The organism is Antrihabitans spumae, assembly GCF_043944905.1.
Classification (GTDB): domain Bacteria; phylum Actinomycetota; class Actinomycetes; order Mycobacteriales; family Mycobacteriaceae; genus Antrihabitans; species Antrihabitans spumae.
In genome coordinates, this window is the sequence record NZ_JBIMSN010000120.1 from 1 (window position 1) to 56313 (window position 56313).

Here is a 56313-nt window from a genome sequence, read left to right on the forward strand (position 1 = left end):
GCTGCGCCGGGTGCTGTCGCCTGCCCACTCACCTACCCATTTTCGAGCCAGTCTTTTCGGCGGTCGGGCCCTCCGGAAAGACTCACGAGGCGCGCAGCGCCCTAGGCTTGCCGACGTGGAGACCGTTCCGATCCAGATGCCCGACGGCAGCACATCGCCGGTGTGGTTGTTTCCCGCGGACGAGAGTCGTAGCCGTCGGCCGTCGCCGGATTCGCCGCGACCGGTCGTCGTGCTGATTCCCGGACTCGGCATTCCCGGTGGGTACTACGACGTATTCGCCAAGGAGTTGGCTGCCCGTGGTTTCGATGCCGCGGTCGGAGAGCTACGGGGGCAAGGTGACAGTCGGCCGAAGCCGAGCGGCGCAAGTCGCTACGGCTACCACGAACTTGTGTCGGTCGACTTCCCGGCGATGTTCGAAGTCGTTCGTGACCGATTCCCGGACAGCACGCCGTACCTGTTGGGGCACAGCTTCGGTGGCCAACTCGGCGTGCTGTACGCGGCACGTATACGGGGACGGCTCGGCGGACTGATCCTGGTGGCATCGGGGACGCCCTACTACCGGTCCTTCCGAGGCACGATGTCGCCGGGAGTGCTGCTCGGCTCGTCGGCAATGTCGTTGACCGCCAACCTCGCCGGCTTCTGGCCGGGAGATCGGCTCGGCTTCGGAGGCTTCGGTCGGCAATCGAAAGTACTGATCTCGGACTGGTCGCGCCTCGCGCGCACCGGCAAGTTTCTACCGGCCGATGCCGACATCGACTACGAGGAACGGATCTCCCGCCTGAAATTACCGGTGCTGTCGATCTCCATCGAGGACGACGACGTCGCGCCGGCATCCTCGGCCCAGCACCTGTACGGAAAGCTTCCCGGCGCCGACGTGACGGCGTGGCACCAATCGGAACCGTTGGGGCACAACGGTTGGATCCGCAACCCGACCACGACCGTCGACCGAATCGAGACCTGGCTGCACGACAGAGCGTGAGCCGCAGGCTTTATCGGTCGAGTTGTGTCCAGAGGAACTCGTAGATGAGAGCTCCCTGGAACGCCGCCTGCGCGTTGTCGGAAGCTCCGCCGTGACCGCCTTCGATGTTCTCGTAGTACCAGACGTTGTGACCGTATTCCTCCAAGCGAGCGGCCATCTTTCGGGCATGTCCGGGATGAACACGGTCGTCACGCGTCGACGTGGTGAGCAGAATCGGTGGGTAGGACACCGATTTCGACACATTCTGGTACGGCGAGTACTCCTTGATGAACGCCCATTCGTCCGGGTTGTCGGGGTCGCCGTACTCGGCTACCCACGATGCTCCTGCCAGCAGTTTGTGATAGCGCGACATGTCCAAGAGCGGCACCTGGCAGACCAAGGCGCCGAACAACTCCGGGTACTTGGTGAGCATGATCCCCATCAGCAGGCCACCGTTGCTGCCGCCGACGGCGCCGAGTTGTGCGGGTGTCGTAATGCCGCGGGCGACGAGATCCTTGGCGACGGCGGCGAAGTCCTCGCCGACCTTGTGTCGCCCGGCTTTCTGGGCCTGGGTATGCCACTGCGGACCGTATTCGCCGCCGCCCCGGATGTTGGCCGTCACCGAGATGCCGCCGCTCGACAGCCAGCCGATTCCGTTGCCCGCGTTGTATCCCGGTGTTCTCGATACCTCGAACCCGCCGTAGCCGCCGAGGAGGGTCGGGCCGGATGCGCCAGGCTTCCTGACGACGAAATACGGCACCTGCGTTCCGTCGAGCGACGTGGCGAAGAACTGCTCGACGATCAGACCGTCGGCATCGAAGTGGCTCGGTTCCTGCTTCAGCAGCTCCAGCTCGGCGCCAAGGGTTCCGGCGAGAAGCGTTGTCGGAAAAGTGAATCCGCTCGTCGTCATCATGTAGTCGTCGCCGCTCTCCAGCGGATCGAGATTTGCGACCGTTGTCGTTGCCATCGGTGGTGCTTCGCTGAGTTCGGAACGCGCCCAGCCGTCGGGTCCCGGTGTCAGTACGGCCAACTTGGTCTGCACGTCGGAGAGTGTGACGAGGATCAGATGATGCTCGGTCCAGCCGTACTGGTACAGCGAGGTGTGGGCATCCGGTTCGAACAGCACATCGAAACGTCTTTCGCCAGAAAGGAAATCGTCGAAGTTCGTCGCCAGCAGAGTGCCGGACGGATAGGTGTTGTCGCCTACCTGCCACGAGGATTTGGTGCGAACGAGCAGCCAGTTCTTGTACCAAGATTCGGATGCGTCCGACGGCGTTTCGATGGGTTGCAGGTGGCCGTCGGGGTGCAGGAGTGCGCTTTCGTGATTGAAGAAGTCGGTCGACCGGGATACGTAGTGCCTCTCGTAACCCGGTGTCCTGTCGTATCCTGCGCCGACCGAGATGTCGGCAGGTTCGCCTTCGAAGACCGTTTCCGCTGCGTCGAGCGCGGTGCCGCGTCGCCAACGCTTCGCAATCCGCGGATAGCCTGATTCGGTCAGCGAGCCCGGGCCGAAATCTGTTCCGACGTAGACGGTGTCGATATCGATCCAGCCGATGCTCGACTTGGCCTCCGGGAGGTAGAAGCCATGGTCCGGTGCGTCGGGGGCAAGGAATGTTCTTGCCTCCATATCGAATTCACGCACGACGCTCGCATCGGCGCCACCGCGAGACAGGCTGACCAGGGCGCGCTGCTGGCTTGGTCGAAAGACGGTCGCACCGCCCCACACCCAGTTTTCGCCCTCTGCTTCTGCAAGTGCGTCGACGTCGATGATTACGTCCCAATTCGGGTCGCTCTTGCGGTATTCGGCCATCGAGGTCCGCCGCCAGATACCCCGAACATGCTCGGCGTCGCGCCAGAAGTTGTACAGATACTGTCCACGTCGGCCGGGGGCAGGAATGCGGTCGTCGGTGTCCAGCATTGCCCGCAAACTGGACTGGAGTACCTGGAAGCGTTCAGGTGTCGCGAACTCCTCCTTGGTGCGCGCATTGCGCTCCCGCACCCAATCCAAGGCTTGCTCGTCGAGTACTCCCTCTAGCCAGAGGTAGGGGTCGTCGATAGGGCCGCTGCCCGCAGGATCGTTCACGCTGCTGTCCACTTCACCGGTCACCGCACCATTCTGTCCGACGAGGTGTCGACTCCGCTGGTCCAATCTCGATTCCGGGCTCGGGGAGGCCGGTAGCATGCGGTGATGGCTCTCGCTGACGGGTTCCTCCAGGACATGGCGCGACAGTTGTGCGAGGTCTCGGGCGTCGTCGGTGTCGTACTTGGCGGCAGCAGGGCGCGGGGTGTCCACACTCCCGAATCCGACTACGACATCGGGATCTATTACCGACGGCCACTGGATATCTCGGCGCTCGGCGACGTGGCGCGCACTCTTGCAGGCCCCCGCGCTGATGTCACCGACATCGGGGTGTGGGGTCCGTGGGTCGACGGCGGAGCATGGCTCACCATCGCCGACAACGCGGTCGATTGGCTCTATCGCGACCTCGACCGTGTGCAGCGAATTTGGACCGGCGTGCAGGAGGGTGCCTACGGGTTCCCCGCTCAAGTGGGTCATCCGTTCGGTTTCGCCGACTTCGCGTATGTCGGCGAACTTGCGTTGTCGATCGTTCTGGACGACCCCACGGGTGAGCTCACTGCGCTGCGCGCGGCGGCGCAAGAGTACCCGACTGCATTGAGCGAGAACCTCGTTCGCCGATTGTGGGAGAGTTCGTTCGACGTCTACATCGCCCGAAAAGCGGTCGGGCGCGGCGATGCGACGTTCGTTGCAGGCTGTCTGTTTCGGGCGATCGAGGTCTGCGCGCACGCACTGCACGCGCGGGCGGGTAGGTGGCTCATCAACGAGAAAGGTGCGGTCGCCGCTGCCGGGCGATTGTCGATTGCCCCCGAAAACTTCACCTATCGTGCGCAATCCATCATCGGAACACTGGGGACGACACCTGCCGAGTTGGTCCGTGCACTCGATGCTGCCGACGAATTGGTTCGCGACACGGTGCTGGCGTGCGACATCCGTCCGTCGGCGGTGGTGGTCACGGAGCCCGCTCCGGCAGGTCCCGAGCCGGAGGCGGCGTCGAGGACGACTCCTGCGGCGCCCAAAATGGTTCTGTGGGAACAGCATTGCTGCCTTCCGCTGCAGGAGAATGCCGATGTCACCGAACTGGCGCGATATCCCGCGGGTTCGTTCCTTTCGGTCAATATCGGCTACTCGCCGCAGTCCAAGGCCCAAGCGAGCGCACTCGGCCATGCGTTTCGCAGAAATGCACTGTGGGACGGTCGCTTTCGTCCGGTCCAGGTTCTCGACGATCTCACCGCGGCTGCCGAGGACGGCATGATCGCGTTGGCCTTCGATCTCGAAGATTCGGGTCCGCTCGAAGGTGAGGTCGACAATGTCAGGCACTTCTACGATCTCGGGGTCCGCACCATGCTGCCTACCTACAACTATGCGAATGCCGCGGGGTGTGGCTGTCTCGATTCGGAGGACACCGGTCTTTCGGCGTACGGCCGCGACCTGGTTCGTGAAATGAACGCTGTCGGAATGACTGTCGACGGTTCGCATTGTTCGATCCGAACCGGACTCGAGCTCGCGGAGGCGTCGGAGCGTCCGATGATCTACAGCCACTCCAACTTTGCGTCGCTGTGGAGTCATCCCCGCAACATCACCGACGACCAGGCCAGGGCCTGCGCCGCGACCGGTGGCGTGATCGGGATCAACGGCGTCGGAATTTTTCTCGGCGTCAACGGACCCGAGCAGCATCGCGAACGGGTACTGGCGATCGCTGATCACATCGCTTACGGCGTCGATCTCGTCGGCGTCGCACACATCGGGGTCGGCAGTGACTACTCGTTCGACAGCGCAGATTTCAACCTGGAACTCGCGACCAATCCGCAGGCGTTCTCCGAGGCCTATACCGCCTGGGGACCGCTGCAGTGGGTACCGCCGGAAGACTTGCTGACGGTGCCCGCCGAGTTGCGACGTAGAGGTTTCGACGATGCCTCGATCGCGGCGATCTTCGGAGGAAACTTCGCTCGCGTTGCCGCCGAGGTGTGGAGCTAGCGGCCGTAGTTGACCGGACCGAGGACAGCGAGATTGCATCGGACTAGGCTTGGGGACCGTGACCACACACTATGACGTCGTTGTACTCGGTGCCGGTCCCGGCGGATATGTGGCTGCGATTCGCGCGGCTCAGCTGGGCCTGAGCACCGCCATAATCGAGAAGCAGTACTGGGGCGGTGTCTGCCTCAATGTCGGCTGCATCCCGTCGAAGGCGCTGCTGCGAAACGCCGAGCTAGCGCACATTTTCACCAAGGAAGCCAAGACTTTCGGCATCTCGGGCGAGGCCAAGTTCGATTTCGGCTCCGCCTTCGATCGAAGCCGCAAGGTCGCCGACGGCCGCGTCAAGGGCGTTCACTTCCTGATGAAGAAGAACAAGATCGCCGAGTACGACGGCCACGGTTCGTTCACGGATCCGAATACGATCTCGGTCGAGCTGTCGAAGGGTGGCACCGAGACCATCACCTTCGACAACGCGATCATCGCGACCGGAACGGTGACGAAACTCCTCCCGGGCACGGAGCTGAGTAAAAACGTCGTCACCTACGAAGAGCAGATTCTCACGAAGGAACTGCCCGGCTCGATCTTGATCGTCGGCGCAGGTGCGATCGGTATGGAGTTCGCGTATGTGCTTGCGAACTATGGCGTCGACGTCCGCATCGTGGAGTTCCTCGATCGTGCGCTACCGAACGAAGACGCCGACATCTCCAAGGAGATCGCCAAGGCGTACAAGAAGCTCGGTGTGAAGATCTCCACCGGCGCGGCAGTGCAGTCGATCGCCGACGACGGCTCGAAGGTCACCGTTGCGATCAAGGACAACAAAAGCGGCGAGATCGAGACGGTCACCGTCGACAAGGTGATGCAGGCGGTCGGCTTCGCTCCCCGGCTGGAGGGCTACGGCCTCGAGAACACTGGCGTCGAATTGTCGGATCGGCCGAAGGCGATCGCGATCGACAACGTCATGCGCACCAACGTCGACCACATCTACGCAATCGGCGACGTGACCGCGAAGTTGCAGTTGGCGCACGTGGCCGAGGCACAAGGCGTCGTCGCGGCCGAAACCATTGCAGGCGCGGAGACGTTGCCGATCGACGACTATCGGATGATGCCTCGTGCGACGTTCTGCCAGCCGCAGGTCGCGAGTTTCGGTCTGACCGAACAGCAGGCGCGCGACGAAGGCCACGACATCAAGGTCGCGTCGTTCCCGTTCACGGCCAACGGCAAGGCGCACGGACTCGGTGATCCGACCGGCTTCGTGAAGCTGATCTCGGACACGAAGTACGGCGAGCTTCTCGGTGGCCACCTGATCGGTCCCGATGTGTCCGAACTGCTGCCCGAGTTGACCCTCGCGCAGAAGTGGGACCTGACCGTGAACGAGCTCACCCGCAATGTGCACACCCACCCGACGCTCAGTGAAGCTCTGCAGGAAGCGCTGCACGGCCTCGCCGGGCACATGATCAACTTCTAGAGGCGGCTTGGGCTGTCGGCCGCTCGTGAGTCCTTTTGGTGGTTCTGCCCTCCGAAAGGACTCACGAGCGTGAAGCGCCTATCGAGTCGTATTTCGCGCGGGCCGTGAGGACTTCCGGCATCCGCGATTCGACCATCTCGATCAGTCCCGACAGCTGCGTGGCCACTGCGGCGCCCAGGTCGGTGAGGCTGTATTCCACTTTCGGTGGAATCGATTCCAACACTTCGCGATTCACCAACCCGTCGCGTTCGAGGGTCTGCAGAGTCTGTGCCAGCATCCGTTCGCTCACGCCGTCGACGCGACGCCGCAGCGCGTTGAATCGGTAGGGTCCGTCGCCCAAAGCGACCAGCGAGAGCGCGCCCCATCGGCCGGTGATGTCGTGGAGCGCACCGCGGGACGGACATGCCCGGGCGAAGACGTCGACCTCGAACGAGTCGGTGTTCGGGTTGTCTGCCGCCGGTTTTGCCATAGCGAAAGTGTACTACCTCTCAATAGTGCGCATGCGTTTGCAGAAGTGCTTACGAATAGTTAGTGTATGTCGAAGAGGAAGCTACTCGACCACACTTTGAGGGGCAGCAATGACAATCGCAGTTACCGGAGCAACAGGAAATCTCGGACGACTCACCGTCGACGCGCTACTGGAACGAGGAGTTGCGCCGTCCGATATCGTCGCGCTGGTCCGCACTCCCGCCAAGGCCGCCGACCTGGCGGAGCGTGGCGTGCAGGTACGAGCCGCCGACTACGACGACAAGCAGTCCTACGTGGACGCTCTCGCCGGCGTCGACCGTCTCGTCCTTGTCTCGAGCAGTACGGTCGGGCAGCGACTTGCCCAGCACACCAACGTGATCGAGGCTGCAAAGCAGGCTGGCGTCGGCTACATCGCTTACACGAGCATTCTCGATGCCCAGGACAGCCCGCTCGCCCTCGCGGCTGAGCACAAGGCCACCGAATCGGTGCTGATCGAGTCGGGTATCCCGTTCACCCTGCTGCGCAACGGTTGGTACTGGGAGAACTACACGTCCGATCTCGAGCAGACGATCGAGCACGGTGTCCTCATCGGTGCGTCGAACGACGGCAGGATCGCCGCGGCCGCGCGTGTCGATTTCGCGGAGGCAGCGGCCGTAGTCGCCTCGACCGAGGGTCACGAAGGCCGGACCTACGAGCTGGGCGGCGACGAACGGCTGACGAAAGCGCAGCTCGCCGAAGCAATCTCGGCAGTCGGAGGAAAGCCCGTCGTCTATCGGAATCTGTCGGAAGCGGACTTCGTCGCAGCGCTTGTCGAGGTCGGGCTGCCGGAGGGCTTCGCGAAGGTCCTGGCCGACTCCGACGTAGGAGCGGGCAAGGGCGGCCTCGATACCGACAGCGGTGACCTGCAGAAACTCATCGGTCGGTCATCGACGCCGGTAGCAGAAGTGCTCGCAGCTGCACGCTAGGGCTTGATGCGGGTCGTGCGTCTTTTCGGAGGGCCGAACCACCGAAAAGACGCACGAGCGGCGAAGCCGCCTACTGAAAGTCGCGGTCGATTTGCAGGACCCCGATGGTTGTCGCAAGACCGTCGTACTGGGTGACCAGCAGGCAGATTTCGATCAGTCGGCGATCGTCGAAATACTTCGACAACTCCGACCACGTCGCATCGTCGAGCGCCTTCGTCTGGACCAGCGAATCGACCGCGCTCAGCAGGGCACGATCCTTCGCCGCCAAGCCTTCGGCCGTCGGGCCTTCCAGCACTTGCTCGAGGATTTCGGCGGTCACACCGGCTCGGCGCCCGAGGCGGACATGGTGATCCATCTCGTAGCCGCACTCCCGCAGGTGCGCGATGCGGATGATCACCAGTTCGCTCTCGAAGCGAGTCAGCTTGCCACCCGGCATCAGTTTGCCGCTGTAGTGCAGCCAGCCTCGGAACAGTCCGCCGGTCCGGCCGAGTGTGCTGAACAGGTGGGCGTCGGTCGCGCCCGCGCCCTTGGAGATCACCCGCCACAGCACCCAGTTGATCGGACCGAGTTCTTTGAACCGGCCTGGCTGTATCCGCGGCGACGACATGATCGACACGCTACCTTCGCTGCCGGAGGGGGGAGCGGTCAGCCGCGAACGGCAAGGCCGAGCTTCGCCATCGACAACGCGCGTTCGGCACGTTCGAGCACAACCGACTGCGAACTCTCGATGTGGTCGAGCAACTGTCGGAACGCGTCTTCGAGCCGTCCGGCCAGGACGGACTCCGCGATCCGAATATGCTCGACGACCATCGTTGCCACGCGATCCTCCGTGAGTGCGTCCAATGCCCTGACGGGCCGCATTCGTGAGTTCACCCCTGCCAAAGCCTCTGCCAGAGCTGGATTTCCAGACGCCGCAAGCAGTGTGGTGTGGAAATGTTCGTCCGCCCCGACCAATTCGGGTCCTGGATCGGGTGGTGAGTCCCGAAAGCGTTGCCACACCTCGAGTTCACCGACGACGGCGGCACGGTCGTGTGTCAGTGAAGGATCGTCGAGGACCCGCCGAATTCCACGTGCCTCCAAGGTCGAGCGCAGTTCGTACAACCCGTCGAGGTCGTCGAGCCGCGGTCGGTACGGGTAGAGGCCGTGTTCGTCACGCTCGATCAATCCGTCGGCAAGCAACCGGGCAAGCGCTTCACGGACAGGTGTCCGCGAGACGCCGTACAACTCGGCGAGCCGCTCCTCACCGAGGCGTTCGTTCGGCGCGATCGATCCGGATGTCAGGTCCCCACGCAGTGATTCGTAAACCTGTTCGCGTAGCGAGCTCGGACGCAAGCTCCCCCGACGAGCCATGGTCAGACGGCCATCTCAGATTGCCATCGCTGCACGTACGGTCGATTCCGAACCGGCACCACCGTCGCCTTCCGACGTGACGCGACCGGATTCCAGCACGTAGTACCGCTGCGCTGCCTGCAACGCGAACCCGATGTGCTGCTCGACGAGCAGGACACTCAGCCCGCCGCGTGCGGTCAGATCGACGATGGTGCGTTCGATCTCTGCGACGACGGACGGCTGGATACCTTCGGTCGGCTCGTCGAGGATCATCAAGCGCGGCTCGGTGATCAGTGCACGAGCGATCGCCAACTGCTGACGCTGGCCACCGGACAGCAAGCCCGCCCGCCGGGTCAGCAGCCCGCGCAGCGCGGGGAAGAGGTCGAGCGACTCGTCGATCAATGCCTTGCCGCGCTTACGTCCGTCCGCGACGACCTGCAGATTCTCGGCCGTCGTCAGCTGACCGAACGACTGCTGACCCTGCGGCACGTAGGCGAGACCACGTTTGACGCGGGCACTGGGCCGCATCTTGCCGATGTCCTCGCCGTCGAGCAGGACCTTGCCCGACTTCACGGGCAACAGCCCGACCGCAGCTCGCAGCAGTGTCGTCTTACCTGCACCGTTGTGGCCCATCACGGCGGCCACACCGTCCGTCGGAACCGTAACGGACACACCGTGTATCACTTCGGCCCGATCGTAACCGCAACGGACGTCGACGAGTTCAAGCATGCGAGTTCTCCTCCGTTGTGTGCGCTGTAGACGCGGCAACCGCTGCCAACTCTTCGCCGCCCGCGGCTGTGCCGAGGTAGACCTCCTGCACCTTCGGGTCGGCCTGGACCTCTTCGACGGTGCCCTCGCTGAGCACTTTCCCGCCTGCGAGGACGGTCACCGAGGTCGCGAAGGCTCGCATGAAGTCCATGTCGTGCTCGACGACTACGACGGTTCGTTCGCCACCGATGCGGCGCAACAGGTTTCCCGTCTCTTCACGTTCGTCGGAGCTCATGCCTGCGACCGGTTCGTCGAGCAGGAGGACCGAAGCGTCCTGCACGAGCAGCATGCCGATCTCGAGCCACTGCTTCTGTCCGTGTGCGAGCACTCCGGCCGGCTTGTCGGTCAGGTCGCCGAGACCGGTGATCTCCAGTGCCTCCTGGATCTTGGGCAAGACCGCTTTTCGGCGTCGCAACAAAGTCAATGCCGAACGACCAGCCCCCGCAGCGATGTCGAGGTTCTGCAATACGGTCAACTGCTCGAAGACGCTTGCGGTCTGGAAGGTACGCCCGACACCGAGCCGAGCGATCTGGTGCACCTTCTTGCCGAGCAGTTCGACACCGGACTTGGTGACGGAGCCGGTTGCGGGGACGAGTCCGGTGATGGCGTCGATGAGCGTCGTCTTACCGGCGCCGTTCGGGCCGATGAGAAACCGAAGATCGCCTTGCAGCAAGGTCATGTTCACGTCGGTATTGGCCTTGAAGCCGTCGAAACTGACTGTGAGGTTGCGGATTTCGAGATAGTCGCTCGACATGCCCGCGTTGCCGCCGAAAGCGGGTTCGTGCGTGGTCTCTGTGCTTGTCATCGCACGGGCTCCTTCACGAGATCGAGCGGTTCGACGTCGGGATCGGCAACGGACGCCGCGACCGGAGGGGGATCGTCCGAGTCGAGTTTTCGCTTGCGTCGCAATCGGATTGCGGCGAGGCCTGCGATGCCTGCCGGGAAGAACCCGACGACGACGATGAACAGGCCGCCCTGGATATAGGTCCAACCGGACGGAAATTCTTCCGACAGTGCGCTCTGCGCCCAGCCGACACCGATCGCTCCGAGCACCGGACCGAGCAGTGTCGTCCGGCCGCCGATGGCAACACCGATGAGGAACGCGATGGACGGTGCGATACCGATATCGGCGGGAGTGATGAAGCCGACGATGGGCACGACGAGGGCACCGGCGATACCTGCGAAGAATGCGGCGATCGTATACGCGACGATCTTGATGTTGGCGGGGTCGTAGCCGAGGAACCGAACGCGTTCTTCCTGATCACGGACAGCGACGAGCAGTTCGCCGTAACGGCTGTGCATGACCTGCCGAGTGACGGCGAGGACGACGAGCAGGGTCGCTGCGGCGACGAAGAAGAGCATCTTCTTGTTGACGGGGTCGTAGAGGTTGAGGCCGAAGAACGTCTGGAAACCGTTGAGTCCGTTGGACCCACCGATGCTGCGCTGGCCGACGAGGAGGATCGCGAGCGCAGCAGCCAAGGCCTGGCTGAGGATGGCGAAGTACGCGCCTTTGACACGACGTTTGAACACGCCGTACCCGAGTAGCAGCGCCGTGAGCGCGGGCAGCACGGCGATGGCAACGATGGCGACGAACGGTGATGCGAAAGGTTGCCAGTACGAGGGTAATTCGCTAATCCCCGCAGTCTGCATGAAGTCGGGGACATCGGCGTCCACGAACTCGGCATCGGCGATCTTCATGTGCATCGCCATGACGTAGGCGCCGATGCCGAAGAAGACGCCCTGGCCGAGCGTGAGCATTCCGCCACGGCCCCATGCCAATCCGATGCCGACCGCGACGATGGCGAAGCACAGCAGTTTGGCGAGCAGGTTGAGTCGGAAGTCGCTGAGGACGGCCGGTGCGATACCGAACAGCAGGACCGCACCGAGTGCGAATCCGATCGCCGCGCCTCGTCCGCCGCGGAGGATGGAACTCAGGCCGGTCATGCCAAACTCCTTGTCTTGACGGTGAACAGACCCTGCGGTCGCACCTGAAGGAAGAACACGATGACGACGAACACGATGACCTTCGCGATGGATGCGGTGGTCGAGTATTCGATGTAGGAGTTGAGAATGCCGAGCGAGAAGGCCGCGAGTACGGCTCCCTTGATCTGGCCGAGACCGCCGATGACGACTACCAGGAAGGCATCGATGAGGTAGGCCTGGCCGGTGGTCGAGCTGGTGGCTCCGATCAAGGTCAACGCAACACCTGCGACACCGGCGAGGCCGGAACCGATGAAGAACGTGCTGATGTCGGTTGTCCGACTAGAGATTCCGCTCGTCTCGGCAAGGTCCCTGTTCTGTACGACCGCGCGGATTCGACGGCCGAGCGGGGACATCTTGAGGACGAGCGCAAGTACTGCCACGCACACGATCGCCAGCACCATGATGAAGATGCGGGCCTTCGGTACGACGGCGCCGAGGATCTCGACGCCGCCGCGAAGCCATTCGGGGCTGACGACATTCACGGCAGGTGCGCCGAAGATGTCGCGGGCGACCTGCTGCAGGACCAGCCCGACGCCGAACGTCACCAACAACGTGTCGAGCGGTCGGTGGTACATGCGGCGAATGAGCGTCACCTCCAGCAGCACGCCCATCAGGCCGCCGACCAGGAAGCCGACGAACAGCGAGACGAAAAGGGAGACACCGGCGCTGGTGATGACCTGCTGCACGACATAAGCCGTGTAGCACCCCGCCATGATGAACTCGCCGTGGGCCATGTTGATCACGCCCATCTGACCGAAGGTCAGTGACAGGCCGAGTGCTGCCAGTAGCAGGATCGACCCAAGGCTGAGTCCTGTGAATAACTGTCCTACAACGACATCCATAGGATTTGTTCGCCTCTCGTTGCTCGCGTGTTCGTCGGCGTCAGTTGCCTGCGTGCCGGCTGTCGTTCATCCCGGCGGGACTACTTGCCGCCAAGTCCCTTCGCCCATTCGTAGGACGTGAGGTAGGGGTCGGGCTTGATCGGCGAAGGCGACTGCCACACGGTGTAGATCAGGCCGTCGGGCTTGATCTCGCCGATCAGGGCTGTCTTGGTGATGTGGTGGTTGCTGCCGTCGATGGTGACGAGACCCTCGGGTGCGGCGAAGGTGACGCCGTCGGCGTTGTCCTGAATGTCCTTGACGGCGAACGACTTCGCCTTTTCAACCGTGTTCTTCCACAGGTACACCGAAACGTAGGCCGCTTCCATCGGGTCCGACGTCGGCTTGTCGGCGCCGAACTTGGCCTTGTACGCGTCGACGAACGCCTTGTTCTCGGGCGAATCGACGGTCTGGTAGTAGTTCCATGCCGTGAGCTGGCCCGCGATCACGTTCGCACCGATGGCCTTGACCTCTTCTTCGGCGATCGACACGGAGACGACGGGCATCTCTGCAGCCTTGAGGCCCGCGTTGTTGTATTCGTTGAAGAACGCGACGTTCGAGTCACCGTTCAGGGTGTTGAACACCGCACCGGCACCCGACGTCCGAACCTTGTTGACGATGGTGGAGAAGTCCGTCGAGCCGAGCGGAGCGTAATCCTCGCCCTTGATCTCGATACCGTTCGCGCTCGCGTACGCCTTGATTTCGTCGTTCGCGGTCTGCGGGAAGACGTAGTCGCTACCGACCAGGTAGAGGGACTTGACGCCCTTCTCCTTCAGGTAGTCGAGTGCGGGGATGATCTGCTGGTTGGTGGTGGCACCTGTGTAGAAGATGTTCTTGGAATCTTCGAGGCCCTCGTACTGGACGGGGTAGTAGAGCAGGGAGTTCTTGCCTTCGAAGACAGGCTTCATCGCCTTGCGGCTCGATGAGGTCCAGCCACCGAAGACGGCTGCGACGCAATCGCTGCTGATCAGCTTGTCGGCTTTCTCCGCGAAGATCTTCGGCTCGGACGCGCCGTCTTCCTTCACGGGCTCGATCTGCTTGCCGAGGACACCGCCGGATGCGTTGATCTGGTCGATCGCGAGCTGGATCGAGTCACGAACCGTGACCTCGGAGATCGCCATCGTGCCCGACAGCGAGTTCAGCATTCCAACCTTGATCGTGTCCTTGGACGTATCGACGCAGGAAGCGACCGAGGTGTCGTCGCCGGCCTTCGAACCGCAGCCTGTGAGGACGAGGCCTGCGACGGCGAGTGCGGTCGGTGCGGCCATGATCCGGAGGTAACGCTTCGATCGTTGGCGATGAGAACCACAAGAATCTGGCATGAGGCGGGCCTTTCGATCTTCGGGGGATGGAGTCGCGGCCCGCACAACGCTGCACGTGCCGCACCCGACTACGACCGCTGTATCCGGCGTGCGTATACAGCGGTCGTATTCGTGAAGGCAGACAGTAAAGGGAAAGTATTGCGTTGGAATGACTCTCGATGACATGTTTGTGTCCCGCATTACCGTGGCGTGAACGATCCCTCGTCGAACCCCATTTCCCGCTGTGAGCGGTCCGGAAGTTTCCGCTCGCGATCCCGGCGCGGAATCTAGGGTTGAGTGCGATCGTCGCCCAAGCCGCACCTCTGGAGGACACACAAGTGGGTCACTACAAAAGCAACGTTCGAGACCTCGAGTTCAACCTGTTCGAGGTGTTCGGTATCGGCACGTTGCTGGACGCGGGAAACTACGGCGATCTCGACACCGACACCGTGCGAAACATCTTGTCCGAGGTAGCCCGGCTGGCCGAGGGCCCTGTTGCCGATTCGTTCGCCGACGGTGATCGCAACCCGCCAGTCTTCGACCCCGATACCCACGCGGTGACGATCTCGGATCTCCTTCGCAAGACGGTAACCGCAGTGCGCGAAGCAGATTGGGCGCGGATCGGCCTACCGGAGGGGATGGGTGGAGTCCCCGCACCGTCGGTCCTCGTGTGGGCGGTGAACGAAATGATGATCTGTGCGAACCCGGCAGCACTCTTCTTCAACATGGGTCCGCTGATGGGCAGCGTCCTCTACGGAATCGGAACCGAGGAGCAGAAGCACTGGGCGAAGGCCGGCTACGAACGCGGTTGGGCCGCAACGATGGTGCTCACCGAGCCCGACGCGGGGTCCGACGTCGGTGCGGGCCGGTCGAAAGCGATTCAGCAGGACGACGGCACCTGGCACATCGAAGGTGTGAAGCGGTTCATCTCGGGCGGTGACGTCAGCGATACGGCGGAGAATGTCTTCCATCTCGTGCTGGCCCGTCCGGAAGGTGCCGGTCCAGGCACGAAGGGGCTGAGTCTGTTCTACGTCCCCAATTTCCTTTTCGACTCGGAGACATTGGAACTCGGCGCCCGCAACGGTGTGTACGTGACCAACGTCGAGCACAAGATGGGCCTCAAGTCGTCGCCGACCTGCGAGTTGACCTTCGGTGCCACCGATGTTCCTGCAGTCGGTTGGCTCGTCGGCGACGTGCACAACGGCATTGCGCAGATGTTCCACGTCATCGAGAACGCGCGGATGACGGTCGGCGTGAAGTCGAGTGGCACTCTGTCCACCGGCTATCTCAACGCGCTGGATTACGCGAAGCAGCGAGTACAGGGTGCGGACCTGACCCAGATGACGGACAAGGCCGCACCCCGCGTCACGATCACTCACCATCCCGATGTCCGTCGCAGTCTCATCATGCAGAAGGCGTATGCGGAAGGTTTGCGCGCGGTCTACCTCTACACCGCCGCGCACCAGAATGCCGATGTCGCGCAGCTTGTTTCAGGAGCTGACGAGGACACGGCACTACGGGTCGACGACTTTCTTCTTCCCGTCGTCAAGGGAGTCGGTTCGGAGAAGGCGTACGAACTGCTCACCGAATCGCTGCAGACATTCGGCGGCTCCGGCTATCTCCAGGACTATCCGATCGAGCAGTACATCCGCGACGCGAAAATCGACACGCTCTACGAAGGTACGACGGCAATTCAGGCGCAGGACTTCTTCTTTCGCAAGATCGCCCGTGATCGTGGTGTCGCGTTCAGCCATGTCGGCGCGCGAATCAAGGAGTTCGTCGACAACGGCGAACGGTTGACGGACGAACGTGCCTTGCTTGCAACGGCTTTCGACGACGTGCAAGCCATGACCGCTACGCTCACCGGATATCTGATGGCAGCGCAGCAGTCGCCGACCGAGATCTACAAGATCGGACTCGGGTCCGTGCGTTACCTGTACGCGGTCGGCGACCTGTTGATCGGCTGGCGCCTGCTCGTGCAAGCCGATGTCGCACTCGCCGCCCTCGAAGGGTCGCCGAAGGCGAAAGACGTTGCCTTCTATCAGGGTAAGGTCGCCGTCGCTTCGTTCTTCGCCAAGAACATCCTTCCGCTGTTGTCCGCGACCAAGGCGGTCATCGAAGCCATCGACAACGACATCATGGATCTCGACGAAGCTGCATTTTAGGGCTGCGTTCAGGGCTGTTCTAGATCCCCGGCTCCGGCCCGAGGACATACGGCGACACCGAACTCTGGTGCTCGCTGATATCGAGTACCTTGCCGAGCGGCGGGAACGCGCGCTGCGGACAGTCCGAGCGCTCGCACACACGACACCCCGCACCGATCGGTGTCGCCTTGGCGTCGTCGAGGTCGAGTCCGTCGGCGTAGACGACCCGACCCGCGTGGCGTAGTTCGCAACCGAGCCCGATGGCAAATGTCTTGCCTGGCTGGCCGTATCGTGCCGCACGGCGCTCGACAGTGCGGGCGATCCACAGATACTTGCGTCCGTCGGGCATCTGCGCGATCTGAGTCATGATCTTGCCTGGATAGGCGAACGTCTCGTAGACGTTCCACAGCGGGCAGGTTCCGCCGCTGGACGAGAAGTGAAAACCTGTGGCGGACTGCCGTTTCGACATGTTCCCGGCGCGGTCGACGCGCACGAACGACCACGGCACGCCGCGTTGTTTCGGGCGTTGCAGCGTCGATAGGCGATGACTGATCGTCTCGTAGCTCTGCGAGAAGAAGGCAGACAGCCGCTCGACGTCGTATCTGAAATCCTCTGCCGCTTCGTGGAATTGGCCGTAGGGGAGGACTGTCGCCGCGGCGAAGTAGTTCGCGAACCCGAGGAGAGCCAGTTTGCGCGACGACTCGGACGAGAAGTTGCCTTCTTCGACGAACCGGTCGAGCAAGGTACCGCATTCGAGGTAGGCCATCTCGGCTGCGAATTTGAAGATCTTCTGGCCGCCCGATAGGTGCGGCGAGATTTCGAGTACGCGGTTGTCGGGATCGAAGCGGTGCAGCACGTTCTCCCCGAGGTCGATGCGTTCCACGATTTGCACGTCGTGCAGCCGCGTGAGTCGCCGACCGATCTCGCCTGCGACATCGCCGCGGTGGAAACGCATCCGCGCGGTGAGATCTTCTGCGGCCGTATCCAATTCGTGCAGGTAATTCTGTCGCTGATAGAAGTAGTCGCGAACTTCCTCGTGGGGCTTGCTGATCGAACCACTACCGCTGCCGTCGGCGAACCGTTCCTCGGTCGCGGCTGCGAGCTGGGCCGAGGTGTTTCGGTATCGCCGATGCATGTTGACCATCGCGCGCGCCATGCTCGGATGCGAGGAGACCATGTCCGCGATCTCCTGCGAGTCCGCGCTGATCCCCATCTCCTGATCGAGTGCCACTTCGCGCAGTTCGGCGATCAGTCGGGTGTCGTCCTGCGAGGAGAAGAACGTTGTGTCGACGCCGAACACTTCGCTGATGCGCAGCAGCACGGCGACGGTGAGTGGCCGTACGTCGTGCTCGATCTGATTCAGATAACTTGCCGAAATCTCCAGTGTCTGTGCCAGCGCGACCTGACTCATGCCGCGTTCGGTACGTAGCTGGCGTAGCCGCGTACCGACGTACGTCTTGGACATCATCCCAGCGTACGGACGTAATGCCGGCTTGCAAATGTGGCGTTCGCAAATTTAGCGGGGTGCGGCATTGGCTATCGCGGCCGATCTCCGCCGATTCGGGCCGCCGCGGCGTCCGGCTGAACCTATGCTGATCTCGACGTCGGTCGGGAGAGAGTTGGTCGGCATGCGGGCGTTGCTTGGACAGATGTTGAGTGGACGGATATTGCTGATCGCATTGGCTGCGGCGGTCTCGGTGAGCCTTGCTGTGCCGAGCGTCGCGACGTCGGATCCGGTGCAGGAAATCATCGAACCGACCCGAGATCCGGCGCTGCTGTACCCCACACCCCTGCCCGATGCCTGGTTCGTTCCGCCGCCAGGATTCGAGAACACCGCGCCGGGCACGGTTCTGCATACGCGTCCCACGACGGTCGGCCCGCTTCTGACCCCGGTGTTTGCGACACAACTACTTGTGCGATCCACCGACTCGAAGGATCGGCCGATACCCGTGGTGACGACGGTGATCGTGCCGCAGGCGCCGTGGACGGGGCCGGGCGCGAGACCGCTCGTTGCGTACAACACCGCGATCGATTCGCTCGGGCTGACCTGTGTGCCGTCGTGGACGTTGCCGCGCGGCAGTGAGATCGAACTCGCCGCAATCCAGCTGCTCTTGGCCAAGAACTACGCGGTGATCGTCACCGACCACCAAGGCCCGCGGCAGGCCTATGCCGCAGGCCGGATATCGGGTCACGCCGTGCTCGACTCGCTACGCGCGACGGTCAACACACCGTGGCTCGGGCTGTCGCCTGATTCTCCGATCGCCGTCAGCGGCTACTCGGGAGGAGCGATCGCGTCGGGTTGGACTGCGGAACTCGCGCCGACCTATGCACCCGAACTCCGCATCGTCGGCGTCGCGATCGGTGGCGCACCGGTCGACTACCGACTCCTGCTCGGCTCGATGAACGGTAGAAACCTCGCATCGTCGGTCTTTTTAGCAGCGACGATGGGCGTCGCACGCGAATATCCGGAACTGTTCGAATTGATGAACACAAACGGCTGGCGCCTGGGAATGATCGCAAGAGACTGGTGCCTTGCCGCGCTTGCGCCGGTCGGCGTCGTCGCTCCGATCCCCGTCGAAGCATTGTCGGACGTGCCCAACGTCGTAGCCACACCCATTGCGCAACGTGTACTCGACGCGACCCGGCTTGGTGCGCAGGCGCCGACAGCGCCGGTCTACATCTACCAGGGTCAGCAAGAAATCTGGATCCCGCGGGAAGGCGCCGAACGTCTCTACGACGAATGGTGCGCCAAGGGCGCGCGAGTGCGGATCGACGAATTCGTCGGAGAACACCTCGTTGTCGCGCTGTCGGGTATTCCCGCGGCTAACAGTTGGATAGACGACCGATTGACGGGCAAGCCGATGGCCGAGGGATGTAGTGCCTTCGGCCGCTGACTACTTCGGTTCGAGGAACGCCGGCGGAATAGCGGCGTCGGGACCGTTCGCCCACAACTGGTCGGTCAGGTCGTAGAACGTCACAAGGGCAAGTGGATCGTCCTGGCGCAGCAGCACCGACGTACTGACGATCGTTCGGACGAGCGATCCGTCGCTGTGGACGAGGTCGACAAGATGGCCGGCGGATTCGCGAAGTGCGGTGTAAAGCGGGCTGCGATCGGCACTTTCGGTGGTCGCAAGGGCAGGCAACTTTTCGAAGGTTTCCGGATCGAGTTCGCTGCGGTCCCAACCGACGAGTTGCTCGAACGCTGGATTGGCATACACGAGAGTGCCGTCGACGTGGACGGCAACCATGGGGGACGGCAGCCGATCGAGCAGGATCATCGCCGGAAGCTGCCACAGGTAGCCCAACGCCGTGTCCGGTGCTGGACGTCGTCGCTCGACAACCATGCGTATCGATTCCCTTCGGGAGTAGCCGAATTGGCGGCTAGCGGGGTTAGCTGATACCACAACAGGACAACCGAGGAAAATCCTAACAGCGAGCGGCAGGGCGGCGTCACGTCGCTCTACGTCCGAACAGATCGGCCGAGTCGGCCGAACCGTCGACGACCGAGCGGGCTAGGTCGGTGAGCCGAGTGTTGTTGTCACGGGCGGCTTTTCGAAGCAAGCCAAAGGCTTGGTCCATGTCGAGGCCATTCCGTTCGGCGAGTACGCCTTTCGCCTGTTCGATAATCACCCGAGTATCCAGCGCTCCCTGCAATTGATGGGTGACCGTCTCGTTGCGCGAGAGTACCCGCTCCTGCAGGATGCCGATCGTAGCGATGTCGGCCAACGCACGAGCGACCGCCAGATCGGCATTCGACAGGGGCCCCGTCGCGGTCCGGAACAGATTGATGGCGCCGATTCGCTCGCCGCGGAGCCGCATCGGCAGCGCGAAAACGGCGAGGTAGCCCTCACGTACGGCACGGTCGGCAAAGGCTTGCCACTGAGCGGAGTCCAGTTGCAGGTCGTCGACGAGAGCCTCTCTGCCGGTGCGGTACGCCTGCAGGCAGGGGCCGCCGTCTACTTCGACCTGAAACAGTTCGAGGAGACGTGTCTGTTCGCTGGTCGACGCGAGTACATTGGAGACGACCGCCTGGGTCGCCGAGCATGATGCCGGCGGCATCGACTGCCAGGAGGTGGACGCAGTGGTCGACCAGGCGCTGCGCAAGCTCGATCACGTCGTAATCTGCGACGAGCGTGTCCGCCAAGTCGACAAAGGCTCGCACCAGCGGCCCTTCACGATCCACCATCGTTACCTCTTCTTCGACAAGTTTCGTTCGTCGGACGTTCGCGGTCAGCCAACACCCGCTGCTCGGTGCGCGTCATATTTCGCGGCTCTCGAAAGGGTTCGTAGACAACTGGTTTCGGAAGGCGACCCGACGGCTCGCCTGGTATCGGTGGTATTGCCGCATGCGCGCACGGGCCTCGGCCGCGCGGCGCTCTGCGAGGTGTGCGCGTTCTCGCTCGAATTCGACCCGTATTGCTGCGTTACGTCTGCGCAGTTCGTCGGCACGGCTGCGGGCGTCGCCGTCATCGAGCACGGTCGGCGGCGAGTTCGTCGAGACGGATGCTTACGTCGTTGAAGGTCAACCGAAACGAGGTTCCCGGCTCGAGGTGGCGGACTGCGGCTTCGTCCAGCAGCCGCAACGCACGGGCAGCCGTCTCGAAGTTGAAACGCAGCACGGGCGCAGATGCAGTGCGTAGCCAGCCGAACCGGCCGGAAATGCGGTTGTCGCTGGTTTCGGTAACAGGACTCGCGCTCTTCCCCCGTTGTCGATGTCGACAGATGTGCGCACTTCGGCCACCACTGAGAGTGATGGCGCGGGCGGAGCACCGGGGTCTTGGGAGCGTCCTGCTCCACAAAGTAGTCAATGTGGCGGAGGTCGCACAAATCGAGTTGGGGGCCGGTCACGAGCCGTCCCCGCCCCCAGGATCACGGCAGCCAGGAACCGCGACGCATCACCCGCTGCAACGTGAACATCGAATCCACGACGACCAGATCCGCGTCACTGTGACCCAACGCCACCACAACCTCGTTGGCGCGCAATAGTTGGGCGACTCGAGCGGGCGGCGAAGTCTGCTCTGGTCACAGGGGCATTTGGCCGCACGTGGCCTTCGGCCTCGTGCGTCTTTTCGGAGGGCAGGCGCACCGGAAAGACTCACGAGCGCGAAGTGCCCCGCGGGAAAGTTGACGCGTCCAGCTGTTCGGCTCGGGCGAAAGCATGCGCAGCCGAACAGTTTTCGTGGCACCGACCACTAGGTACGAGTATCGTGATCCGTGTTGCTCCGGACCCTGGCGATTACCGAGTCGGTCCCGTCTGCACAGAAAGTTTGGGCTATGCCTGCTTCGTTCTCACACGATCTGCATCGCATCCGTAGTCCAAATCTGTGCGCTCGTCGATCGATAGCGCGAATGCAGTTTGGCTGAACGCAGGGCTTCGACTCGGCGCTCGGAAGTTTGTGAGATCGGATTTCAGGCACCGTTCCGCTCGGTGCAACATCGCCGCGGACGTGTTGTCGACGGCGGCACGTATGGGCTCTCTACGTAGTATCGGAAAGCACTGAAGACAGGGGTGGATCGACCATGCTCGAAGCGACACAGGGGGCCGACGGCTGTCGCGCCTGGGCGCTGCATTGCGACAGCTGCGAACGGTGGGTGTACAGCGCTGCAGGCATGGCGTCGACAGTCCTCTATTCCGCGAGAGTGGAGGGTTGGGTCGTCGGCGAGCAGATCCGGTGCCCGAGTTGTGCCGCAGGAGCAGTGATCCGGTAGCGGCTCGAGTCTGTTCGGGGACCAGGACGCTTCTATTCGGGTCGGTGTGCGCCGAGCAGGCTGCACACCGACCCGAACTCATGCACGCTGACCCGCTGCCCGTCGAAGGGACGCTGCCTGCACTGTGACTGTCGCCACAGTCGGCACCTGCGGCAGCGCTGATCCAGCTGCGGCGGACCCTCCCGCATCCAGTACGTCCGTCCGGTTAACGCGGTGCGAATGCCGTGGGTAACCGGCTTTTTTGCGTTACCCGTCGGTATCTGATCGGCGGAGATTCGCTAGGCGCGATTTGCAAACTTAGCAAACCGCATTGAAAAGCTAGCGAAGATTGGCATTAGCAACAGGTGGACGGCACTTTTTCGCTGTGCCATATTTAAACAGTACGCACGTTATGCCTCGCAAGGCTGCGAATGATCGCCGATCCGCGGTGATCGAAGAATCAAAGAGATGTGGAGCAGGAATGTCACGCACCGGCACCCCGAAGACCGCCGCTGAAATTCAGCAGGATTGGGATACCAACCCGCGCTGGAAGGGTCTGACTCGCAACTACACGGCCGAGCAGGTCGCAAAGCTGCAGGGCACCGTCGTAGAAGAAGCCACCCTCGCCCGCCGTGGCTCGGAGATCCTCTGGGATCTCGTCAACAACGAGGACTACATCAACTCGCTCGGCGCCCTCACCGGCAACCAGGCCGTGCAGCAGGTCCGCGCCGGCCTCAAGGCCATCTACCTCTCGGGTTGGCAGGTCGCCGGTGACGCGAACCTGTCCGGCCACACCTACCCGGACCAGAGCCTCTACCCGGCCAACTCGGTTCCCTCCGTCGTGCGTCGCATCAACAACGCGCTGCTTCGCGCCGACGAGATCGCCAACGTCGAAGGTGACACCTCGGTCAGCAACTGGCTTGCCCCGATCGTTGCCGACGCCGAAGCAGGCTTCGGTGGCGCACTGAATGCCTACGAACTGCAGAAGGCCATGATCGCCGCCGGTGCCGCAGGTGTGCACTGGGAAGACCAGCTCGCCTCGGAGAAGAAGTGTGGCCACCTCGGTGGCAAGGTGCTCATCCCGACCCAGCAGCACATCCGCACCCTGACCTCCGCGCGTCTCGCGTCCGACGTTGCCGACGTCCCGTCGGTCATCATCGCCCGCACCGACGCCGAGGCCGCGACCCTGCTCACCACCGATGTGGACGAGCGCGACCGTGAATTCCTCGACGGCACCCGTACCGCAGAAGGCTTCTTCGGCGTCAAGAACGGCATCGAGCCGTGCATCGCGCGTGCAAAGGCCTACGCCCCGTACGCCGACCTCATCTGGATGGAAACCGGCGTGCCGGACCTCGAAGTTGCCAAGCGCTTCTCCGAGTCCGTCCGCAGCGAATTCCCGGACCAGATGCTGGCCTACAACTGCTCGCCTTCGTTCAACTGGAAGGCGCACCTGGACGACGCGACCATCGCGAAGTTCCAGCGTGAGCTCGGCGCGATGGGCTTCAAGTTCCAGTTCATCACCCTCGCAGGCTTCCACTCGCTCAACTACGGCATGTTCGACCTTGCCTACGGTTACGCCCGCGAAGGCATGACGTCGTTCGTCAACCTGCAGGAACGCGAATTCAAGGCAGCCGAAGAGCGTGGCTTCACCGCCATCAAGCACCAGCGTGAAGTTGGCGCGGGCTACTTCGACCTGATCGCAACCACCGTGGACCCGAACACCTCCACGGCAGCGCTCAAGGGCAGCACCGAAGAGGGCCAGTTCCACTAGCTGGACCGCCTCCCCGGGACTTCGGCGCACTAGTCAGGTGATCGGCGGCTCGCGTTGCGGGCCGCCGGTTTCCGGGGTTTCAGCTTTCAGTCGTACCCGGCGAGTTACCCATGTGCTCGCCAAATCTGTTGTCACCGAAGCAGCATTTTCGTCACCAAGCACCGGCAAGTTGAGGAGTTATCCCCATGTCCACCGAAAAAATTCAGCGGGTCGGTGTTATCGGTGCCGGACAGATGGGCGCCGGCATTGCCGAGGTTTGTGCACGCGCACACATCGACGTGCTGGTGTTCGAGCAGACCCGTGAGCTCGCTGCAGCCGGGCGTTCGCGCATCCTGCGTTCGCTCGATCGCGGCGTGAGCAGCGGCAAGATCACCGAGCGTGAGCGTGAGCAAGCCGCATGGCGACTTCGCTTCACCTCCGACCTCGCCGACTTCGCCGACCGCCAGCTCGTGGTCGAAGCCGTCCTCGAGGACGAGAAGATCAAGACTGCGATCTTCCGCGAACTCGACGAAGTGGTCACCGACCCCAACGCTGTGTTGGCGTCGAACACGTCCTCCATCCCGATCATGAAGATCGGCATCGCAACGAAGAACCCCGAGCGCGTTCTCGGGCTGCATTTCTTCAACCCCGTTCCCGTGCTGCCGTTGGTCGAACTCGTCACGACGCTGAAGACGAGCACCGAAGTTGCGCAGCGCGCGGAGGCCTTCGCCAGCGACGTCCTCGGCAAGCAGGTCGTCCGGTCCGCGGACCGCTCCGGTTTCGTCGTCAACGCCTTGCTCGTCCCGTACCTGCTTTCGGCAATTCGGATGGTCGAATCCGGGTTCGCGACGAAGGAAGACATCGACAAGGCGACCGTTCTCGGTCTCGCACACCCGATGGGTCCGCTCGCGCTGACCGACCTGGTTGGGCTCGATACGGTCAAGTCGATCGCAGACTCGATGTACGAAGAGTTCAAGGAGCCGCTGTACTCGGCGCCTCCCCTGCTCATGCGTATGGTCGAAGCAGGGCTGGTCGGCAAGAAGTCGGGTGCTGGTTTCTACCAGTACACGGACAAGAACGGCCGCGTCGCGAAATAGACACTTGACGCAGGTGAGCGCACGGCGGCCGATAGGGTCACAGGTGCGCTCACCTGCGTTTCGCGTTTTCGGAGAAAGGTCGACATTTCCATGGCCAGCAGCGGGGACGGTTACGGGTCCAGCGTTCTCGGATATCCGCGAATCGGTCCACATCGAGAACTCAAACGAGCGCTCGAGGGCTACTGGCACGGCAGCGTAAGTCGCGAGGAACTGCTGACCGTCGGCCGTGATCTGCAAGAGTCCGCGATCAGCGAGCTCGCCGCCACCGGCATCACCCAGGTCCCCGGTAATACCTTTTCCTTCTACGATCACGTCCTCGACAACGCGTTGCTGTTCGGTGCCGTGCCGACCCGATACAAGCCGTTCCAGGATTCGATGGATCCGCTGGACTTCTACTTCACCATGGCTCGCGGCGGGCCGGACTATCCGCCGCTGGAGCTGGTGAAATATTTCGGCACGAACTACCACTACCGTCAGCCGGAACTCGATGCGACGACCGAATTCTCGCTGCACGCAGAAGCTTTGCTCGACGAACTCGATCGCGCCCGCGCCCGCGGCATCGAACTGCGACCGGTTGTGCTCGGCCCGGTCTCGCTGCTGCTGCTCTCCAAGATTGCTCCGTGCGAAACGGATCCCGAGTTCACGACACTGAGCCTGCTCGACACACTGCTGCCGCAGTACGAGGCGCTTTTCACCGAACTCGCCAGACGTAACGCGACCTGTGTGCAACTCGACGAGCCGTCCTTCACCAGCGACCGGACGCCGGAGGAACTTGCCGCGTTCGAAAAGACCTACCAACGGTTGTCGACGTCCGGGCTGCGGCCGCGCATGCTCGTCACGGGACCCTACGGCGACTTCGGGGAAGCGCTCACCATTCTCGCCGCGTCTAAGGTCGAGGCGATCGGCCTCGATCTCGCGTCCTACCGAGTCAAGCCCGACGACCTCGCCGCGATCCCTGGGATCAAGCGCAAGCGGCTGTATGCGGGCGTGATCAGCGGCCGAAACGTCTGGCGCGCAGACCGTTTCGTCACCCTGACCTACCTGAACGAGCTTGCGAAGGTCTGCCCCGATCTGGTCGTTTCGACCGGCTGCACGTTGTTGCACGTGCCGTACGACGTGCTCGTCGAGTACGAGATCGACGGCAACGTCGCCGACCGTCTCGCGTTCGCAAAGCAGAAGACCACCGAAGTCGTCTCCCTTGCCAAGGCGCTCACGGACGGTCCGTCGGACAAGTGGCGTAAGCGACCGACCTCGGTGCATTTCAAGCAGAAGCACGCCGTCCGCCAGCGCGTCTATGCGGTCACCGACGAGATGCGGCAGCGTGAGCCGTACGAGGTCCGCAAGGTCGCGCAGCAGGAGAAGTTGAAGCTGCCCGTGGTTCCCGCAACGACGTTGGGTTCGTTTCCGCATAGCGACCAGATCAAACAAGCGCGCTACGAACTCGGTCAGGGCCGCCTCGAGTGGGACGAGTACCGCAAGCGCGTCCAAGCCGAAATCGAAGCCACGATACGTCTGCAGGAAGACATCGGCCTCGACGTTCTGGTGCACGGCGAGCACGAGCGCAACGACATGATTCAGTACTTCGCCGAACTGCTGGAAGGCTTTTCGTTCACGCACAACGGTTGGGTGCAGGTCTACGGTTCGCGCTGTGTGCGCCCGCCGATCCTCTACGGCGACGTGTCTCGGCCTGCACCGATGAGCGTCGAGTGGTCGACCTACGCGCAGTCGCTGACGGACAGGCCGGTCAAAGGCATCGTCACGGGTCCGGTCACGATGCTCGCTCGCTCGTTCGTCCGCCAGGACCAACCGCTGTACGAGACGGCCGATCAGGTCGCTCTTGCGATCCGCGACGAGGTCGTCGATCTGGAAAAGACCGGCATCGGCATCATCCAGGTCGACGAACCCGCAATTCGCGAATTGCTGCCCCTACGGGAAAAGGGCCGCGCGGAATACCTGCGGTGGTCGGTAGCTGCGTTCCGCCTCGCGACCTCCGGCGTGCGCCCCGAGACTCAGATCCACACCCACATCGGGTACTCAGGTCTGCAGATCGTCGTCGACGCCATCGAAGAACTCGATGCCGACGTGACGGCGATCGTTGCGACGCGTTCGATCGAGTGGGTGCTCGAAGCGCTGCAGGGTGACGTGTCCGAAGGTGCAGGTCTGACACGGGGCGTCGGTCCAGGTGTGTACGAGAGCAGGTCGGCGCGCATCCCCGACATCGACGAACTCGACGAGTTGCTCACGAAAGCATCCGATGCGGTCGACATCGATCGGTTGTGGGCGAACCCTGACGGCGGTTTGAAGACGAGGCACCACTGGCAGCTCGATCCGTCGCTGCGCAACCTCGTCGCTGCGGCCAGGCGCCTGAGGCGGCGAAGCCGCTCGTGAGTCCTTTTGGTGGTCCCGCCCTCCGAAAAGACTCACGAGCCGCGTAGCGGCCTACGGCTTTTTTCGGCTGGGTCGCAGCGGCGGAACGACGATTCCCGCGAGTCCACGTAGCCCGGCGAAAGCTAGATTGCCGAAGTCGAAGTAGTCGTGCATCCGGACGATCTCGCCGCTCTGCACTTCGAAGCGGCCGAATGCCCAGATAACCATTTCCAGGGGACCCACCTTGACGAACTCGCGACGAGCGGTGAGGACGACCTCGCCGTTGCCCGCGATCTCGAGGCCAACCAGATCGAAACTGCTCAGCAGGCTTGCTGCCAAACCGAATACGTGGCGGAAGGCGGCGCGTCCGCGAACGGACGGTAGTCCGGACTGGGACATTACGAAGTTCTCGGACAGCAGTCCCGCGGCGGCGTCAGGGTCGAGGGCCTGCACCGAACGTAGGAATGCCCGTACCACTTCGACTTCGAGCGTCTCACCCATGCGGATGTGTGGATCGAGTTTCGAGCCCTGACCGTCTTCCATGTGGCACTCCCGTTCCGCAGCGATGTCGCTTGGCGACACTGCACCGCAAATACCTTAACCCGGTTGCCGCACGCTCGAACATATGTCGTGAGCCACGCTCCGAATTGCCAGCAGCGGGGATGCAGGGGTAGTGATGTATGCATGGTCACCGCCGCCGCATATTCCGTTTCAGCCGCCGACGCCACGTTCGAGAAGGTGACGATCGATCGCCGCGAACTCGGTCCCACCGACGTAGCGATCGATATCAAGTTCGCCGGAATCTGTCACTCCGACATTCACACGGCCCGCAACGAATGGAAGGGCACGCAGTATCCGTGCGTTCCAGGCCACGAGATCGTCGGCCTCGTGTCCGATGTCGGGTCGGAGGTCACCAAATTCAAGCCCGGTGACCGAGTTGGCGTCGGCTGCTTCGTCGATTCGTGCGGCGTCTGCGATTCGTGTGTTGCAGACGAAGAGCAGTACTGCATGAAAGGTGTTGTTGCAACCTATAATTCGCCGTTGCCGGACGGCTCGCGCACGTTGGGCGGTTACTCGACCCACGTCGTCGTCACGGAAAGTTTTGTGCTGTCGATACCGGACGGACTCGAGCTCGATGTCGCAGCGCCGCTGCTGTGCGCCGGCATCACGCTCTACTCACCGCTCAAGCATTGGGGCGCAGGCCCCGGCAAGCAGGTCGCGATCATCGGCATGGGCGGGCTCGGCCACGTCGGTGTGAAGATCGCCAACGCCCTCGGCGCCGAGGTGACCGTGCTGAGCCAGTCGCTGAGCAAAGAGGAAGACGGCAAACGTCTAGGCGCGCATCACTACTACGCGACGAGTGATCGAAACACGTTCAAGGAGTTGAAGAACCGGTTCGATCTGATTCTGAACACCGTGTCCGTGAACTTGAACATCGACTCTTACCTGCGCCTGCTCGCAGTGAACGGAACGCTCGTCGAACTCGGTCTACCCGAGAATCCGATCGAGGTACGCGCGTCGTTCCTCGCCGCCAATCGGCGCAGTCTCGCGGGCTCGATGGTCGGCGGCATCGCACAGACACAGGAGATGCTCGACTTCTGTGCCGAGCACGGCATCGGTGCGGAGATCGAAGTGATCGCCGCGGACAAGATCGACGAGGCGTACGAGCGGGTCCTCGCCAGCAACGTGCGCTATCGCTTCGTCATCGACGCGGCAACCATGTAGCGACGTGACCCGGAGCCGATGTGACATTCGTACCCCTCTGCGGGACGGATGTCGCATTCGCTCCGGGCTGAACGACGTCTAGCTACACAGGATCGAGGATCCGCTGGAGGAACTGGCGGGTCCTTGCTTGTGTCGGGTCGACGAGGACCTTGCTCGGGGGACCGGACTCGACGACGAGACCGCCTTCGATGAACAGCACCTGATCGGCTACCTGCTGAGCGAAGCGGATCTCGTGGGTGACGATCACCATCGTCCAGCCTTGGCTCGCAAGGTCTTTGATCACGCGGAGCACCTCGCCGACCAGTTCCGGATCGAGCGCCGACGTGGGCTCGTCGAACAGCATCAGTTTCGGTTTCATCGCAAGCGCACGAGCGATGCCGACGCGTTGTTGCTGTCCGCCCGACAGTTGGTACGGATACTGATCGGCCTTGGCGCCGAGCCCGACACTCTCCAGCAGTTCGAGGGCGTCGGACTTCGCCTCCGCTTTCGACCGTTTCTGGACGATGACGGGACCCTCGATGACGTTCTGCAGCACCGTCTTGTGTGGGAAGAGATTGTGACTCTGGAACACCATTCCGCTCTGGGCACGGAATCGGGCCAGCTGCGCGCGCTCGACCTTCTTGCCGAAGTCGACGGAAACGTCGGCGATCGTGATGACGCCTGCATCGGCCTGATCGAGCGCATTGAGCGCCCGCAGGACCGTCGTCTTGCCGGATCCGGACGGACCGATGACGACGGTAACCGAACCGGACGCGGCGGTGAACGAGATGTCCTTCAATACCTCGTGATCGCCGAACGCCTTACGGATTCCGGCGACTTCGAGCAACGGTTCGGTCATTTCGCCACGTACCTGTCCAGTCGAGTTTCGAGCTTGCCCTGAGCGAACGAGAGCACCAAGCAGATAACCCAGTAGTACACCGCAGCGACGCCGTAAAGGGCGAAGAAGTCGAATGTAGGCGCCGCCGCCAGCTGAGCAACTCGCAGCAACTCCGTTACCAGGACGGTCGAGGCGAGCGAGGTGTCCTTCACCAGTGAGATGAGCGTGTTCGACAGCGGTGGGACCGCGGTCCGGGCGGCCTGCGGCAGAACGATCCGACGCAGCGTCGTCGGATAACGCATGCCGATCGTCTGTGCCGCCTCCCACTGTCCCTTCGGGATACTGAGAATCGCCGCCCGAATCACTTCTGCCGCATAACCACCGACGTTGAGGCTGAATGCGATGACGGCGGCGGGAAACGGATCGATGACGATATCGAACTGCGGCAATGCGTAGAACACGATGAACAACTGCACGAGCAACGGTGTGCCGCGAATGATCGAGATGTAGAACCGCGCCGCTGCCGATAGCGGCAGGATTTTCGATATCCGCGCGAGCGCGACGAACAGCGCGATCACAAGACCGAGTGCAAAGCTGATGATCGTCAGCGGAATCGTCTTGGTGACGGTGGCCTCTAACATCGGCCCGAGGTTGTTCCAGATCAGCTCACGGGTGTTGGCATCCATGTGTGTGGTCGCCGGCTACTGCTGGCTGACGTCCTGGCCGAAATACTTGTCGGAGATCTTCGCAAGCGTTCCGTCGGTCCGCAGTTCGTCGAGCGCCTTGTTCACGTCGGCGATCAAACCGCTGTCCTTGCGAGCAGCGAACACCTGCAGGCTGGTGTCGTCGGTTGTGCCCGCGATCTTGATGTCGGAATCGTTCTTCTGCTTCTGGTAGTCGGCGACGGCGAGGTTGTCGTTGACCGTCGCGTCGACACGTCCGTCCTTGAGCAATTGGATCGCCTGCACGAAGCCTTCGACCGACTCGACTTTCGCGCCTGCGTCGGTGGCTACCTTCGCCCAGTTGCTCGTCGCGGACTGCGCGGTGGTCTTGCCCTGCAGGTCTGCGAGCGTCGTGATGTCGTTGTTGTCGGCGCGGGTGACGATGACACCTTCGGACACCGTGTACGGCTCGGAGAGGTCGTACTTGCCCTTGCGGTCGTCGTTGAGGGTGACCTGATTGGCAACGAGGTCGAAACGCTTCGATTCGAGGCCGGCGAAGATCGAGTCCCACGGAATCTGGACGAACTCGACGCGCACGCCGAGCTTCTCACCGACAGCCTCGATGACCTCGATGTCGTAGCCGGCGAGCTCGCCGTTCTCCTGGAAGCTGAAGGGCGGATACGTGCCCTCCGTGCCGACTTTGAGCACCCCGTCCTCTTTGACCTTGTCGATCACAGGACCGTCGGAGTCACTACCGCAGCCGGTGAAACTCACCGCGGCAATGGCAGCGAACGCGATGGCGATCATTTTGCGGCGCACAGGAACTCCTTCGGGGCTGGCACACGTCGAGACGCAACCATAGGTCAGGTCGTTGCAACTGCAGCAGGCTTGCGATCAGCGTGCGTGCAACAGTTGCTCCGACCCTAACCAGTCCGGTCCACCTGCGGTGGGATTCAGTGCCAGCAGGCTGCGTAGACGCGGTCAGCTGCCGATCGGCTCGCCGAACAATCCTGCGACCAGGTCTCCGACGACCGACTGCCACACCGGCCAGGTGCGTTCGTCCAATGCCATCGACCCGACGTCCGTCGTTGTACATCCGGTGGCGACGGGAACTCCGGCGAAGCGGTCGCGAATCCACAGCATCGCACTCGGCACGGCCGCGATCTCGAGGGTGAGGTGTTCGCTGAAGTGGTCGCGGGTGTACTGCACCTTGGCATTCGGGTCTTGGCAGTAAGTGTCGACGAGGGTGTTCACGGGTCCGACCGGGACGATCCAGTCGGGGTTCGCCTGATACATGTACATCGGGAACTGCGGGACGGACTTGCCCATCTTGATCTTGTCTAGAACGCTCTTCGCGATCGGGTCGTCGAGCGGATCGCCGGGTGTTTCGAACATCCCCTTCAGGTTGCCGAACGGAATCAGTGCAGCCTGGTAGGTGACGCACAACGGGTTCTTCGCGGCGACGAGTGCTTTGCCGAGTGGGTTGAGCTTGGCGTTCATCAGCGCGGCAAGCTCCGGATATTCACGGCTGACGCCGATCATGCCGCCCATGATCAGACCCGACGCGGCGTTGTTGTTGGCGAGGTTGAGCATTGCGGTGATGTCGGCGGGGATGCCACCTTCGGCGGCTCCGACGATGTTCAGTTCCGGTGCGTAGGACTCGTGCAGTTCGGCTGCATGGCCTGTCGCGATGGCGCCGCCCGAGTAGCCGAGCATAGCGACCTGCGTGTCGCGACCGGCAAGGCCGAGCAGATCGAAGTTTTCGGCTGCGCGTATTCCGTCGAGGGTGATCCGGCCGGCAAGTGGACCTGCGGCGTACGCGGAATCGGGTCCCTGATGGTCGGGCACGACGACCGCCCAACCCTGCGCAACCGCGGCCTGTATCTCGAGGAATTGGGCGGCGAGGACCTGCTGGCCCGTGATCAGGCCGGGTATCGATCCCTGCTGCAGGGCGTAGGAGGCGGTGCAGTAGTGACCGAGCGAGTCTTCTGCAGGCTGAAAGGACAGCAGATTGCGGGGGCCTGTGCCGTTGCCACGTGGCTTGATGACAGTCGCGACGGACGGGATCGCCTCGCCCCGAGTGTTGTTGGAGCGGAATGACAATTGCCACGCGTCCACGTTCACGGGGATGAGGGAGAGGTTCGCGAGGGTGACCTGGCGGGCTGCGATGAGCTCGCCCGGCGCCTTCGACGCCACGACGTCGGCGGGCGGTTCGTAGAAGCCCGGATCGAGTTCGGGTGGCAGTGGGAAGTGCGGAAAGGGGAGGGCTGGCTGCACCGGGATTGACGGTTCGGCACTGGCCGGCGCACTGACAGCGATGTGGCTGGCGATTGCGATCCCGACGGCGAGCGTCAGTGCGCGACGGGTGATCGACGATGATCCAGCCATGTTGCTCCCTCGTGAAAATCCTTAGGTGAGACGAGTACGTCTCACTCTGTAGGCAGAGACGATAGGGGAGTGTGACGTGAATCGCAAAATCGACCGAACCACCGCGAGTGGACATCGTGTCAGGCGACCGGATCGGGTCCCTTCACAAGGCCGAGCAGCACCCTGCTCAACACTTCGACCAAATCGGCTATGGGTGCTTTCGGTTCGACGATCGTCCACTGATGAACGAGACCGTTGACTGCCCCGATGAATGCGATTGCCGACATTGCAGAACCCCCGCGTGGTGGATTCTCGATACCGCCGAACAATGCGTGGGTTGCGGCCTCGTACAACTGGATCCAGTTGGTGCGGCGCTCGAACCGATGCTGCTCGACGCGTTCGCTGACGCCGACTATCTCGACGAAGGCGATCTTCGCTCGGCGCGCATCGCCACCGACTGACTCCACGTAGGCCGTCATCACAGCGGTTGCCAGTTCGCTCGGGTCCGTCGACGTCGACCCCTCGAGTGCTGCAACCAACGCCGCCCGCGCGTCGTCCTGGATCTTGTCGTACACGGCGATCAGAAGGTCTTCACGACTGCCGAACTCCTCGTAGAACTGGCGGCGGGACAGTTCGACACTCGCGCAGATGTCGGTGATCGAACTCTTCGCGTAGCCCTTGTCGGAGAACACGGTCACGGCACCGTCGATGAAGCGAGCACGCCGCTCCGCGCGCCGATCGGTGACCGACCGACCGCCATAACTTCGTTCGGTGTCCGGCAGTGTCACATCTGAAGTGTAGTCGCGTCGCAAGAGGTGGAGCGGGTCAGTCGAGGCCGCGCTTGGTGATGCTCTCCGCGATGTCGCGTGCCTTCGTGTTGGATTGTTGCGACAGTCGGACAAGCAGATCGAAGGCTTGTTCGGAATCGATCGAATAGCGCTGCATCAGCATGCCTTTCGCCTGTCCGATCACGTCTCGGCTGTCCAGTGCGTCGCGCAACTGCTGCTCGCGACGCGCAGCCGCAATCGCGACCGATGCGTGCGTCGCGAGGGGGAGTCCGATGTCCGCCGAACCGTCGTCGAACGCGTCGGTCTTGCTGGAATACATGTTGAGCGCCCCGATGTGCTCTTTTTCGACCCACAGCTGGAAGCTCAGCATGCTTCCGACTCCGGCGGACGCGGCGGTTTCACTGAACCCGCCCCACCGCTCCTCTTTCGACATGTCGGTGACGAGTACGACCTGTTCGTCGTGTGCTGCATCGATGCAGGGACCGCGCCGTAGCTCTTCCTGCATCTTGTCGATGAGTGCGGGAAGCTCGCCGGTTGCGCCACGGGAGTCGAGCTTGCCGTTTTCGGTGATCAGCGTGATGCCTGCGTGCTCGGACCCGGGGATCGCAGTCCGTGCGGATTCGCAAACCTCGCTCAGAACGGAATCGAAGTCGTCGTGCTCGCGATGAAATTTGCGCGCGAGTTCAGCGAGGATCCCGCTGAGTTGAATCTCCGGATCACAAGGACCAAGATCGTCGTCCGTGGACTGCCGATCCGCAGGTCCGACCAACTTCTCTATCACCGAATCCGACATCGCTTCGCTCCAACTGCCCAGCACCGGATGCGTAGGTGCATCGTTTCTGCATCGTACTCGTCGCTACTCGAGTCCTTCACGCAACTGCGCGAGCGTACGCGACAGTAGCCGCGACACATGCATTTGCGATATGCCGAGTTTATCGGCAATCTGCGATTGAGTCATGTTGCCGAAAAACCTGTAGAGCAGCACCATACGCTCGCGTTCGGGTAGTGCCTCCAGAAGTGGACGCAAAGCTTCGTGATTCTCGACGTTCTCCAACGCCGCGTCGAAGTCGCCGATCGTCTCCAGCAGTGGCAGCTCGTCCGATCGATTTCCGACCGTGCTGTCGACGGAGACGGTTTGATACGCATTGCCCGCAACGAGTCCCTGTGCGACTTCCTCCGGATCGAGGTCGAGTTCGGCAGACAGCTCTTTGACCGTCGGTGTTCGGCCGAGTCGCTGCGCGAGATCACTTGTCGCCTTGCTCAGCGACAGATGGAGTTCCTTCATGCGGCGAGGTACCCGTACTGCCCATCCGGTGTCACGGAAATGACGCCGCACCTCACCCATGATCGTCGGCACCGCGAACGAGACGAAGTCGGACCCTCGGGTCACGTCGAATCGCTTGACGGCGTTGACAAGGCCGAGCCGCGCGACCTGGACCAGGTCGTCGTGCGCTTCGCCGCGGCCGTCGAAACGGCGAGCGATGTGCTCGGCGAGGGGTAGGCAGCGAACGACGAGTTCGTCGCGCAGCTTCTGCCGCTGCGGATCGTTCTCGTCGAGCTTTTCGATCTCTTCGAATGCGCCGGCCACGTCTTCGTAGTCGTCCCCCTTGCGGGGAGTGCGGCCCGCGTTACCGCGAGGCGTCACGCGTCGCTGCCCTGCTTGTTCTTTGTGAATGTGAGAACGGTGATCTCGCCGGTTGGATCGTCGGGATCGACATCGCGCGTCAGTTCGATGGAGTCGGTCAAGGCATTCAGCACGTGCCAGCCGAACGAACGCTGACTCGGGGCTTCGCCTGGTGAGGTCGGTGCACTGATCGAGACGTTCAAGTCCGTCTCCGACGGTTGGAACCGGCAGACCAACGACGCGCCGTCGACAGCGCGAAGAATGAGGTGGCTGCACGCTTCGTCGATGGCGAGGCGAACGTCGGCGATCGAATCGAGATCGAAATCCTCCTGGCCTGCTATGGCTGCCGCAACCGCACGAATGATCGACAATTGCGTCGCCGCCGCTCGGACGCGAAGCTCGACCACCGAACGCGACGTAGCGGCATTGCGATCCACTGCCTCTATGTTGGGCACGAGACCTCCGACCGTGCGTTCGAAATGTGCTGCAGTATTGGCATCGAACTCCAACCTCTCTCGGCTATTCGACGAGGGTACTCAGTCGCACAGCAACCGCGTCGAACTGCGTATGTAGGAGACCATCAACGGCTCGATAGATAGCTACCCGCCCTGCTGGATTCGAACCATCGGAGCTGCGTAGGTAAGGGGTGACTCCCTTGCTGGTTGCCGTTACGTCGCGTACCGTTCGAGAAGCAGGTTGAGCACACAGCCGCTCGGGGAGGCCACATAACTTTCGAGTCGGCTTACGAGCTCCTTCGCGGCATCTGACCTTTCGGTCGTGCAGCTTCCCCTCACCATCACAACGAATGGGAGGGCTATGACAATCTTGCCTAGCGACACCAGTATGCCGAATATTGTTGTCCAACAACGAATCAGCGTTCAATCCGCTATCGCCTCGATCGCTCCGACTGCGCGTGCTCGCGCACCACGTCCCGCCGTGGACGGCATCGAATTTCGTTCCGAGCGAATCAGTTCCAGTTTGGTGATCGTCTACGTCCGTGGCGACGTCGACCTGAGCACGATGCCCGCCTTGCGCGAGCATGTTCGGAGCCAGATCGCAGGGAACCGCAAGCTCGTTCTGGACTTGTCGGAGCTCGATTTCATCGGCACGGACGGCTTGGCGGTGCTTGCCGATCTCGACGCACGAGACGGAGCGGCAGGCTGGGCGCTCGTCGGCGGCCGTGCAGTGAACCGACTCCTGCGGGCAGCGGATCTGAGCACGCGCTACCGCGCATTCGACTCACTCGACAGTGCCCTGTGCTCCTTGCGGGCGATCGCGGGCTAGTCGCGATTGCCGGCAGAGTAGCGCCGAAGAACCAATCGATCCAGCCCATCGCATATCGTGTAGCTGGATCGATTGGGGCACGCGATGGACGAGTCGGGGCACGAGCACAATCGCGCTGAACCACGCCATTACATCGCGAAAACTGTCACCGTCTTTGCGTTGGTGGCAGCCTTGCTCGGGTTCGGAATCGTCGCAGATTTCTGGGAGATCGACTGGCCCGGCAAGACGACGCGGCCGCACACGTCGGCCCAAGCGGTTCAGACATCGACCCGGGCACCGCTTCCACCATTGGACGTCGATGCTGTTGCAGGCACGGTCAATCCGTCACTGGTCAACATCACGGTCAGCGTCGGTCCGCTCGAATTGCAGGGCGCAGGAAGCGGAATCGTTCTCACCGGCGACGGTCAAGTACTGACGAGCCACCATGTCATCAAGGGCGCGGTGGATATTTCTGTCACCGACGTGACGACCGGACTGATCTACGACGCAACGACACTCGGCTACGACAGCACACACGACATCGCGCTGCTGCAACTGCAGAATGCCGCCGATCTGCGCGGCGCGCGGCTCGGCAACTCCGACGACGTCGCGGTCGGCGACGAAATCGTCGCTATGGGCAATGCAGGTGGTCGCGGCGGAATGCCGACCACCTCGCCGGGCAAGACGACAGCACTCGACGCCACGATCGTTGCACGCAACGAATCGGATTTCTCCCGCGAATATTTGACCGACCTCATCGAGGTCGAAGCCGCGGTGGCGCCGGGACAATCCGGCGGAGCGCTCGCCGACACCACCGGGGCTGTCATCGGAATGGTCACCGCCGCAACGATTCCAGCAGATTCCGACACCGACGCAGAACTGCCCGCGGAGCCGCCCGCTGTCGTGCCCGCGCCGACCGAGCCCGATCCCGATCCGCCCCTTCCGACGATGGGCTATGCGATCCCGATCAATCAGGTGCTCGACGTCGTCGAGCAGATCAACTCGGGTCGGCGCTCCGACGAGGTACACATCGGACCGACCGCGACACTCGGTGTCCTCGTGACCACCGTCGACGAGACCCGTCCCGACGGCACACCCGTTGTAGGTGCACGTATCGAGATCGCGATGTACGGATCGCCTGCCTACGAAGCCGGTCTGGTCAGAGGAGATCTGATCTCGGCCATCGACGGAATACCCGTCGAGTCGTCGAAAACCTTGCGAGAAGCCATCTCCGCGCGCCTGCCAGGGGTTGTGATCCGGCTCGACATCACCGACGAAACAGGAAGTACGCGCAAGGTCGATGTCGTCCTTGCCGATGGTCCGCCCAACTGACTCGCGGGGCAGGTTTGGCGCGATCCGGCCCGGGTAATCGACGGTGCACATGTTTCCCGATCTGGAGGTAAGACGCATGACCGACGACAAGAGTGGCCCCATCGAAGGCATCAAAGGTGCGGTCGAAGGCGTTAAGGGCAAGGTCAAGGAAGTAGCTGGCGCGGTGCTCGGTCAGGACGGCCTGCAGCGAGAGGGCGCGGCTCAGCAAGACAAAGCGGAGAGTCAGCTGGAGGCGGCCAAGCACGAAGCGGAGGCAGAGAAGGCACGAGCCGAAGCCAAGATCGATGAGCAACGGCAGCGCGCCGAACAAGATCGGTAAATCATCCCGACGCCTCGACAGCGTGCCGACGGTCGGCGTGGAGGAGGAGTTGCTCCTCGTCGACCCCGGCTCCGGTCACCCCGTGCCCAAGGGAGCCGATGTCGTGCGGGTGGCAAAGGCAGCCGGTTTCGAGTTTTCGATGGAACTGACGCAGTGCCAAGTCGAGACCGTGTCACCCGTCTGCTCAACGGCTGCACAATTGCGAAACAGCCTCGTCGAGCATCGTAGGGGAGCTGCAACAGCAGCGTCGAGCGTCGGCGCAACAGTTCTTGCAGTAGCGGTGCCGCCTGTTGTGCCGCATGAGTTTCCGATCACCGATACCCCGCGCTACCGGAAGATCGGTGAGCGATTCGGGGCGATTGCGCATGAGCAAGGGATATGCGGCGCCCACGTGCACGTCGAAGTCCCGGATCGAGAAACGGGTGTAGCGGTCAGCAATCACCTGCGCCCATGGTTGCCGATGTTGTTGGCACTGACCGCGAACTCAGCGATTTATCGCGGTGTCGATACCGGGCACGCCAGTTGGCGATCGGTATTGTGGTCGAGATGGCCGAGTGCTGGGCCGCCACCGTATTTCGAATCCGCCTCCCACTACGACCGCATCGTCGCGATGATGTGCGAGAGCGGCGTGATGGTCGATGTCGGGCAGGTGTATTGGGACGTCAGACTCTCCGAAAACTTTCCGACAGTCGAAATCCGTTGCAGCGATGTGCCTTCGACTGTCGACGAAACCGTTCTCCATGCGACTCTCGTTCGAGCGGCGGTGATGACCGCGCTGGCGGAGATCGAAAAGGGCGACGTCGCAAAACAGCTCGCACCTGAGATCGTTCGCGCGGCGTACTGGAAGGCTGCACACGACGGCCTGTCCGGGGACGGCATAGACATGGCTACCGGCGACACCGTCTCCGCGATCGTCCTACTTCGCCGATTGGTCGAACGAATTCGTCCTGCGCTCGAAAAACTTGGCGAATACGAGCAGGTGGTCACGGCGCTCCGTGACGTGCACGCGCATGGTAACGGCGCAACTACTCAGATCCGAACGTTGCGGCGACGCAACAAGATCGCCGATGTACTGGCCGAAGTCGCACGCAGGACCGTGTCATGACCGACGAACGTGCGGACAAGTCGAACAATGGAGGTGGCGCACGTGGTCGAAACTGCACGCGAACGAGAGGACAAGTACGACGTCGACCTGGAGTTCGTTCTACCGTCCTTCGACGGCGTCCTCCCGCACCGTGGGGCTGCAGAAGACCGCGTCGTACGACTCAGGAGCATCTACTACGACACAGCCACGCTCGCGTTGCTCGACCGTGGAATCACGTTGCGGCGCAGAGAGGGCGACGTCGACAACGGTTGGCAACTCAAAGTGCCCGGCATCGACGACCGGACGGAGATCTCTGTTCCGCTGACAGAATCCGACACAGTGCCAGCAGAACTCGCAGAGTTGGTAAGCGGCATCGCTCGAGGGCTTACGCTGACCCCCGTCGTCGACATGCGAACACAACGCAGGGTGTTGAGAACGGTCGACGACGCAGGCACGCTTGTCGTCGAAATCGCAGACGACATGGTCGATTCCACTCGCTTGGGCACAACGAAGGGCCGGAGCGAAAGATCTTGGCGTGAAGTGGAAGTCGAGCTCGGTACTGCAACCGAGGACGACGCGAGCGGGATCGGTGAGTGCCTGATCGCTGCAGGTGCTAAACCTGCAGGCCGAGTAACCAAACTGGAACGAGCACTGAACCTGGCGCCGATGCGGGAGAACACGCATCGAGGAAAGCGGACTGCGAAAGAGATAGTCGCCGAATATGTTGCTGCGCAGGCCGATGCGATTTTCGCAGGCGACGTCGCGTTACGCAGGGGGCTGGCCCCGATACACGATACACGGGTGGCAACGCGGCGGCTGCGCAGCATCCTGCGTACCTTCGATCCACTGTTCGACGGCGCTCAGGCGGGTCGCCTCGACGACGAATTGCGTTGGTATGCAGCAATGTTGGGTGAAGTACGAGACCGGCAGGTGCAGCGCAGCCGACAACTCGATGCCGTCCGCGCGTTGCCCGACGAACTTGTGCTCGGTCCGGTGATCGCTCGGATCGACAACCATCTGGCCGGTGAAGAGGCCGAACATCTTCGGGTGTTGCGGGAGGAAATGGCCGGCGAGCGCTATCTGAATCTGCTCGAGACTCTTGCGTTGTGGGAACACCTACCGGAGTTTGCGTCCGACTTCGACGATGGCGAGCGGAAGGTCGTCCGCCACTGTGCCGAGCGCGCGTCACGCAAGGCCCGCAAGCGACTCCGCCGCGCGGTCGCCGGTAAGTCGGATGCTGTCGCGCTACACCGTGCTCGCAAAGCGGCCAAACGCGCGCGTTACGCAGCCGAAGCCGCGACACCGGTGCTCGGCGAGCGGGCAGCGGCCGCACTGATCCAGAGACACAAGAGGGTGCAACGAATCTTGGGCGAACATCAAGACACCGTCGTCTCGCGCACCTTGATCAGAAGGCTTGCGAGCATTGCCGGAACCGCTACCGGAGAAAACGGCTTCACTTACGGATTGTTGTACGAGCGTGAACAATTCGCAGCGCAGCGGGCCGAACGCAAGATTGTCCGGCGCCTGAAATAGTCCGGTGGTTGTAGCGGCCCGACGCAGGACTCAGGTGAGGCCGGTCGAGTCGACGGCGTCGCCGTCGGGGTCCTTGGCCCCGCCCCGAGTGTCCCCGCCCCGAGTGTCCTCGTCCTGAGTGTCCCCGTCCCGAGTGTCCTCGGGGTCGGGAGAAATGAAATCGGCCGACGTAACGTCGTCGGGTCCGTCAGTGGTCGACATGCGCTGCCCTCTCGTGTGATGGCCCCAGGCCTGCAGTCGTAGGACCTTCGAGCACCGTACCGTTCGCTGCGAACCGTGAACCGTGCAACGGACAGTCCCAGGATTTCTCGGCACTGTTCCACGCGACGATGCCGTACAGGTGCGGGCAGATCGCAGACACTTCGGTCGTCACCCCGTCGACAGTGCAGCGCGCAACAGGCTTGACACCCTTGCGAACCACCGTGCCTTCGCCCTCGGCGGGCAGTTCCCCTGCGCTGTGCAGCGCCGACGTCACCCATCCTCCGGTCAGGTAGGCAGCGACGAGACTGTTCATCCGGGCGGCCTTGGGCAACCCGACAACTTCACTGGTACGCCAGGTTTCGAACACATCGGCCCACGGCATGCCGCCGCCGAAGATCCGGGCCGACAGTGCAAGCGCAGCCGCGACACCGTTCGTCATGCCCCACTTCGAGAAGCCGGATGCGACCAGAATGCGGTTGTCGCCGGGCAGTAATGGCCCGACATAAGGCAGTTCGTCGATCGCTGAATAGTCCTGCGCCGACCACGAATGGGTGGGTCGTGCACCGGGGAAGTAGGTTCGCGTCCAGTCGATCAAGTCGGCGACGAGGTCGTGGGTGTTGCGTTCACGTCCGACGGGGTGACCGTTCCCTCCCACCAGCAGCAGGTCGCCTCGGTCGCTCGGGGCAAACCGTAGCGACCTACTCGGCTGGTCGGCCGAGAGAAACATGTCGCGCGGAAAGTCGCCAGGAACGTCGAACGCTGCCGCGTAGGACCGCTGTGGTTCCAGTCGTGCGAAGAAGCCACCGCGGTCGAGAATCGGTGTGCCAGTTGCCAAGACGACGTTGTCCGCCGTTACGGTACGGTCGCCGATCGTCAGGTGCACCCCCGCAGAGCGCTCGCGTGCACCGGTTACGCGTGCGTTTTCGAAGACTGTGCCACCGTGGCGCCGGATATCGGCCGTCATGGACTCCAGCACGGGCAACGGATCGAGCTGGGCCTGCTCGGCGAGGCGCACAGCGGCCAGGGCGGGGAACGGCACGTCCGGCTTCTCGACCCACTCGGCGTCGAGACCGGCAGAAACGGCCGCGTCCATTTCTGCACGCACCGTGGGGAGTCCATCCGCGGTTTGCGCGTAGGTGTGTTCGACAGCGACCTGCGTGGCAACTCCGTTCTCCGCGCAGTACCGCAGCAGCCACTGCTGACCTTCACGGTTGGCCTCGACATACTTTCGCAGCTTCTTCGGAGAGTGCCGTTTCGCAATCGTCGAGAGTCGAGTTCCCTGCAGGAGGGCAACTTTCCCGGTTGTGTTGCCGGTTGCGCAGGCGCCCACCTCGCGGGCCTCGACCACCGCGACGCGCCGGCCTCCCTTGGCGAGAAGCAATGCCGTCGTCAGCCCTGTCAATCCTGCGCCGACGACAACCACCTCGTAGTTGGTTGCCATTCCCGAGATTGGATCTGTCGAAATCGGGGAACGGTCCAACCAGAGCGAAGTCATAGGCAAAAGATGCCCGTTCGATCGGGCGCACAAACCCTGTGCGTCGGCTCGGACCGGACGCCTGCGCTTGCCCGTAGCTCCTACGTGGATCCGCGCGTGGTGACCGCATGGGAGAACGGCTCGACCATCCAGGCGGCACTACGTCGCGCAAACCGGCTGATCGACGACGAATGCCAGAGCGCCTTCGAACGGGCCACGATCCGGTTGCTGCGACGCTTGAAATAGGCGATTGGCCGGCCGCTGTGTCGGGTAACCCTCTCGAAAGTTCGACGAAGGAGCGAAGACGTATGGCGAAGACGGCGAAGAGCGGCAAGGCGAAGAAGTCCGAGTTACCTGGCACTCTGCGACGGTCGAGTGACAAAGCGCAGCGAACTTTTGCCAAGGCTCACGATTCCGCTGTGAAGGAATACGGCGAGGGTGAACAAGCGCATCGCGTCGCTTTCGCCGCGCTGAAACACACCTACGAGAAGATCGGCGACCACTGGGAAAAGAAGGCGAAACGTGGTCCGTCCGATGAGCGCGCCGAGAGCGGTGGTCCGAACGCGAAAGGCGAGACGGCCGAAGGCGTCGATGCGAATGCGACCAAAGAGCACCTGCGCGGCGTTGCGAAACGTCTTGATATCAAGGGTCGTTCGACAATGAAGAAAGCCGAACTTGTCACAGCTATCAAAGAGGCCAACCGGCGCGCGAGTGCAAAGAAGTGAAGCGGCTACGCCGCTCGTGAGTCCTTTCGGAGGGTGGAGCCTCCGAAAAGACTCACGAACCGCCTGGGGCCTCAGGCACGGCGTCGCACCGGCACTATCCACCACACGTACACAAACAGCACGGCAGCCAGGCCTGCCGCGACGCCGGCGGCAACACCGTTGAGCACCATGTAGAACACCAGCGCAACGACCCCGGTGAGGGCAAGGCCGAGCAACACGATTCCCGCTAGCGCGAAACGGTGCGATGCAGCCACGAGATCGGTCAACTGATGCCGCCGAAACAGCAGACGGTGCATCCCGACGGGCGCGACAAGCAACACCGTCGAGCCGATCGAGCAGACGACCGTCGCGAGGTACACACCTTGCATCACGTCGTCCAACGTCGAGAATCGATCCTGGAACGGCAGGGTCAACAGAAAGCCGGTCAGCACCTGAACACCGGTCTGCACAACGCGCAGTTCCTGCAGGAGGCTCGCCCAGTTGCGGTCGAGGCGCTGAGTTTCTGTTTCGTCGCGCTCGTTCTCTCGATCGTCGTCGTTACCGAGCGGCACGGTTCAGGCCCTCGCCAGGCGTTGCTTCTCGTGCTCGATATCGAAATCGGCTGGCGGCCAATCGAGTTGGAGCCGTTCCAGGGCGTCGATCAATAATTCGGTGATGGCGAGTCGACTGAACCACTTGCGGTCGGCCGGGATGACGTGCCACGGAGCGTGCTCCGTCGAGGTCTTGTCGAGCACGGCTTGGTAGGCCTCCTGATAGGCAGGCCAGAGCAACCGCTCGTCGATGTCGTTCGGGTTGAACTTCCAGTACTTGTCCGGCCGCTCCAGACGCTCGGTCAGGCGGGCCTTCTGCTCGTCCAACGACACGAACATCGCGCACTTGACGATGGTGGTCCCGCTGTCGGCAAGTTCTTTCTCGAAGGCATTGATCTCGTCGTACCGCGTCGACCACACCTCGGCAGGCACGAGGTTGTGCACGCGGACGACGAGCACCTCCTCGTAGTGCGAGCGATCGAAAACGCCCATCTGTCCGCCTTTGGGCAGCGCGTTCTTGATGCGCCACAGATAGTGATGCGCCTTCTCCTCGGCAGTCGGGACGCCGAACGAGGCGTGGTCGACACCTTGCGGGTCGACCTGGCCGATCACGTGCCGGACGATGCCGCCCTTTCCCGAGGTGTCCATGCCCTGCAGCACGAGCAACACCGAACGGGTGTCACCGGAGCGGCCGTTGGCGTACAGCTTCTCCTGCAGCGCACCGAGCGCTGCGCCACGTTCGGCAAGGAGTAGCTCACCGGCCTTCTTGTCACCGGCGAATCCTGGCGTCGAGCGTGTATCCAGAGCCGCGACAGTCGTTTCCGGCGTCACCCGCAATGCGTCGGGCGCCGGCGTCGTCCACAGGCTCGCGTCTTGTCCCATGCTTGGACTTTGCCACAAACGACCCGGAGCGGGCGAGCGAAGCGACGGATATCGTCTCAGCGCAACGGCTTGGTCGCGCTCACGAATTGCGCGACACCGTGGACCTCTCGCTCGATCTCCGTCAATCCCGCGGCCTGGAAGATCGTCGTGAATTCGTCGCGATCGAACGTTCGCACGCCGAAACGATCCGACGCCACGGTCTGCACCTTGCTGACGAATGCCGGACCACGTGCACAGCTCGTCATGATCGCGATCCGACCACCCGGCCTGAGAACCCGAATGAGCTCGTCGACGATCGTGAACGGCTCTGGAACGAGGTAGAGAGCTGCGTAGCAGCAGACGGCATCGAACGTGCCGTCCTCGAAGGGAAGTCGGCGCCCGTCGCCTCTGACGTACGCCGCATGCGAACTGCGGTTGTCGCGTGCGGCCTGCACCAGCATCGGTCGCGAGATGTCGAATCCGACGGCGATGCCGTCACCGTCGAGCCGCGACCCGAGGAACTTCGTGAAATTTCCAGGGCCGCAGGCGACATCGAGCACCCGCTGATTACCGCCGAGACGCAGGTCGGTGGCTGCCTTGGTGTGCTCGTCGGTCTTCCACAGGCCCAGGGCCGCGACTCCGACCGGGCGCCAGAGCCTTTCGTAGATTGCGGCGACGACACTGCTGTTCATGGCGCGCTGTGCGATGGTCGGCTGTGGCGCCTCCCGCGAACCGATCAGATCGACGAAACCCTCGTCGAGCACCGCGGCGTCACGAAGGTTCGGCGGCGAAATGAGTTGCAGCGCACGGTGGTTTGCGCCGTCGAGCGCGTTGGTCATCGTTTCGACTTCGACTTCGGTTCGAGCAAGCCGTAGGTCGCACCTGTCAGTTCGACCGACTTCGCCCAGAAATCGGCCGCGAGCTTGCGGTCCCGCGCCGACTTCGACCGCGGGGACCGACGTACGGGTCCGCGCATTCCGCGCAGTTGCGTGGGTCCGAGATAGTCGTCGTTGTTGGCATCCGGCATCGTGGCCGCATACAGCTGGCTCAATGCGCCTTCTTTTTCGCTGTTTCCGACGACACGGAGGCCGAGATGGGTCATCGTGACGGCGCCGGGAATCGGCGGCACCATGGAATCGAACAGGTTGGTCGCAGCTACGCCCGGATGAGCAGCGATCGACGTGATCGATGTTCCCGCCGCCTCCGAACGCCTGGCCAGCTCACCCGAGAAGAGGAGGTTCGCCAACTTGGACTGCTGGTACGCGCCCATCTTCGTGTAGCGACGGCGTTCGAAGTTGAGGTCGTCGAGCTTGATCTTGGCAGGCCAGTGCGCGATGCTCGCCAAGCTCACAACACGTGCGGCCGGTGCTGCCAACAGTGCGGGCAGCAACTCGTCGGTCAGGACGAAATGGCCGAGATGATTTGTGCCGATCTGCATTTCGAAACCATCGACGGTCTTCGCGAACGGAATCGCCATCAGCCCTGCGTTGTTGATCAACACGTCGATCCGGGGGACCGCTGCGAGTGCTTCGGCTGCGGCCGCGCGGACCGAGGCGAGGTCGGACAGATTGATGCGGACCAGATGATGCTCGGCGTTCGGCGCGGCGGCACGCACCTGTGCCAGAGCGGCCTTGCCGGTGTTCTGGTTGCGGCACGCGAGCACGATGGCTGCGCCGGCTCCAGCGAGAACCGTCGCGGCCTGCAGGCCGAGACCGTTGTTGGCCCCCGTGATCAGGATGGTCTTGCCGGTTTGATCCGGGACGTCGGTCGATCGGAACCGACTGATCTGCAAAGGTTCAGGCTTCGGCATTGTGGGTTTCTCCATTCTCGGCGGTGACTCGGGTGTGTGCTGCGGCGGTGCCGTTGTACATCGGTGCTTGCCGCTCTACTCGGCCGTCGTCGACATGGCGGCTGAAAAGGCAAGGTAGAGAGGCTGATCGAAGTCGATCGTGATGTCGGCCAGTGCTGCGGCCGAATCGATGACGCCGCGTGAGATCGCGCTCAGATACTTGGCGAACTCGTCGATCGGCAAAGGTTGGCTGTCGGCTGCGTTCGGACCGATCCACCAGTCCGTCGCCGAGACGACCGCACCGAAAATCGAGAAGGACACCAACTCTGCGTTTTCGACACTGATGTTGGAGTCGCGCAATGCGATCGTCAGCAGGCTGACCGAGCGCCGCGCCGAATCGTGTGCCGCGGCAACCGTGCGCTCCGGTTCCCCGGACGCTCGCGTGTAGTGACCGTGCACGAGGAACCGGAAGACGTTCGGGTGCTCGGTGACGAATTCGGCGTATTCGCGTGAACTGCTGACGATCAACTGACTTGTGGTGTCGGTCAGCAGATTCGCCTTGGTCGCGATTCGGCTCGTCAGCTCGTGCTGAATGTGCGCGACGACGGCGGTGTAGAGGTCGAGTTTGTCCTCGAAATGCCGGTACAGCTTGGGCTTTGCTGCACCGGCTTCCTTCGCGATGTCGTCCATGCTGACTTCGGGTCCACAGCGGTCCAGCGCACGGACGGCTGCTTCGACGAACTCTTGCCTGACCTTCACTCGATGTTCGCGCCACCGCTCGCTGCGCGCGTCGTACCGTACGGTCGGTGCGGAGTCGGACGCGCCCTTGGCCGACACCTTGGCCGACACCTTTGCTGCTCGCTGCTTGGCGCTGTGCGTGAGCCGTGGCATGTCGGCCACGGTACCCGATACTGCTGGTACTGGCTACTGTCGGTAGCGGATCATCCGCACATCAGCGTCGTTCGACCTCGACGACCATTCCGGCCGCGCGGTAGCGGTCCGCGAGCGTGTCGCCCATAACTGTTGCGGGAGTGACGACTCCGGCCAGCGGTGACAACAGTTCGTCGTCGAAGGCAAGCGCGAGGCCACATTCGCCGAGCAGCACTGCGGTCGCCGCGTAACCGGGATCACCCTGCGCGGAGAAGGTTGCAAGGTACTTCGCACCCGACGTCGTCCGGGCGAACGTCTTCGTCGTGAAGTAGCCGCTGTTGCGGGTTTCCTCGCTCGGTCCGGTGCCTGGCTTCGGGAGGATGCGGTCGAGTACCGATTTGCCGACACCCTTCGACAGCAGCGGTCCGACTGCCTCGTAGGCGGCCAACGCGCCCGCGACACCCGCCGCGACCACAGGCGCTGCAACAGACTTTCCGGCGCTCATCACTTCGCTGTAGCGGAAGTTCTTGCCGTAGGCCCAGCCGAGCAGCGCGTTGCTGCGGCGGACGATCTTGGTGTTGTGCGGCGCCATGATGAACGACGTGACCCACCCGTCCAAGCTCGGATCGATCGTGTTGGCGCGTCGCAACGCCTGGTTGGACTGCTTGCCCACGTCGGGCTCCAGCGAGTCGTCCGGGCTGAGGGCGTACGGGTTGTCGAGCAGTGTGCGGAGCGAGCCGTCGGCGGCGACGGATTCCATCTGACCGCGACCGGACGCGATCGTGCCGCCGCTCATGCCACCCTTCATGCTCGCGACGAGCGTCGTCTCCTCCAACTCGCCGGTGTTGTCCTCCAACGACTTCTTGTAGATCAGGTAGACGCTCAAATCCGAAGGTACCGAATCGAATCCGCACGAATTGACGATCTTGGCGCCCGATGCGACGGCAGCGTCCTGGTAGGAGTCGATGCACTCGCGGATGAACAGTGGTTCGCCTGTGAGGTCGGCGTAGTGCGTGCCTGCCGCCGCACACGCCTGCACGAGCGGTAGACCGTACTTCGCGTACGGACCGACCGTCGTGACGACGACCTTGGTCCGTGCGGCCATCGCATCGAGAGCTGCCTGGTCGGCGGAGTCCGCCGCGATCAACGTCCACTGCGCTGCGGCGTCACCGAGTTCGCTGCGGACTGCTGCCAACTTGTCCAACGAACGTCCGGCCAAACCGATCTTCGCCTCGCGCGGAGCCGCCTTGACGAGGTATTCGGCTGTCAGCTTGCCGACGAAGCCGGTCGCTCCGAACAGGACCAGATCGAGCTCGCGTTGTGATGACATGGTGTTTCCGCTTTCGTGTGCAGTGGCGCCCAGTGCCGCCACGGTTACGTTTGTTGCTCGACCCATACCTGGTTGGCGCGGCCGAGCTCGGTCGCCGGTTCCTCGCCGTAGATCCATTCCCGCGCAATCCGGTGCCAATTGCCATTGGCAGCAAGCTGGCCAAGAACACCGAACGTCAAGAAGTCTGCCCGACGCGAAAAAAGGTGCTCGGGCGGCAGGCTGTTCGACTTGATCCCCGCGAACTCCGAAGCACGGGGATCGACGGCGAGCAGGAAAGCCCCACTGGCAAGCTCCGGCGTGATCAACAGGTCTTGGTCGTTGAGGCACCAGCCCGATGCCGAATAGACGTAATCGATGCACTCGTCGGCGGTCACCTTCGCGTCGCGCTTGATGACACCACGGTCGACCATCATTCGATACAGATCGTCGCCGCGCTCCTCGGCGGCCGCACGCAGGCACGCCAACTCGAACTCGACGTGATCGGCGTCCATCCGGTTGAAGAGACCGAAGTCGAGAAACGCGACGCGGCCGTCCGGTGCGAGCAGAAAGTTGCCGGGATGCGGATCGCCGCAGAACTCGTTGTAGGTGAACATGTTGCCGACGTAGAAGCGATAGATGATCTCGCCGATGCGATCGCGTTCTGCCTGCGGCAAGGTGCGCAGTTCGTCGAATCCGAGGCCGTCGACGTACTCGGTGACCAATACCCGGCGACCGCTCAGCTCGGGGACACTCGCGGGGATCACGAAGAACGGATGGCCGGCGAACTGCTCCGCGACCTTCTGCTGGGTGGTGGCTTCGGCGAAGTAGTCGAGCTCGGCTTCCAGATTCCTGGCAAGTTCGTCGATCAGGGCGGGTGATACCCACGGCAGGATCGTCTGCCAGAACTTGGCGAACATGGTCAGGTTCTTCAGGTCGGCGCGGACCGCGGCCTCGATGCCCGGGTACTGCACTTTCACGGCAACGATTCGGCCGTCGTGCAGGGTGGCTCGATACACCTGACCGATCGATGCCGCAGCGATCGGCTCGGGAGAGAAGTCGACGAAGGCTTCGGAAAGGGGCTTGCCGAGTTCTTTCTCGACGACGGCTCGCATGTCGTCGAAGGACACTGTCGGTGCGCTGTCGCGCAGCGCAGCGAGCCGCTGCTGAAACGATTCGCGGTGATGCGGTGGGACCAGGTCGAGGTCGAGGATCGACAACATCTGGCCCAGCTTCATAGCCACGCCCTTCATGCCGCCGAGGACGGTCACGAGCTGCTCGGCGGCACGGATGGTCGACTCTTCGGCCATGCGGGCACGGACCTCGTCGGACCGCCCGAGCATCGCCATCCTGGTCTGCTGACTCCGCAAGATGGAACTTGCGGCGACCGCTCCGAGCTTGGAACCCCGGGCCAACCGCGATGTCGGAACCCGTCTGGTCATGCGCGAACCTCCGCTTTGTCATTGCCGTGCTGGTAGCCCGAACTGCGTAAATATCGAGAACGAACGCTCGAGGCACCGAGCATGACCCGTCCATTCTTACCCGACGGCGGTAAACGTCAACCAGGGGTGCACCGATTGTGCCCGCAATTATCCAGCAACCCTCGAACTTTTCGTTCCACCTGCGCGGTCGGATCGCGATGCTGGGTTACGGTCGGATCATGACTCGACAGCGGTCGTCGCTGCGACCCTCGATTCGAGCTCCCGCGGGCTTTCTCGAAAACGGGACGCTCCCTACATCAGCGTCTTCGCAGGCCCTAGTCGTCGCAGTCGCGCGTTGCGGTTCGCACTTCGGTTGACGGTCCGACCGGTACTGCAGCTGTGGGGAGCGGTTCCGAATTTGCCGTGGCCGTACGGCCTGATCGACGTCGCGGCGACGCCACTGCGTCCGATCCGGGGGACCAAGTCCGGTCCCGTCGACCTGCCCGATTGCTCGGCGGAATGGATCGCTGGTCCGGGTGCCGCCGACGACCGTGCGCTGCTGTATCTGCACGGCGGCGCGTTCATCTGCTGCGGCCTGCGAACGCATCGCCGCATGGTGTCCGGAATATCGCATGCGTGCGCAGCGCCCGCACTGAGCGTCGGCTACCGCATGCTGCCCGAAACGCCGGCGAGCATCGGCCTCGAAGACTGCGTAGCCGGCTACGAGTGGCTGCTCGGACAGGGCTACCCCAGCGATCGGATCGCGATCGTCGGCGACTCGGCAGGCGGCTGGTTCGCGCTGATGACCGCTCTTGCCGCGCGTGCGCGTGGACTCGGCGACCCCGGTGCGATCGTGCTGATCTCGCCGCTGGTCGATACCGACCCTGGACGCAAGCTGGTCCGCCTCGGTGACGTGGCAGATCCGCTGTTCCCCGCGAATGCGCTGGTCTCGATGATGGCGATGCTCGCCGACGTCGAAGGAAAGCGTGGTCAACTCGACGAATACGGTCGCGTTCCGTCGCCACTGCACGTCGACCTCGCAGGTCTGCCGCCGGTTCTCGTCCAGGCGGGTGCCGACGAGCTTCTTGTCGTCGACGCCGAGCAGATAGCCGCCGAACTGTCCGCAGCCGGCGTGCGGTGCAGCCTGCAGTTGTTCGAAGGTCAGTTCCATGTGTTCCAGGCCGCGGCCGACCTGCTGCCGGAAGCCGCGAAGGCAGTCGTCGAGATCGGCGAGTTCGTCCGATCGACGATCACCGACTGACTGCACTCACACCTGGTGGTTCGGCTCCGGCAGGACATGCTTCTGGCTCTTGAATTCTGCCGCCGAGCCGCGGTTCTTGGCGATCGACTCGATCGCGCCCCAGATCATCATCGTGAGGTAGTCGATCAGATCGTCGGACGTCATCGACTTGTTCGAAATCCACCAGTGGGTCGCCAACTGAATGCCGCCGACGATGCTGTACGCCCACGGCGTCGCACCGCCCGAGTCGTATCCGAGCGCCCGCGCCCGCTGACCGACGACAACCGCAACGAGCTCGGCGATCATTCGCTCCGAATCGGCGACCGCATCCTGATGAGGTCCGGCGCCGTTGCTCATCACGTACAGGTAGATCTCGGTGTCGCTGGCGATCGTCTCCACGTACGCGGTGATCGCAGAGTGCACGAGGTCGTACTCCTCGAGCTGTTCGCCTATCGCCTGGTACAGCCGAGGCGCGAGAATCGTCTCGACGAAGCGCGACATAGCCGCGTTGGTCAGGTCGTTCTTGTCGGTGAAGTACCGATACAGCACGGTCTTGGAGACGCCGATCTCTGCCGCGATCTGATCCATTCCGATCGTCGCGCCGAGCTTCCGAATTGCCGCCAGAGTGCCGTCGACGAGTTCTTCACGTCTCGCGACCTTGTGTTCGCGCCAGCGGCGTTTGCGGCCGTCCGGCTTCTGCGCTCTGGCGTCTTTCGTAGTCAGGGTGGCCCCCTCGGGGATTGGGTGCACGGTGAAACCAGGTCCGTTCTGTCGGTATCGACAGTAGGTGTCGTGCTCGTACGTCGATTCCGACCAGCTTAAGCCCGAGGCGATGAGCCGACCTGCGCGACGCAGCAGAAGATGGGCATTGAGCCGGTATCGGGTCGGGATTGGGCAGAATGTGCAGTGTGTCCATCGAACGCGCACAGCGCGGTGCGGAAGATCGTGCAGAACTCGCTCTCGAACCGCCGAAACCTGCGCGACGAGTTCCCTCGGATGGTCTCGCCATGGCCGACGACGAGGCCAAACGTCGCGACCTGCGGCGGATGAAGGCGATCGCGACGGGATTTCTGTTGTTCGCGTCCGTCGTCTACCTGTTCTGCCGTTGGCAGGAATCGCGTGGCGCAGGCGGTTGGGTCGGGTACGTCAGAGCGGCATCCGAAGCAGGCATGGTCGGTGCGCTGGCCGACTGGTTCGCGGTGACGGCGTTGTTCCGTCATCCACTGGGTCTGCCCATCCCGCACACGGCGATCATTCGGAAGAAGAAAGATCAGCTCGGGGAGAGCCTCGGCAGTTTCGTCGGAACCAATTTCCTCGCTCCCGACGTCGTATCGGAGAAGGTTGCGTCCGCGCAGATTCCGCTACGCATCGGCAGCTGGATGGCGCAGAAGAAAAACGCGGCACGTGTCGCGCAGGAAACGTCGACGATTCTGCGAGCCGCTGTCGTCGTGCTTCGCGACGAGGACGTTCAGCAGGTCATCGACCACACCATCGTGCGCAGAATCGCCGAGCCGCTGTGGGGTCCGCCGATCGGCAAGGTGCTTGCGGAATTGCTCAAAGAAAACAAGCAATTGCCGTTGATCGACATGTTGACCGAACGCGCGCATCAGTGGGCGCTGGCGAGTCAGGAGACGATCGACAGAATTGTGCTGCGCGATTCGCCGCAATGGTCGCCCAAGTTCGTCGACATCCTGCTGTCGGAAAAGATCTATCGCGAATTGGTCGAGTTCACGTGGAAAGTGCGGACGACGCCCGATCACGAAGTGCGCCAAGCCGCTAATCGGTTTCTCCTCGAATTCGCGAACGACCTGCAATTCGACGAGGCGACAGTCAAGAAGGCCGAGTCGATCAAGGCAGAGATCATGGGTCGGGAGGAAATCACCGGTCTTGCCGAAGCCACGTGGCGCGTTGCGAAGCGCTTGATCCTGGAGTCGGTCGACGATCCGAACAGCACATTGCGACGCAAGGTCGGCGAGAACGTCGAGCAATTGGGGCAACGTCTGCGCGACGACGACGAGATGCGCGCGAAGGTCGATCGGTGGCTGCTTGCCGGTGCACGATATGTCGCTGCGAATTATGCGAACGAGATCACGACGATCATCACCGATACCGTGGCAAGGTGGGACGCCGAGGAAGCAAGCAAGAAGATCGAGTTGCAAGTCGGCCGTGATCTGCAGTTCATCCGGATCAACGGCACAGTTGTCGGTTCGCTTGCCGGATTGTCGATATATACCGTTTCTCATCTTATGTTCGGTAGTTGAATGGACCGGGTATCGCTTATGTGAGTCCGACCCGATGTGACCCATACCTCGTCGACTGTTAGCTGTGGTGCTTGCAAGAGTTAGCACCTTCGCTTAGGGTTGATATCGCAACACCAACCAGGAGAGTGAATACACATGCCGGATTACCCCGAAGTTCCCGCAGAGGGGGCGACCGATCCGGCTGACGAGGTCGGTGCGGGCGAGCTGGCTGCACGTGTCGTCAAAGTCAAAGATGCCGCGCAAGACATCGGTAGCTTCATCAGATCTCAACGTGAAGCGGCCCAGGTGTCCCTGCGGCAACTTGCTCTGCTGGCGGGTGTCAGTAATCCCTACCTCAGCCAGATCGAGCGTGGGTTACGCAATCCCTCTGCCGAAGTACTCGGTCAGATCGCGAAAGGTCTCCGGGTTTCCTCGGAGGCGCTGTACGTACGAGCGGGCTATCTCGAACAGCGTCCTTACAGCCCGGTCCGGGATGCGCTACTCGCGGATGTCGCAATAACAGAGCGGCAGAAGCAGGTGCTCCTGGAGATATACGAATCGTTCTGTCGTGAAAACGATTCGTCGAACGACGAGCTTGCGCCAGTCGAAAAGGCCGAGCCGTCCGCAGAAACCAAGCCATTGGAACAGGAGAGCGAAGATGAGTGAGTCCACCGACAAGGGTCTCGAGACCGTGAAGAAGCCGCTGTACGCCACCGTCGGCGCAGGCGACGCAGTTGTCCAGGCAGTTGCCGATGTCGTCGCTCAGGTGCGCGAGCGCGCCGAGAACACCAGCACCGACGTGTCCGGCCGGGTCGAAGAAGCGCGTGAGCGTTTCGCCTCGCTGCCGTCCGACGTGCAGGAGCAGATCGAGAGCCTCCGCGAGCGTCTCGCGAGCCTGCCGTCCGAGCTGCCGGAAGAGCTTGCCGAACTGCGTGAGAAGTTCACCGTCGACGAGCTTCGCAAGGTTGCCGAAGAGTACTTGAAGGTCGCAGTCGACCTGTACGCCTCGCTCGCAGAGCGTGGCGAAGAGACCGTCGAACGCCTGCGTGGCAACACCGGCGTCGATGAGCGTCTCGGCCGTGTCGAAGGCCTCGTCAGCGACGCCCGCACCCGCACCGAGGATGCCCTCGGCAAGGTCACCGAAGCCACCAAGGACGTCCGCGAGCAGGCCACCAAGCTCGCAGGCAAGGTGACGGGCCGCGCAGAAGACGCCGCCGAAGAGGCTGCAGAGAAGGTCGAAGAGACCGTCGCCGCAGTCAAGAAGGCCGCCACCAAGGCGACCGCTCCGGCCAAGAAGGCCGCACCCGCCAAGAAGGCGACGCCTGCCAAGGCTCCCGCGAAGGCTGCGCCTGCCAAGGCTGCTGCCCCCGCAAAGGCCGCTCCGGCCAAGAAGGCGCCGGCAAAGCGTGCGCCGGCCAAGAAGACCGCGCAGTAATTTCTTTCCTGCTGCACACGCTCGAAACCGAACCGCCCTCGCACAGATCATGTGCGGGGGCGGTTCCTTCTATGATGGTGTCGTGTTCGCCTCTGTCACCGGGTTGACCGGTTGGATCATGTTCGGTCTGCAGCTCGCCTCGATCGGAGGCGCGCTGTTCGCACTCGTGCACGCCGTCCGACAGCGGACCGATGCGTTTCCCGCAGTGGACAAGCTCACCAAGCCCGTGTGGATCGGCATCCTCGCTGCCTCGCTTGCGGTTCTGTTGCTTGTGCCGGTGATGTTCCTGTGGATCATCGCGGTCGTTGCGATCTGCGTGTATCTCGTCGATGTCAGGCCTCGAGTCGAGGAAGTTCAGCGCGGTCCGCGCTGGTAGGCGGCTCCGCCGCTCGTGCGTCTTTTCGGTGGTCAGGGCCTCCGAAAGGACTCACGAGCCGTTTGCGGCCCGAGCCCAAACCTTGACAATGAGCATTGTGACAATGGTATCGTTAGGTAAGTCTTAACGAGATCCGCTGAGCACCGATGACGTTGCGAGGAGCAGATATGACCATCATGGAAACCAGAACCGACGACGAATGGGCCGCACGGCTCGTCAAGGCGCGGGAACGGGACGACACGGGTAATCGCCTCCTCGCTTCGTCGGCGAAGATGTCCTACGACCCGCTGGTCGAGGTCGATTGGGACGCCCCGATCCCCGCTGACCTCTACGGCATGACTCCGGAATGGTGCAGCCTCTACGGCACCGAGCTGTGGGACCGGATGACCGAAGAGCAGCGGATCACGCTCACCATCCACGAGGCAGCGAGTATCGCGGGCACCGGGCTCTGGTTCGAGATGATCCTCATGCAGATGCTGCTCCGCGACGTCTACGACCACGATCCGTCCACCGCGCACGTGCAGTTCGCTCTCACCGAGATCGCGGACGAGTGCAGGCACTCGACGATGTTCGCCAAATCCGCGACGAAGTTCGGAGTGCCGTCCTACCGGCCGAAGTGGTGGATTCACCAGGCTGCGCGAGCCTTCAAGACCGTGGCAAGTGGCTCGCTCGCCTACGGCGGCACATTGTTCGCCGAAGAAGTCCTCGACATGATGCAGCGCGACTTCATGCGCGACGACCGCGTTCAGCCGATCACTCGGACGGTCAGCAAGATTCACGTGACCGAGGAAGCTCGACATATTCGGTTCGCTCGTGAAGAGACCGTCCGCAGGCTGGAGGACTCGAACCCGATCGGCCGCGCAGGAGTGCAGTTGGTGCTCGGCGTCACGGCGTACTTCATCCTGACGAGCCTCGTCAACGACAAGTGCTACGAGGCCGCCGGACTCGACGTCCGCGAGGCGAAGAAGGCCCGCAGCGAGAACGAGCACTACCATCGCAAGCTGCGTGAAGGCTGCTCCAAGACGGTCGAGTTTCTCGACGCGGTCGGTCTCATCGGCGGTCCGGCGAAGTTCCTGCTTCGGCGCGCCCACGCAATCTAGAGGCCGGTTCACCCAG

55 protein-coding genes and 1 pseudogene are annotated in these 56313 nt (G+C 62.7%); 25 read left to right on the plus strand and 31 right to left on the minus strand.

What is annotated here, in order from left to right; translation table 11 throughout:
- Positions 1 to 115: 115 nt before the first annotated feature.
- Positions 116 to 979 carry an alpha/beta hydrolase family protein gene (locus ACHIRB_RS24435; protein ID WP_395118339.1) on the plus strand — a complete coding sequence of 288 codons (864 nt, stop codon included), beginning with the start codon at positions 116 to 118 and terminating at the stop codon, positions 977 to 979.
- Between the two features lie 10 nt (positions 980 to 989).
- Here ACHIRB_RS24435 and ACHIRB_RS24440 read toward each other — a convergent pair whose 3' ends face one another.
- Positions 990 to 3065, minus strand: coding sequence for a prolyl oligopeptidase family serine peptidase (locus tag ACHIRB_RS24440; protein WP_395125305.1), 2076 nt, complete (start codon positions 3063 to 3065; stop codon positions 990 to 992).
- Positions 3066 to 3176: 111 nt separating this feature from the next.
- Between ACHIRB_RS24440 and ACHIRB_RS24445 the strand changes: the two are divergent.
- From ACHIRB_RS24445 to lpdA, 3 genes and pseudogenes are all read left to right on the plus strand, one after another.
- Positions 3177 to 3296, plus strand: a pseudogene (locus ACHIRB_RS24445) (nucleotidyltransferase domain-containing protein); the annotation flags it as partial.
- Between the two features lie 759 nt (positions 3297 to 4055).
- Positions 4056 to 5012, plus strand: a complete 957-nt coding sequence (locus ACHIRB_RS24450) for a dipeptidase (protein WP_395125307.1) — start codon at positions 4056 to 4058, stop codon at positions 5010 to 5012.
- A gap of 58 nt (positions 5013 to 5070) precedes the next feature.
- Positions 5071 to 6477 carry a dihydrolipoyl dehydrogenase gene (gene lpdA / locus ACHIRB_RS24455; protein ID WP_395125304.1) on the plus strand — a complete coding sequence of 469 codons (1407 nt, stop codon included), beginning with the start codon at positions 5071 to 5073 and terminating at the stop codon, positions 6475 to 6477.
- Positions 6478 to 6538: 61 nt separating this feature from the next.
- Here the strand turns inward: lpdA and ACHIRB_RS24460 are convergent, their stop codons facing one another.
- Positions 6539 to 6946, minus strand: a complete 408-nt coding sequence (locus ACHIRB_RS24460; protein ID WP_395118333.1) for a winged helix-turn-helix transcriptional regulator — start codon at positions 6944 to 6946, stop codon at positions 6539 to 6541.
- 109 nt (positions 6947 to 7055) lie between these two features.
- Here ACHIRB_RS24460 and ACHIRB_RS24465 point away from each other — a divergent pair, with 109 nt between their 5' ends.
- Positions 7056 to 7910 carry an SDR family oxidoreductase gene (locus ACHIRB_RS24465; RefSeq protein ID WP_395125303.1) on the plus strand — a complete coding sequence of 285 codons (855 nt, stop codon included), beginning with the start codon at positions 7056 to 7058 and terminating at the stop codon, positions 7908 to 7910.
- A 70-nt stretch (positions 7911 to 7980) separates the two neighbouring features.
- Here ACHIRB_RS24465 and ACHIRB_RS24470 read toward each other — a convergent pair whose 3' ends face one another.
- The 7 genes from ACHIRB_RS24470 to urtA form a co-directional block, all read right to left on the minus strand.
- The gene (locus ACHIRB_RS24470; protein ID WP_395118329.1) at positions 7981 to 8517 is read right to left on the minus strand and encodes a carboxymuconolactone decarboxylase family protein; all 537 of its coding nucleotides are present in this window, start codon (positions 8515 to 8517) and stop codon (positions 7981 to 7983) included.
- A gap of 38 nt (positions 8518 to 8555) precedes the next feature.
- The gene (locus tag ACHIRB_RS24475) at positions 8556 to 9260 is read right to left on the minus strand and encodes a GntR family transcriptional regulator (protein WP_395125302.1); all 705 of its coding nucleotides are present in this window, start codon (positions 9258 to 9260) and stop codon (positions 8556 to 8558) included.
- A gap of 15 nt (positions 9261 to 9275) precedes the next feature.
- Complete coding sequence (urtE, locus tag ACHIRB_RS24480) at positions 9276 to 9968, minus strand: urea ABC transporter ATP-binding subunit UrtE (RefSeq protein WP_395125301.1); 693 nt, start codon at positions 9966 to 9968, stop codon at positions 9276 to 9278.
- Positions 9961 to 10812 carry an urea ABC transporter ATP-binding protein UrtD gene (urtD, locus tag ACHIRB_RS24485; protein WP_395125300.1) on the minus strand — a complete coding sequence of 284 codons (852 nt, stop codon included), beginning with the start codon at positions 10810 to 10812 and terminating at the stop codon, positions 9961 to 9963. The genes urtE and urtD overlap by 8 nt, the downstream gene beginning before the upstream one ends.
- A complete protein-coding gene (gene urtC, locus ACHIRB_RS24490) occupies positions 10809 to 11951 on the minus strand; it encodes an urea ABC transporter permease subunit UrtC (protein ID WP_395125299.1) in 1143 nt (380 codons plus the stop codon). The genes urtD and urtC overlap by 4 nt, the downstream gene beginning before the upstream one ends.
- Entirely contained in the window at positions 11948 to 12832 is an 885-nt protein-coding gene (gene urtB / locus ACHIRB_RS24495) for an urea ABC transporter permease subunit UrtB (protein ID WP_199704410.1), read from the minus strand. Before urtB ends, urtC begins: the two co-directional genes overlap by 4 nt.
- 80 nt (positions 12833 to 12912) lie before the next feature.
- Positions 12913 to 14190: an urea ABC transporter substrate-binding protein gene (urtA, locus tag ACHIRB_RS24500; protein WP_199704411.1), complete on the minus strand. Its 1278-nt coding sequence runs from the start codon at positions 14188 to 14190 to the stop codon at positions 12913 to 12915.
- Positions 14191 to 14507: 317 nt separating this feature from the next.
- Here urtA and ACHIRB_RS24505 point away from each other — a divergent pair, with 317 nt between their 5' ends.
- Positions 14508 to 16334 carry an acyl-CoA dehydrogenase gene (locus tag ACHIRB_RS24505; protein WP_395125298.1) on the plus strand — a complete coding sequence of 609 codons (1827 nt, stop codon included), beginning with the start codon at positions 14508 to 14510 and terminating at the stop codon, positions 16332 to 16334.
- A gap of 19 nt (positions 16335 to 16353) precedes the next feature.
- Here ACHIRB_RS24505 and ramB read toward each other — a convergent pair whose 3' ends face one another.
- Positions 16354 to 17778, minus strand: coding sequence for an acetate metabolism transcriptional regulator RamB (ramB, locus tag ACHIRB_RS24510; protein ID WP_395125297.1), 1425 nt, complete (start codon positions 17776 to 17778; stop codon positions 16354 to 16356).
- A gap of 124 nt (positions 17779 to 17902) precedes the next feature.
- Here ramB and ACHIRB_RS24515 point away from each other — a divergent pair, with 124 nt between their 5' ends.
- Positions 17903 to 19207, plus strand: a complete 1305-nt coding sequence (locus ACHIRB_RS24515; RefSeq protein WP_395118312.1) for a lipase family protein — start codon at positions 17903 to 17905, stop codon at positions 19205 to 19207.
- On the opposite strand, the gene ACHIRB_RS24520 is transcribed toward ACHIRB_RS24515, so the two are convergent.
- Positions 19208 to 19657, minus strand: coding sequence for a PAS domain S-box protein (locus tag ACHIRB_RS24520; protein WP_395125296.1), 450 nt, complete (start codon positions 19655 to 19657; stop codon positions 19208 to 19210).
- A 106-nt stretch (positions 19658 to 19763) separates the two neighbouring features.
- Entirely contained in the window at positions 19764 to 20372 is a 609-nt protein-coding gene (locus tag ACHIRB_RS24525; protein WP_395125295.1) for a GAF and ANTAR domain-containing protein, read from the minus strand.
- 22 nt (positions 20373 to 20394) lie between these two features.
- Between ACHIRB_RS24525 and ACHIRB_RS24530 the strand changes: the two genes are divergently transcribed.
- From ACHIRB_RS24530 to metE, 4 genes are all read left to right on the plus strand, one after another.
- Positions 20395 to 20832, plus strand: coding sequence for a hypothetical protein (locus tag ACHIRB_RS24530; RefSeq protein WP_395125293.1), 438 nt, complete (start codon positions 20395 to 20397; stop codon positions 20830 to 20832).
- Between the two features lie 1650 nt (positions 20833 to 22482).
- Entirely contained in the window at positions 22483 to 23772 is a 1290-nt protein-coding gene (gene aceA / locus ACHIRB_RS24535) for an isocitrate lyase (protein WP_395125292.1), read from the plus strand.
- A gap of 185 nt (positions 23773 to 23957) precedes the next feature.
- Complete coding sequence (locus ACHIRB_RS24540) at positions 23958 to 24848, plus strand: 3-hydroxybutyryl-CoA dehydrogenase (protein WP_199704419.1); 891 nt, start codon at positions 23958 to 23960, stop codon at positions 24846 to 24848.
- A 90-nt stretch (positions 24849 to 24938) separates the two neighbouring features.
- Positions 24939 to 27236, plus strand: coding sequence for a 5-methyltetrahydropteroyltriglutamate--homocysteine S-methyltransferase (gene metE, locus ACHIRB_RS24545; RefSeq protein WP_395125291.1), 2298 nt, complete (start codon positions 24939 to 24941; stop codon positions 27234 to 27236).
- A 51-nt stretch (positions 27237 to 27287) separates the two neighbouring features.
- Here the strand turns inward: metE and ACHIRB_RS24550 are convergent, their stop codons facing one another.
- Positions 27288 to 27797, minus strand: coding sequence for a limonene-1,2-epoxide hydrolase family protein (locus ACHIRB_RS24550; RefSeq protein WP_395125290.1), 510 nt, complete (start codon positions 27795 to 27797; stop codon positions 27288 to 27290).
- 102 nt (positions 27798 to 27899) lie between these two features.
- Here ACHIRB_RS24550 and ACHIRB_RS24555 point away from each other — a divergent pair, with 102 nt between their 5' ends.
- Positions 27900 to 28940, plus strand: coding sequence for an NAD(P)-dependent alcohol dehydrogenase (locus tag ACHIRB_RS24555; RefSeq protein ID WP_395125289.1), 1041 nt, complete (start codon positions 27900 to 27902; stop codon positions 28938 to 28940).
- An 82-nt stretch (positions 28941 to 29022) separates the two neighbouring features.
- Here ACHIRB_RS24555 and ACHIRB_RS24560 read toward each other — a convergent pair whose 3' ends face one another.
- From ACHIRB_RS24560 to ACHIRB_RS24595, 8 genes are all read right to left on the minus strand, one after another.
- The gene (locus ACHIRB_RS24560; RefSeq protein WP_395125288.1) at positions 29023 to 29778 is read right to left on the minus strand and encodes an amino acid ABC transporter ATP-binding protein; all 756 of its coding nucleotides are present in this window, start codon (positions 29776 to 29778) and stop codon (positions 29023 to 29025) included.
- Positions 29775 to 30443 carry an amino acid ABC transporter permease gene (locus ACHIRB_RS24565; RefSeq protein WP_395112714.1) on the minus strand — a complete coding sequence of 223 codons (669 nt, stop codon included), beginning with the start codon at positions 30441 to 30443 and terminating at the stop codon, positions 29775 to 29777. Before ACHIRB_RS24565 ends, ACHIRB_RS24560 begins: the two co-directional genes overlap by 4 nt.
- 15 nt (positions 30444 to 30458) lie before the next feature.
- The gene (locus tag ACHIRB_RS24570; protein ID WP_395112725.1) at positions 30459 to 31226 is read right to left on the minus strand and encodes an amino acid ABC transporter substrate-binding protein; all 768 of its coding nucleotides are present in this window, start codon (positions 31224 to 31226) and stop codon (positions 30459 to 30461) included.
- A 174-nt stretch (positions 31227 to 31400) separates the two neighbouring features.
- Positions 31401 to 32807, minus strand: a complete 1407-nt coding sequence (locus ACHIRB_RS24575) for a lipase family protein (protein WP_395125287.1) — start codon at positions 32805 to 32807, stop codon at positions 31401 to 31403.
- 119 nt (positions 32808 to 32926) lie between these two features.
- Entirely contained in the window at positions 32927 to 33574 is a 648-nt protein-coding gene (locus ACHIRB_RS24580; protein ID WP_395125286.1) for a TetR/AcrR family transcriptional regulator, read from the minus strand.
- 37 nt (positions 33575 to 33611) lie between these two features.
- On the minus strand, positions 33612 to 34367 hold the full coding sequence (locus ACHIRB_RS24585) for a GAF and ANTAR domain-containing protein (protein ID WP_395125285.1): 756 nt from the start codon (positions 34365 to 34367) through the stop codon (positions 33612 to 33614).
- 63 nt (positions 34368 to 34430) lie between these two features.
- Entirely contained in the window at positions 34431 to 35219 is a 789-nt protein-coding gene (locus tag ACHIRB_RS24590) for a SigB/SigF/SigG family RNA polymerase sigma factor (RefSeq protein ID WP_199704426.1), read from the minus strand.
- On the minus strand, positions 35216 to 35653 hold the full coding sequence (locus ACHIRB_RS24595) for an ATP-binding protein (RefSeq protein ID WP_395112718.1): 438 nt from the start codon (positions 35651 to 35653) through the stop codon (positions 35216 to 35218). Before ACHIRB_RS24595 ends, ACHIRB_RS24590 begins: the two co-directional genes overlap by 4 nt.
- A gap of 388 nt (positions 35654 to 36041) precedes the next feature.
- Here ACHIRB_RS24595 and ACHIRB_RS24600 point away from each other — a divergent pair, with 388 nt between their 5' ends.
- The 5 genes from ACHIRB_RS24600 (at position 36042) to ACHIRB_RS24620 (ending at position 40729) form a co-directional block, all read left to right on the plus strand.
- Positions 36042 to 36482, plus strand: coding sequence for an STAS domain-containing protein (locus ACHIRB_RS24600; RefSeq protein WP_199704428.1), 441 nt, complete (start codon positions 36042 to 36044; stop codon positions 36480 to 36482).
- Between the two features lie 84 nt (positions 36483 to 36566).
- The gene (locus tag ACHIRB_RS24605; protein WP_395125284.1) at positions 36567 to 37793 is read left to right on the plus strand and encodes a S1C family serine protease; all 1227 of its coding nucleotides are present in this window, start codon (positions 36567 to 36569) and stop codon (positions 37791 to 37793) included.
- A 76-nt stretch (positions 37794 to 37869) separates the two neighbouring features.
- Positions 37870 to 38112 (plus strand): microaggregate-binding protein 1, encoded by a 243-nt coding sequence (mbp1, locus tag ACHIRB_RS24610; RefSeq protein ID WP_199704430.1) that lies wholly within the window; start codon positions 37870 to 37872, stop codon positions 38110 to 38112.
- The gene (locus ACHIRB_RS24615; protein ID WP_395112720.1) at positions 38078 to 39217 is read left to right on the plus strand and encodes a glutamate--cysteine ligase 2; all 1140 of its coding nucleotides are present in this window, start codon (positions 38078 to 38080) and stop codon (positions 39215 to 39217) included. Before mbp1 ends, ACHIRB_RS24615 begins: the two co-directional genes overlap by 35 nt.
- A 42-nt stretch (positions 39218 to 39259) precedes the next feature.
- A complete protein-coding gene (locus ACHIRB_RS24620; RefSeq protein WP_395125283.1) occupies positions 39260 to 40729 on the plus strand; it encodes a CYTH and CHAD domain-containing protein in 1470 nt (489 codons plus the stop codon).
- Between the two features lie 30 nt (positions 40730 to 40759).
- Here the strand turns inward: ACHIRB_RS24620 and ACHIRB_RS24625 are convergent, their stop codons facing one another.
- Together ACHIRB_RS24625 and ACHIRB_RS24630 are read right to left on the minus strand one after the other, a co-directional pair.
- Positions 40760 to 40930: a hypothetical protein gene (locus ACHIRB_RS24625; protein WP_395125282.1), complete on the minus strand. Its 171-nt coding sequence runs from the start codon at positions 40928 to 40930 to the stop codon at positions 40760 to 40762.
- The gene (locus ACHIRB_RS24630; RefSeq protein ID WP_395125281.1) at positions 40917 to 42371 is read right to left on the minus strand and encodes an FAD-dependent oxidoreductase; all 1455 of its coding nucleotides are present in this window, start codon (positions 42369 to 42371) and stop codon (positions 40917 to 40919) included. Before ACHIRB_RS24630 ends, ACHIRB_RS24625 begins: the two co-directional genes overlap by 14 nt.
- A 63-nt stretch (positions 42372 to 42434) precedes the next feature.
- Between ACHIRB_RS24630 and ACHIRB_RS24635 the strand changes: the two genes are divergently transcribed.
- Together ACHIRB_RS24635 and ACHIRB_RS24640 are read left to right on the plus strand one after the other, a co-directional pair.
- On the plus strand, positions 42435 to 42650 hold the full coding sequence (locus ACHIRB_RS24635; protein ID WP_395125280.1) for a hypothetical protein: 216 nt from the start codon (positions 42435 to 42437) through the stop codon (positions 42648 to 42650).
- 62 nt (positions 42651 to 42712) lie between these two features.
- Positions 42713 to 43129 carry a ChaB family protein gene (locus ACHIRB_RS24640; protein ID WP_395125279.1) on the plus strand — a complete coding sequence of 139 codons (417 nt, stop codon included), beginning with the start codon at positions 42713 to 42715 and terminating at the stop codon, positions 43127 to 43129.
- A 71-nt stretch (positions 43130 to 43200) separates the two neighbouring features.
- Here the strand turns inward: ACHIRB_RS24640 and ACHIRB_RS24645 are convergent, their stop codons facing one another.
- The 7 genes from ACHIRB_RS24645 to ACHIRB_RS24675 form a co-directional block, all read right to left on the minus strand.
- Positions 43201 to 43680, minus strand: a complete 480-nt coding sequence (locus tag ACHIRB_RS24645) for a DUF6328 family protein (RefSeq protein WP_395125278.1) — start codon at positions 43678 to 43680, stop codon at positions 43201 to 43203.
- A 3-nt stretch (positions 43681 to 43683) separates the two neighbouring features.
- The gene (locus ACHIRB_RS24650; protein WP_395115030.1) at positions 43684 to 44541 is read right to left on the minus strand and encodes a polyphosphate kinase 2 family protein; all 858 of its coding nucleotides are present in this window, start codon (positions 44539 to 44541) and stop codon (positions 43684 to 43686) included.
- Positions 44542 to 44597: 56 nt separating this feature from the next.
- On the minus strand, positions 44598 to 45359 hold the full coding sequence (locus ACHIRB_RS24655) for a class I SAM-dependent methyltransferase (protein WP_395115031.1): 762 nt from the start codon (positions 45357 to 45359) through the stop codon (positions 44598 to 44600).
- The gene (locus ACHIRB_RS24660) at positions 45356 to 46330 is read right to left on the minus strand and encodes an oxidoreductase (RefSeq protein ID WP_395125277.1); all 975 of its coding nucleotides are present in this window, start codon (positions 46328 to 46330) and stop codon (positions 45356 to 45358) included. Before ACHIRB_RS24660 ends, ACHIRB_RS24655 begins: the two co-directional genes overlap by 4 nt.
- Before the next feature lie 75 nt (positions 46331 to 46405).
- Positions 46406 to 47200, minus strand: coding sequence for a TetR/AcrR family transcriptional regulator (locus ACHIRB_RS24665; RefSeq protein ID WP_395125276.1), 795 nt, complete (start codon positions 47198 to 47200; stop codon positions 46406 to 46408).
- A 61-nt stretch (positions 47201 to 47261) separates the two neighbouring features.
- The gene (locus ACHIRB_RS24670) at positions 47262 to 48509 is read right to left on the minus strand and encodes a saccharopine dehydrogenase family protein (protein WP_395125275.1); all 1248 of its coding nucleotides are present in this window, start codon (positions 48507 to 48509) and stop codon (positions 47262 to 47264) included.
- Positions 48510 to 48553: 44 nt separating this feature from the next.
- The gene (locus tag ACHIRB_RS24675; RefSeq protein ID WP_395125274.1) at positions 48554 to 49927 is read right to left on the minus strand and encodes an ABC1 kinase family protein; all 1374 of its coding nucleotides are present in this window, start codon (positions 49925 to 49927) and stop codon (positions 48554 to 48556) included.
- A gap of 334 nt (positions 49928 to 50261) precedes the next feature.
- On the opposite strand from ACHIRB_RS24675, the gene ACHIRB_RS24680 reads away from it, so the two are divergent.
- Entirely contained in the window at positions 50262 to 51167 is a 906-nt protein-coding gene (locus ACHIRB_RS24680; protein ID WP_395115037.1) for an alpha/beta hydrolase, read from the plus strand.
- A 6-nt stretch (positions 51168 to 51173) separates the two neighbouring features.
- On the opposite strand, the gene ACHIRB_RS24685 is transcribed toward ACHIRB_RS24680, so the two are convergent.
- Entirely contained in the window at positions 51174 to 51896 is a 723-nt protein-coding gene (locus ACHIRB_RS24685; RefSeq protein ID WP_199704444.1) for a TetR/AcrR family transcriptional regulator, read from the minus strand.
- A 257-nt stretch (positions 51897 to 52153) separates the two neighbouring features.
- On the opposite strand from ACHIRB_RS24685, the gene ACHIRB_RS24690 reads away from it, so the two are divergent.
- The 5 genes from ACHIRB_RS24690 (at position 52154) to ACHIRB_RS24710 (ending at position 56297) form a co-directional block, all read left to right on the plus strand.
- Positions 52154 to 53407, plus strand: a complete 1254-nt coding sequence (locus ACHIRB_RS24690) for a DUF445 domain-containing protein (protein ID WP_395125306.1) — start codon at positions 52154 to 52156, stop codon at positions 53405 to 53407.
- Between the two features lie 135 nt (positions 53408 to 53542).
- Complete coding sequence (locus tag ACHIRB_RS24695) at positions 53543 to 54052, plus strand: helix-turn-helix domain-containing protein (protein WP_199704445.1); 510 nt, start codon at positions 53543 to 53545, stop codon at positions 54050 to 54052.
- Positions 54045 to 54821 carry a heparin-binding hemagglutinin gene (locus ACHIRB_RS24700; protein ID WP_395115038.1) on the plus strand — a complete coding sequence of 259 codons (777 nt, stop codon included), beginning with the start codon at positions 54045 to 54047 and terminating at the stop codon, positions 54819 to 54821. Before ACHIRB_RS24695 ends, ACHIRB_RS24700 begins: the two co-directional genes overlap by 8 nt.
- A gap of 49 nt (positions 54822 to 54870) precedes the next feature.
- The gene (locus ACHIRB_RS24705; protein ID WP_199704447.1) at positions 54871 to 55197 is read left to right on the plus strand and encodes a DUF2516 family protein; all 327 of its coding nucleotides are present in this window, start codon (positions 54871 to 54873) and stop codon (positions 55195 to 55197) included.
- A gap of 176 nt (positions 55198 to 55373) precedes the next feature.
- Entirely contained in the window at positions 55374 to 56297 is a 924-nt protein-coding gene (locus ACHIRB_RS24710; protein ID WP_395115045.1) for an AurF N-oxygenase family protein, read from the plus strand.
- Positions 56298 to 56313: the final 16 nt, after the last annotated feature.

Bases quoted from the DNA above. Each gene is read 5' to 3' on its own strand.
- ACHIRB_RS24700 (WP_395115038.1), top strand. From the start codon at position 54,045: ATGAGTGAGTCCACCGACAAGGGTCTCGAGACCGTGAAGAAGCCGCTG.
- ACHIRB_RS24710 (WP_395115045.1), top strand. From the start codon at position 55,374: ATGGAAACCAGAACCGACGACGAATGGGCCGCACGGCTCGTCAAGGCG.
- ACHIRB_RS24695 (WP_199704445.1), top strand. From the start codon at position 53,543: ATGCCGGATTACCCCGAAGTTCCCGCAGAGGGGGCGACCGATCCGGCT.
- mbp1 (WP_199704430.1), top strand. From the start codon at position 37,870: ATGACCGACGACAAGAGTGGCCCCATCGAAGGCATCAAAGGTGCGGTC.
- urtB (WP_199704410.1), bottom strand. From the start codon at position 12,832: ATGGATGTCGTTGTAGGACAGTTATTCACAGGACTCAGCCTTGGGTCG.
- ACHIRB_RS24475 (WP_395125302.1), bottom strand. From the start codon at position 9,260: ATGGCTCGTCGGGGGAGCTTGCGTCCGAGCTCGCTACGCGAACAGGTT.
- ACHIRB_RS24690 (WP_395125306.1), top strand. From the start codon at position 52,154: ATGGCCGACGACGAGGCCAAACGTCGCGACCTGCGGCGGATGAAGGCG.
- aceA (WP_395125292.1), top strand. From the start codon at position 22,483: ATGTCACGCACCGGCACCCCGAAGACCGCCGCTGAAATTCAGCAGGAT.
- urtE (WP_395125301.1), bottom strand. From the start codon at position 9,968: ATGCTTGAACTCGTCGACGTCCGTTGCGGTTACGATCGGGCCGAAGTG.
- ACHIRB_RS24465 (WP_395125303.1), top strand. From the start codon at position 7,056: ATGACAATCGCAGTTACCGGAGCAACAGGAAATCTCGGACGACTCACC.
- ACHIRB_RS24570 (WP_395112725.1), bottom strand. From the start codon at position 31,226: ATGATCGCCATCGCGTTCGCTGCCATTGCCGCGGTGAGTTTCACCGGC.
- ACHIRB_RS24585 (WP_395125285.1), bottom strand. From the start codon at position 34,367: ATGTCGGATTCGGTGATAGAGAAGTTGGTCGGACCTGCGGATCGGCAG.
- ACHIRB_RS24655 (WP_395115031.1), bottom strand. From the start codon at position 45,359: ATGACCAACGCGCTCGACGGCGCAAACCACCGTGCGCTGCAACTCATT.
- ACHIRB_RS24575 (WP_395125287.1), bottom strand. From the start codon at position 32,807: ATGGCTGGATCATCGTCGATCACCCGTCGCGCACTGACGCTCGCCGTC.
- ACHIRB_RS24605 (WP_395125284.1), top strand. From the start codon at position 36,567: ATGGACGAGTCGGGGCACGAGCACAATCGCGCTGAACCACGCCATTAC.
- ACHIRB_RS24625 (WP_395125282.1), bottom strand. From the start codon at position 40,930: ATGTCGACCACTGACGGACCCGACGACGTTACGTCGGCCGATTTCATT.
- ACHIRB_RS24520 (WP_395125296.1), bottom strand. From the start codon at position 19,657: ATGGTTGTCGAGCGACGACGTCCAGCACCGGACACGGCGTTGGGCTAC.
- ACHIRB_RS24560 (WP_395125288.1), bottom strand. From the start codon at position 29,778: ATGACCGAACCGTTGCTCGAAGTCGCCGGAATCCGTAAGGCGTTCGGC.
- ACHIRB_RS24470 (WP_395118329.1), bottom strand. From the start codon at position 8,517: ATGTCGTCGCCGCGGATACAGCCAGGCCGGTTCAAAGAACTCGGTCCG.
- ACHIRB_RS24705 (WP_199704447.1), top strand. From the start codon at position 54,871: ATGTGCGGGGGCGGTTCCTTCTATGATGGTGTCGTGTTCGCCTCTGTC.
- urtA (WP_199704411.1), bottom strand. From the start codon at position 14,190: ATGCCAGATTCTTGTGGTTCTCATCGCCAACGATCGAAGCGTTACCTC.
- urtC (WP_395125299.1), bottom strand. From the start codon at position 11,951: ATGACCGGCCTGAGTTCCATCCTCCGCGGCGGACGAGGCGCGGCGATC.
- ACHIRB_RS24515 (WP_395118312.1), top strand. From the start codon at position 17,903: ATGCTGATCTCGACGTCGGTCGGGAGAGAGTTGGTCGGCATGCGGGCG.
- ACHIRB_RS24660 (WP_395125277.1), bottom strand. From the start codon at position 46,330: ATGCCGAAGCCTGAACCTTTGCAGATCAGTCGGTTCCGATCGACCGAC.
- ACHIRB_RS24670 (WP_395125275.1), bottom strand. From the start codon at position 48,509: ATGTCATCACAACGCGAGCTCGATCTGGTCCTGTTCGGAGCGACCGGC.
- ACHIRB_RS24650 (WP_395115030.1), bottom strand. From the start codon at position 44,541: ATGGGACAAGACGCGAGCCTGTGGACGACGCCGGCGCCCGACGCATTG.
- ACHIRB_RS24460 (WP_395118333.1), bottom strand. From the start codon at position 6,946: ATGGCAAAACCGGCGGCAGACAACCCGAACACCGACTCGTTCGAGGTC.
- ACHIRB_RS24600 (WP_199704428.1), top strand. From the start codon at position 36,042: ATGCCGAATATTGTTGTCCAACAACGAATCAGCGTTCAATCCGCTATC.
- ACHIRB_RS24635 (WP_395125280.1), top strand. From the start codon at position 42,435: ATGCCCGTTCGATCGGGCGCACAAACCCTGTGCGTCGGCTCGGACCGG.
- ACHIRB_RS24630 (WP_395125281.1), bottom strand. From the start codon at position 42,371: ATGGCAACCAACTACGAGGTGGTTGTCGTCGGCGCAGGATTGACAGGG.
- urtD (WP_395125300.1), bottom strand. From the start codon at position 10,812: ATGACAAGCACAGAGACCACGCACGAACCCGCTTTCGGCGGCAACGCG.
- ramB (WP_395125297.1), bottom strand. From the start codon at position 17,778: ATGTCCAAGACGTACGTCGGTACGCGGCTACGCCAGCTACGTACCGAA.
- ACHIRB_RS24615 (WP_395112720.1), top strand. From the start codon at position 38,078: ATGAGCAACGGCAGCGCGCCGAACAAGATCGGTAAATCATCCCGACGC.
- ACHIRB_RS24565 (WP_395112714.1), bottom strand. From the start codon at position 30,443: ATGGATGCCAACACCCGTGAGCTGATCTGGAACAACCTCGGGCCGATG.
- ACHIRB_RS24540 (WP_199704419.1), top strand. From the start codon at position 23,958: ATGTCCACCGAAAAAATTCAGCGGGTCGGTGTTATCGGTGCCGGACAG.
- ACHIRB_RS24665 (WP_395125276.1), bottom strand. From the start codon at position 47,200: ATGCCACGGCTCACGCACAGCGCCAAGCAGCGAGCAGCAAAGGTGTCG.
- ACHIRB_RS24675 (WP_395125274.1), bottom strand. From the start codon at position 49,927: ATGACCAGACGGGTTCCGACATCGCGGTTGGCCCGGGGTTCCAAGCTC.
- metE (WP_395125291.1), top strand. From the start codon at position 24,939: ATGGCCAGCAGCGGGGACGGTTACGGGTCCAGCGTTCTCGGATATCCG.
- ACHIRB_RS24450 (WP_395125307.1), top strand. From the start codon at position 4,056: ATGGTTCTGTGGGAACAGCATTGCTGCCTTCCGCTGCAGGAGAATGCC.
- ACHIRB_RS24555 (WP_395125289.1), top strand. From the start codon at position 27,900: ATGGTCACCGCCGCCGCATATTCCGTTTCAGCCGCCGACGCCACGTTC.
- ACHIRB_RS24640 (WP_395125279.1), top strand. From the start codon at position 42,713: ATGGCGAAGACGGCGAAGAGCGGCAAGGCGAAGAAGTCCGAGTTACCT.
- ACHIRB_RS24525 (WP_395125295.1), bottom strand. From the start codon at position 20,372: ATGCCGCCGGCATCATGCTCGGCGACCCAGGCGGTCGTCTCCAATGTA.